This is a genomic window from Aquabacterium sp., assembly GCF_044226965.1.
Classification (GTDB): domain Bacteria; phylum Pseudomonadota; class Gammaproteobacteria; order Burkholderiales; family Burkholderiaceae_C; genus Pseudaquabacterium.
In genome coordinates this window covers 1-55,755 of record NZ_JBGAGA010000038.1, presented here as the reverse complement: position 1 = coordinate 55,755, position 55,755 = coordinate 1, and the positions used below count along the sequence as shown (strand labels likewise).

The 55,755-nt window shown below is 71.2% G+C and carries 50 protein-coding genes and 1 pseudogene (1 of these 51 only partly in view); 28 read left to right on the top strand and 23 right to left on the bottom strand.

The window, feature by feature from the left end; genetic code table 11:
* Positions 1 to 230 carry the start of a gamma carbonic anhydrase family protein gene (locus ACILR4_RS17445; protein WP_395702132.1) on the bottom strand. 295 nt of this gene lie to the left of the window's left edge, so only the first 230 of its 525 coding nucleotides appear in the window; its start codon is at positions 228 to 230; its stop codon lies off the left edge, out of view.
* A 33-nt stretch (positions 231 to 263) separates the two neighbouring features.
* Between ACILR4_RS17445 and ACILR4_RS17440 the strand changes: the two genes are divergently transcribed.
* Positions 264 to 1,061, top strand: a complete 798-nt coding sequence (locus ACILR4_RS17440; RefSeq protein WP_395702131.1) for a ferritin-like domain-containing protein — start codon at positions 264 to 266, stop codon at positions 1,059 to 1,061.
* A 9-nt stretch (positions 1,062 to 1,070) separates the two neighbouring features.
* Here the strand turns inward: ACILR4_RS17440 and ACILR4_RS17435 are convergent, their stop codons facing one another.
* The 7 genes from ACILR4_RS17435 to ACILR4_RS17405 all read right to left on the bottom strand — a co-directional run bounded on the left by ACILR4_RS17435 (position 1,071) and on the right by ACILR4_RS17405 (position 8,968).
* Positions 1,071 to 3,419, bottom strand: coding sequence for a TonB-dependent receptor (locus ACILR4_RS17435; protein ID WP_395702130.1), 2,349 nt, complete (start codon positions 3,417 to 3,419; stop codon positions 1,071 to 1,073).
* An 89-nt stretch (positions 3,420 to 3,508) separates the two neighbouring features.
* The gene (locus ACILR4_RS17430) at positions 3,509 to 4,255 is read right to left on the bottom strand and encodes an amino acid ABC transporter ATP-binding protein (protein WP_395702129.1); all 747 of its coding nucleotides are present in this window, start codon (positions 4,253 to 4,255) and stop codon (positions 3,509 to 3,511) included.
* On the bottom strand, positions 4,252 to 5,037 hold the full coding sequence (locus ACILR4_RS17425; RefSeq protein WP_395702128.1) for an amino acid ABC transporter permease: 786 nt from the start codon (positions 5,035 to 5,037) through the stop codon (positions 4,252 to 4,254). The genes ACILR4_RS17430 and ACILR4_RS17425 overlap by 4 nt, the downstream gene beginning before the upstream one ends.
* Positions 5,038 to 5,056: 19 nt before the next feature.
* Positions 5,057 to 5,833, bottom strand: coding sequence for an ABC transporter substrate-binding protein (locus ACILR4_RS17420; protein WP_395702127.1), 777 nt, complete (start codon positions 5,831 to 5,833; stop codon positions 5,057 to 5,059).
* Between the two features lie 38 nt (positions 5,834 to 5,871).
* A complete protein-coding gene (locus ACILR4_RS17415) occupies positions 5,872 to 6,468 on the bottom strand; it encodes a MarC family protein (RefSeq protein ID WP_395702126.1) in 597 nt (198 codons plus the stop codon).
* 56 nt (positions 6,469 to 6,524) lie between these two features.
* The gene (locus tag ACILR4_RS17410; protein WP_395702125.1) at positions 6,525 to 7,970 is read right to left on the bottom strand and encodes an amidohydrolase family protein; all 1,446 of its coding nucleotides are present in this window, start codon (positions 7,968 to 7,970) and stop codon (positions 6,525 to 6,527) included.
* Positions 7,970 to 8,968 carry a Bug family tripartite tricarboxylate transporter substrate binding protein gene (locus ACILR4_RS17405; RefSeq protein ID WP_395702124.1) on the bottom strand — a complete coding sequence of 333 codons (999 nt, stop codon included), beginning with the start codon at positions 8,966 to 8,968 and terminating at the stop codon, positions 7,970 to 7,972. Before ACILR4_RS17405 ends, ACILR4_RS17410 begins: the two co-directional genes overlap by 1 nt.
* A gap of 102 nt (positions 8,969 to 9,070) precedes the next feature.
* On the opposite strand from ACILR4_RS17405, the gene ACILR4_RS17400 reads away from it, so the two are divergent.
* Complete coding sequence (locus ACILR4_RS17400) at positions 9,071 to 9,961, top strand: LysR substrate-binding domain-containing protein (RefSeq protein WP_395702123.1); 891 nt, start codon at positions 9,071 to 9,073, stop codon at positions 9,959 to 9,961.
* A gap of 12 nt (positions 9,962 to 9,973) precedes the next feature.
* Here the strand turns inward: ACILR4_RS17400 and xerD are convergent, their stop codons facing one another.
* Positions 9,974 to 10,900 carry a site-specific tyrosine recombinase XerD gene (gene xerD, locus ACILR4_RS17395; RefSeq protein ID WP_395702122.1) on the bottom strand — a complete coding sequence of 309 codons (927 nt, stop codon included), beginning with the start codon at positions 10,898 to 10,900 and terminating at the stop codon, positions 9,974 to 9,976.
* 123 nt (positions 10,901 to 11,023) lie between these two features.
* Between xerD and ACILR4_RS17390 the strand changes: the two genes are divergently transcribed.
* Entirely contained in the window at positions 11,024 to 12,142 is a 1,119-nt protein-coding gene (locus ACILR4_RS17390; RefSeq protein WP_395702121.1) for a hypothetical protein, read from the top strand.
* A gap of 19 nt (positions 12,143 to 12,161) precedes the next feature.
* Here ACILR4_RS17390 and ACILR4_RS17385 read toward each other — a convergent pair whose 3' ends face one another.
* Positions 12,162 to 13,136, bottom strand: coding sequence for a tripartite tricarboxylate transporter substrate binding protein BugE (locus ACILR4_RS17385; RefSeq protein WP_395702120.1), 975 nt, complete (start codon positions 13,134 to 13,136; stop codon positions 12,162 to 12,164).
* 114 nt (positions 13,137 to 13,250) lie between these two features.
* Between ACILR4_RS17385 and ACILR4_RS17380 the strand changes: the two genes are divergently transcribed.
* Positions 13,251 to 14,153, top strand: a complete 903-nt coding sequence (locus tag ACILR4_RS17380) for an AEC family transporter (RefSeq protein WP_395702119.1) — start codon at positions 13,251 to 13,253, stop codon at positions 14,151 to 14,153.
* Positions 14,154 to 14,174: 21 nt separating this feature from the next.
* On the opposite strand, the gene pncA is transcribed toward ACILR4_RS17380, so the two are convergent.
* Entirely contained in the window at positions 14,175 to 14,888 is a 714-nt protein-coding gene (pncA, locus tag ACILR4_RS17375; protein WP_395702118.1) for a bifunctional nicotinamidase/pyrazinamidase, read from the bottom strand.
* Between the two features lie 36 nt (positions 14,889 to 14,924).
* Positions 14,925 to 16,115 (bottom strand): ABC transporter substrate-binding protein, encoded by a 1,191-nt coding sequence (locus tag ACILR4_RS17370; RefSeq protein ID WP_395702117.1) that lies wholly within the window; start codon positions 16,113 to 16,115, stop codon positions 14,925 to 14,927.
* Between the two features lie 167 nt (positions 16,116 to 16,282).
* On the opposite strand from ACILR4_RS17370, the gene ACILR4_RS17365 reads away from it, so the two are divergent.
* Positions 16,283 to 17,056: a ferredoxin--NADP reductase gene (locus ACILR4_RS17365; RefSeq protein WP_395702116.1), complete on the top strand. Its 774-nt coding sequence runs from the start codon at positions 16,283 to 16,285 to the stop codon at positions 17,054 to 17,056.
* Positions 17,057 to 17,077: 21 nt separating this feature from the next.
* On the opposite strand, the gene queG is transcribed toward ACILR4_RS17365, so the two are convergent.
* Positions 17,078 to 18,121, bottom strand: coding sequence for a tRNA epoxyqueuosine(34) reductase QueG (gene queG / locus ACILR4_RS17360; protein ID WP_395702136.1), 1,044 nt, complete (start codon positions 18,119 to 18,121; stop codon positions 17,078 to 17,080).
* 84 nt (positions 18,122 to 18,205) lie between these two features.
* On the opposite strand from queG, the gene tsaE reads away from it, so the two are divergent.
* Positions 18,206 to 18,688: a tRNA (adenosine(37)-N6)-threonylcarbamoyltransferase complex ATPase subunit type 1 TsaE gene (tsaE, locus tag ACILR4_RS17355; protein ID WP_395702115.1), complete on the top strand. Its 483-nt coding sequence runs from the start codon at positions 18,206 to 18,208 to the stop codon at positions 18,686 to 18,688.
* A complete protein-coding gene (locus ACILR4_RS17350) occupies positions 18,685 to 20,109 on the top strand; it encodes an N-acetylmuramoyl-L-alanine amidase (protein WP_395702114.1) in 1,425 nt (474 codons plus the stop codon). Before tsaE ends, ACILR4_RS17350 begins: the two co-directional genes overlap by 4 nt.
* A gap of 15 nt (positions 20,110 to 20,124) precedes the next feature.
* On the opposite strand, the gene ACILR4_RS17345 is transcribed toward ACILR4_RS17350, so the two are convergent.
* The gene (locus tag ACILR4_RS17345) at positions 20,125 to 20,775 is read right to left on the bottom strand and encodes a DedA family protein (RefSeq protein ID WP_395702113.1); all 651 of its coding nucleotides are present in this window, start codon (positions 20,773 to 20,775) and stop codon (positions 20,125 to 20,127) included.
* A gap of 152 nt (positions 20,776 to 20,927) precedes the next feature.
* Here ACILR4_RS17345 and ACILR4_RS17340 point away from each other — a divergent pair, with 152 nt between their 5' ends.
* The 11 genes from ACILR4_RS17340 (at position 20,928) to ACILR4_RS17290 (ending at position 34,162) form a co-directional block, all read left to right on the top strand.
* Positions 20,928 to 22,067: an ABC transporter substrate-binding protein gene (locus ACILR4_RS17340; protein WP_395702112.1), complete on the top strand. Its 1,140-nt coding sequence runs from the start codon at positions 20,928 to 20,930 to the stop codon at positions 22,065 to 22,067.
* A 37-nt stretch (positions 22,068 to 22,104) separates the two neighbouring features.
* Positions 22,105 to 23,955 carry a DNA mismatch repair endonuclease MutL gene (gene mutL / locus ACILR4_RS17335; RefSeq protein WP_395702111.1) on the top strand — a complete coding sequence of 617 codons (1,851 nt, stop codon included), beginning with the start codon at positions 22,105 to 22,107 and terminating at the stop codon, positions 23,953 to 23,955.
* A 32-nt stretch (positions 23,956 to 23,987) separates the two neighbouring features.
* Positions 23,988 to 24,755 carry a pseudouridine synthase gene (locus ACILR4_RS17330; protein ID WP_395702110.1) on the top strand — a complete coding sequence of 256 codons (768 nt, stop codon included), beginning with the start codon at positions 23,988 to 23,990 and terminating at the stop codon, positions 24,753 to 24,755.
* Positions 24,752 to 25,999, top strand: a complete 1,248-nt coding sequence (locus ACILR4_RS17325) for a Bcr/CflA family efflux MFS transporter (RefSeq protein WP_395702109.1) — start codon at positions 24,752 to 24,754, stop codon at positions 25,997 to 25,999. The genes ACILR4_RS17330 and ACILR4_RS17325 overlap by 4 nt, the downstream gene beginning before the upstream one ends.
* Positions 25,983 to 26,933: a tRNA (adenosine(37)-N6)-dimethylallyltransferase MiaA gene (miaA, locus tag ACILR4_RS17320; protein ID WP_395702108.1), complete on the top strand. Its 951-nt coding sequence runs from the start codon at positions 25,983 to 25,985 to the stop codon at positions 26,931 to 26,933. The genes ACILR4_RS17325 and miaA overlap by 17 nt, the downstream gene beginning before the upstream one ends.
* 150 nt (positions 26,934 to 27,083) lie before the next feature.
* Complete coding sequence (locus ACILR4_RS17315; protein ID WP_395702107.1) at positions 27,084 to 27,656, top strand: PEP-CTERM sorting domain-containing protein; 573 nt, start codon at positions 27,084 to 27,086, stop codon at positions 27,654 to 27,656.
* 79 nt (positions 27,657 to 27,735) lie between these two features.
* Positions 27,736 to 28,386 carry an ABC transporter ATP-binding protein gene (locus tag ACILR4_RS17310; protein WP_395702106.1) on the top strand — a complete coding sequence of 217 codons (651 nt, stop codon included), beginning with the start codon at positions 27,736 to 27,738 and terminating at the stop codon, positions 28,384 to 28,386.
* A gap of 43 nt (positions 28,387 to 28,429) precedes the next feature.
* Entirely contained in the window at positions 28,430 to 29,197 is a 768-nt protein-coding gene (locus ACILR4_RS17305) for an MBL fold metallo-hydrolase (protein WP_395702105.1), read from the top strand.
* Positions 29,198 to 29,227: 30 nt separating this feature from the next.
* Entirely contained in the window at positions 29,228 to 31,759 is a 2,532-nt protein-coding gene (locus ACILR4_RS17300; protein WP_395702104.1) for an FtsX-like permease family protein, read from the top strand.
* Positions 31,756 to 33,024 carry an HD-GYP domain-containing protein gene (locus ACILR4_RS17295; RefSeq protein WP_395702103.1) on the top strand — a complete coding sequence of 423 codons (1,269 nt, stop codon included), beginning with the start codon at positions 31,756 to 31,758 and terminating at the stop codon, positions 33,022 to 33,024. Before ACILR4_RS17300 ends, ACILR4_RS17295 begins: the two co-directional genes overlap by 4 nt.
* Entirely contained in the window at positions 33,008 to 34,162 is a 1,155-nt protein-coding gene (locus ACILR4_RS17290; RefSeq protein WP_395702102.1) for a lipocalin-like domain-containing protein, read from the top strand. The genes ACILR4_RS17295 and ACILR4_RS17290 overlap by 17 nt, the downstream gene beginning before the upstream one ends.
* A gap of 10 nt (positions 34,163 to 34,172) precedes the next feature.
* On the opposite strand, the gene ACILR4_RS17285 is transcribed toward ACILR4_RS17290, so the two are convergent.
* The 5 genes from ACILR4_RS17285 to ACILR4_RS17265 form a co-directional block, all read right to left on the bottom strand.
* The gene (locus ACILR4_RS17285) at positions 34,173 to 35,030 is read right to left on the bottom strand and encodes a GGDEF domain-containing protein (protein WP_395702101.1); all 858 of its coding nucleotides are present in this window, start codon (positions 35,028 to 35,030) and stop codon (positions 34,173 to 34,175) included.
* Positions 35,031 to 35,137: 107 nt separating this feature from the next.
* On the bottom strand, positions 35,138 to 36,709 hold the full coding sequence (locus tag ACILR4_RS17280; protein WP_395702100.1) for a DHA2 family efflux MFS transporter permease subunit: 1,572 nt from the start codon (positions 36,707 to 36,709) through the stop codon (positions 35,138 to 35,140).
* A 16-nt stretch (positions 36,710 to 36,725) separates the two neighbouring features.
* Entirely contained in the window at positions 36,726 to 37,988 is a 1,263-nt protein-coding gene (locus ACILR4_RS17275) for an HlyD family efflux transporter periplasmic adaptor subunit (RefSeq protein ID WP_395702099.1), read from the bottom strand.
* Positions 37,985 to 39,391, bottom strand: coding sequence for an efflux transporter outer membrane subunit (locus ACILR4_RS17270; protein ID WP_395702135.1), 1,407 nt, complete (start codon positions 39,389 to 39,391; stop codon positions 37,985 to 37,987). The genes ACILR4_RS17275 and ACILR4_RS17270 overlap by 4 nt, the downstream gene beginning before the upstream one ends.
* Positions 39,392 to 39,453: 62 nt before the next feature.
* Positions 39,454 to 39,945: a MarR family winged helix-turn-helix transcriptional regulator gene (locus tag ACILR4_RS17265; protein WP_395702098.1), complete on the bottom strand. Its 492-nt coding sequence runs from the start codon at positions 39,943 to 39,945 to the stop codon at positions 39,454 to 39,456.
* Between the two features lie 103 nt (positions 39,946 to 40,048).
* On the opposite strand from ACILR4_RS17265, the gene ACILR4_RS17260 reads away from it, so the two are divergent.
* The 10 genes and pseudogenes from ACILR4_RS17260 to ACILR4_RS17215 all read left to right on the top strand — a co-directional run bounded on the left by ACILR4_RS17260 (position 40,049) and on the right by ACILR4_RS17215 (position 49,112).
* Positions 40,049 to 41,875, top strand: coding sequence for an ABC transporter transmembrane domain-containing protein (locus ACILR4_RS17260; RefSeq protein ID WP_395702097.1), 1,827 nt, complete (start codon positions 40,049 to 40,051; stop codon positions 41,873 to 41,875).
* 29 nt (positions 41,876 to 41,904) lie between these two features.
* Complete coding sequence (locus ACILR4_RS17255) at positions 41,905 to 42,156, top strand: type II toxin-antitoxin system CcdA family antitoxin (protein WP_395702096.1); 252 nt, start codon at positions 41,905 to 41,907, stop codon at positions 42,154 to 42,156.
* A gap of 5 nt (positions 42,157 to 42,161) precedes the next feature.
* Positions 42,162 to 42,476, top strand: a complete 315-nt coding sequence (locus ACILR4_RS17250) for a CcdB family protein (protein ID WP_395702095.1) — start codon at positions 42,162 to 42,164, stop codon at positions 42,474 to 42,476.
* A pseudogene (locus ACILR4_RS17245) lies at positions 42,477 to 43,231 on the top strand (thymidylate synthase).
* A 2-nt stretch (positions 43,232 to 43,233) separates the two neighbouring features.
* The gene (locus tag ACILR4_RS17240; RefSeq protein ID WP_395702094.1) at positions 43,234 to 43,731 is read left to right on the top strand and encodes a dihydrofolate reductase; all 498 of its coding nucleotides are present in this window, start codon (positions 43,234 to 43,236) and stop codon (positions 43,729 to 43,731) included.
* Between the two features lie 9 nt (positions 43,732 to 43,740).
* Complete coding sequence (locus tag ACILR4_RS17235; RefSeq protein ID WP_395702093.1) at positions 43,741 to 44,142, top strand: VOC family protein; 402 nt, start codon at positions 43,741 to 43,743, stop codon at positions 44,140 to 44,142.
* Between the two features lie 76 nt (positions 44,143 to 44,218).
* On the top strand, positions 44,219 to 45,019 hold the full coding sequence (locus ACILR4_RS17230; protein WP_395702092.1) for an MlaE family ABC transporter permease: 801 nt from the start codon (positions 44,219 to 44,221) through the stop codon (positions 45,017 to 45,019).
* Between the two features lie 5 nt (positions 45,020 to 45,024).
* The gene (locus ACILR4_RS17225) at positions 45,025 to 46,035 is read left to right on the top strand and encodes an MlaD family protein (RefSeq protein WP_395702091.1); all 1,011 of its coding nucleotides are present in this window, start codon (positions 45,025 to 45,027) and stop codon (positions 46,033 to 46,035) included.
* Positions 46,032 to 46,706, top strand: a complete 675-nt coding sequence (locus ACILR4_RS17220; RefSeq protein ID WP_395702090.1) for a hypothetical protein — start codon at positions 46,032 to 46,034, stop codon at positions 46,704 to 46,706. The genes ACILR4_RS17225 and ACILR4_RS17220 overlap by 4 nt, the downstream gene beginning before the upstream one ends.
* A gap of 48 nt (positions 46,707 to 46,754) precedes the next feature.
* Entirely contained in the window at positions 46,755 to 49,112 is a 2,358-nt protein-coding gene (locus ACILR4_RS17215) for a hypothetical protein (RefSeq protein WP_395702089.1), read from the top strand.
* Here ACILR4_RS17215 and ACILR4_RS17210 read toward each other — a convergent pair.
* The 4 genes from ACILR4_RS17210 to ACILR4_RS17195 all read right to left on the bottom strand — a co-directional run.
* Positions 49,072 to 51,819 (bottom strand): alpha-1,6-glucosidase domain-containing protein, encoded by a 2,748-nt coding sequence (locus ACILR4_RS17210; protein WP_395702088.1) that lies wholly within the window; start codon positions 51,817 to 51,819, stop codon positions 49,072 to 49,074. The genes ACILR4_RS17215 and ACILR4_RS17210 overlap by 41 nt on opposite strands.
* A gap of 11 nt (positions 51,820 to 51,830) precedes the next feature.
* On the bottom strand, positions 51,831 to 53,435 hold the full coding sequence (locus ACILR4_RS17205) for an alpha-amylase family glycosyl hydrolase (protein ID WP_395702087.1): 1,605 nt from the start codon (positions 53,433 to 53,435) through the stop codon (positions 51,831 to 51,833).
* 38 nt (positions 53,436 to 53,473) lie between these two features.
* Complete coding sequence (locus tag ACILR4_RS17200) at positions 53,474 to 55,327, bottom strand: glycoside hydrolase family 13 protein (protein ID WP_395702086.1); 1,854 nt, start codon at positions 55,325 to 55,327, stop codon at positions 53,474 to 53,476.
* A partial coding sequence (locus ACILR4_RS17195) for a 4-alpha-glucanotransferase (protein WP_395702085.1) occupies positions 55,327 to 55,755 on the bottom strand: 429 nt, incomplete at its 5' end. The genes ACILR4_RS17195 and ACILR4_RS17200, both read right to left, overlap by 1 nt.

Genomic DNA, 55,755 nt, shown 5'->3' with positions numbered 1-55,755 from the left:
TCATTGCCCAGGTGCATCGGCACGCCGGCATCGACGTGCAGCACGCTGCCGTCCTGCACGTTGCTGCGTGCGCCGATGTGGATGCGGTCGTTGTCGCCGCGCAGCACCGCGCTGTACCAGATGCTGGCATCGTCTTCCAGCGTGACCTGGCCGATGACCTGGGCGTTGTCGGCCACCCAGGCACTGGGTGACACATGGGGCACGAAATCGCCCAGTCGGAAGATCGCCATCGCACTCTCGTTCGTAAACCTATGATTCTAGGGATGCAGCTGCGACCGCGCGCCCTCGAGGTGCTTCAGATCACCGACCCCGCCACCAAGGCCGAGGCCGCACGCGCCCTGCTCGACGCGGCACGTGCCGGCGAGTTGGCGATCGACGTGGACAGCGCGCTTGCCGAGCCGCCCGGCCTGCCCGGCCGCCCACCGCTGCCGCGCCTGGTGGCGGCCGACCAGGTGCCGCGGCGCTCGCCTTTCACGCTCGCGGGCCGCGCCGCGCTGCTGCACGCCATTGCCCACATCGAGTTCAACGCGATCAACCTGGCGCTGGACGCGGTATGGCGCTTCCCCGGCATGCCGGAGAAGTTCTACCGCGACTGGCTGCAGGTGGCCGGCGAGGAAGCGCTGCACTTCACGCTGCTGCGCGAGCACCTGCGCACGCTGGACCACGACTACGGCGACTTCGACGCGCACAACGGCCTCTGGGCGATGACCGAGAGCACGAAGCACGACATCGTCGCCCGCATGGCGCTGGTGCCGCGTACTTTGGAAGCCAGGGGGCTGGACGCCACGCCGCCGATCCAGGCCAAGCTGGCCAAGGCCGGTGACCCCCAGGCGGTGGCCATCCTCGACATCATCCTGCGCGACGAGGTGGGCCACGTGGCCATCGGCAACCACTGGTACCGCTGGCTCTGCGCGCGCGACGGGCTGGACCCCGAGGCGCTGTACCCGCAGCTGCTGAAGCGCCACCAGGCGCCGCGCCTGAAGCCGCCGTACAACCTGGCGGCGCGGCGAAGCGCCGGCTTCAGCGAGGCCGAGCTGTCCTGGCTGGACGACCCGGCCTGAACGCTACGGTCAGAACTCGTAGTTGGCGGTAACGCCGATCGTGCGCGGCCGCAGGTAGTAGACCTCGTCCACGCCCTGGACGTTCGGCTGCTGGATCACCTTGTGGTTGTTGCCGAGGTTCTTCGCGAAGGCGATGATTTCGAGCTTGTCGAAGGTGACGCCGAAGCTGCCGCCGTAGGTCATGTAGCCCGGGCGGTTGTAGTCGGTCGAATCGCGCACGAAGGTGCCCCGGCTCGAGCCGGTCCAGTCGGCGCTGCCGCGCACAAATGCGCCGGCGCCCATCAGCGGGAAGCGGTACTCGAAGCCCAGCTTGGCGGTGTACTTCGGCACGCCCTGGATGCGGTCGCCCTTCTTCACGTTCAGGCCGGCATCGGTGCTGCCGAGCGCCGGCGTGTCCTCGGAGAAGGTGGCGTGCACGCTGCTCGCCGCCGCGTTGAGCGTCAAATCGCTGTTGACGCGCCAGCGCGCATCGACCTCGATGCCATAGGCCGCGGCCTTGCCGACGTTGGTCTCGAAGTCGAAGCCGGCGTTGGGCAGCGTCACATCCTGCTGGATGTCCTTCCACTTGATGTAGTAGAGCGCGCTGTTCAGGGTCAGGCCATTGGCCAGGCGCATCTTGCTGCCGATCTCGTAGTTCCAGAGCGAGTCGTTGTTGTATGACTCGGGAATGGTCTGCGGCAGGCCCATCGCGGCCAGGTCTTCCTTGACGATCGCGGTCAGCGGCACCGGCCGGTTCGCGGAACCGTTACGGAAGCCCTTCGCAATGTTCAGGTAGGTCGTGACTTCCTTGCTCAGGTCCCAGTCCAGGGCGAAGCGCGGAGTGCTGGAATTCTTCGAGGAGGATGTCGCGTTGCTTGTCGGGCCACCGGCATAGTAGAAGTCGCCTTCGCGCGTGAAGTCCTGGCTGAAGCGCTGCAGCCGCAAACCGAACACCGCCCGCAGAGTGGGACTGAAGTGGTACTGGAGTTGCCCGAAGACCGCAGCGTTGCGCTCCTTGTAGTGCCGCGCGCTGTAGTACGAACTGTCGCCAGTGAAGGCACCCGGGAAGGTGTCGGCCAGGTCGTTGGGGTCCTCGACGTTGTAGCCGGCGTCCTTGAAGGCCTTGGTGATCCCGAAGATCGGCTCGTTGTCGAACACTTCGGTCTTGAGGCGTGACGCGTAGGCCCCCACCAGCCAGGTGATCGGGTTGCCACCGGCCACGTAGTCCTTCGACGCCAGGCGCAATTCGATCGAGGTCTGGTTGACGCGGTTGTTCAGATCCACTGCCGAAGGCAGGTACTGGATCGTGCCCATGCCCAGCACCGGATCGGTCGTCACCGAGCCGATGTAGGTCGAGTTGATGTAGGTGCCGTCCTGGCGGCGGTCGAAGCGGCGCTTGTAGCCGCTGAGGATGCCGGTGAAGTCACCGAAGCCCAGGTCGCCCGCCACCGTGACGCTGGGCACGGTGAGGGTGTCGGTACCGGGCTCGCGCACGATCTTGCTGGTCTGGAAGCGCTGCAAGGGCGTGCCCTGGTTGGCGCTCTGGTAGTCGCCCACCGCCAGGTACGCTGCGTCGATGTCGTCGCTGCGGAAGCGCTGGTAGAACAGCGCCGGCGTCACCGACCAGTCCTTGTTGAGCTGCGCCTTCAGCGCCAGCTTGGCCACGTCCCAGCGGCCTTCGTTGATGTCCTTGGCGATCACTCTCGACGGGTTCTTCACGTCGACCTGGTCGATGTAGCCGCTGTCCTTGCCCGACTGCACGCCCACGCGCAGCGCCACCGTGTCCTTCGACAACGGAATGTTCAGCACGCCCTGCAGCAGGTAGTTCATGCCGCCGTCCTTGGTGGTCGACACCTCGGCCGTGGCGCCGCCAGCCAGCATCTTCATGTCCGGCTGCTTGCTGATGAACTTCAGCGTGCCGCCCAGCGCGCTGGCGCCGTACAGGGTGCCCTGCGGGCCGTACAGCACCTCGAGCCGCTCGATGTCGAAGAAGCGCGGCTCCACCGTGCCCTGGCTGTAGAGATTGCGCGTGGTCAGCGACACGTCGTCGAGGTAGATCGCCACCGTGGCCGAGCCTGCCTGCGTGCTGATGCCGCGCAGCTGCAGCGTGGCCAGGCCCGGGCCGGCCTGCGTCGAGTACGACAGGTTCGGGACGGAGCGCGCCAGATCGCTGAAGTTGACGATCTGGTTGTCCTTCATCGCGTCGCCGCCCAGCACCGAGATCGCCAGCGGCACCTGCTTGACGTCTTCCTTGCGCTTCTGTGAGGTGACGATCACCGTCTGCACCCCACCGTCGGCCGACTGCGCCCATGCCGGCGCGGCCATCAATCCCCCACCCAGACTCACGGCCACTGCAGCGGCCACGGCTGTCCTCTTCATCCCATACTCCTGGCAGTTTTCGATGGCGTGGCAGTATCGGGCAACGCCCGCCCGCCGTCGTGGGGGCTGTTGCGCGCTGTCGACGCCGTTCAGGCGCCGAGCTGGCCCAGGAAGGCCCGGATGCGCGGGTTCTCCTGCGCCCCGAAGAACTGCGCCGGCGGCGCATCTTGCGCGATGCGGCCCTGGTCGAAGAACAGGATGCGGTGGCCGACCTCGCGCGCAAAGCCCATCTCGTGGGTGACGACGATCATCGTCATGCCGCCGGCGGCCAGCTGCTTCATCACGTCCAGCACTTCCTTGACCATCTCCGGGTCCAGCGCCGAGGTGGGCTCGTCGAACAGCATCACCCGCGGCTGCATCGCCAGCGCGCGGGCGATGGCCACCCGCTGCTGCTGCCCGCCCGAGAGCTGGAACGGGTGCTTGTGCGCATGCGCGCGCAGGCCCACGCGGTCCAGCAGTTCCAGCGCCCGCGCATCGGCCTCGGCACGCGAGAGCTTGCGCACGCGGCGCGGCGCCAGCGTGATGTTGTCCTGCACCGTGAGGTGCGGGAACAGGTTGAACTGCTGGAACACCATGCCGACCTCGGCCCGCAGCGCGTCCAGGTGCTGGGCGTTGTCGTCGACCTCGATGCCGTCGACGACGATGCGGCCGCTGTCGTGCTTCTCCAGCCGGTTCAAGGTGCGCAGCAAGGTGCTCTTGCCCGAGCCGGAGGCGCCGATGATCACCGCCACCTCGCCGGCGTTGAACTGCGTGGACACCTCGCGCAGCACCTGGTGCGGCCCATAGGCCTTGCAGACCTTGTCGACGACGATGAGGGGCTGGGCCGCGCTGCTCATCCGAGCCTCTGCTCGATGTCGAAGCGCCGCTCGATCGCGTCGGACATCAGCGTCAGCAGCGTCGTCAGCAGCAGGTAGATCAGCGCGGTGGTCATCAAGGTCGGCGTGGCCTGGAAGGTGGCCGCCTGGATGCGGTTGCCGATCATCGTCAGCTCGACCACGCCGATCGCATAGGCCAGCGACGAATCCTTCAGCAGCGCGACGATGTTGTTCACCAGCGGCGGCAGCGCGATCTTGATGGCCTGCGGGAAGGTGACGTCGATGAAGGTGTGCCAGCGGCTCAGGCCCAGCGCGCGCGCCGCCTCCATCTGCCCGCGCGGCACCGCCAGCAGGCCGGCGCGGATGGCCTCGGCGTTGTAGGCGCCGACGTTGAACGACAGCGCCACGCAGGCGGCCGCGAACTCGCTGAGGTTCAGCGCCGGCACCAGCTGCGGCAGCGCGAAGTACGCGAACAGCACCTGCACCAGCAGCGGCGTGCCGCGCATCACCCAGATGTACACGCCGGCGATCCAGCGCAGCGGCGGCAGGCGAGAGGTCTTGCCCAGCGCCGCCAGCACGCCCAGCACCACGCCGGACGCACCGGACACCAGCGTCAGCAGCATCGTCATGCGGCTGGCTTCGGCGAACTGCGCGGCATTGCTGCCGATCGGCTCGGGCGCCCAGGACAGCGGAATGCCCAGGCCCCACAACACCACCACCAGCAGCACCGCACCCAGACCCAGCGCCGCGCTGCTGCGCTGCTGCCGGCTCCAGCGTGCCGGCCAAAGGCTCATCAAATCCATCGGGGCCGCCGTGCCGGCGTCACTTGCAGCGGATGTCTTCCTTGAACCACTGCTGCGAGATCTTCGCGTAGGTGCCGTCGGCCATGATGGCCTTCATCGCCTTGTTGATCTCGCCGGCCAGCGCGGTGTTGCCCTTGCTCACCGCCGGCGCGATGCGCTCGACGAACAGGAAGTCGCCGATCTTGAAGCCGAACTTGGCGTCTTCCTTCACCGCGGTCATCGCCAGGAACTTGTCGGTGACCCAGGCGTCCACCTTGCCGGTCTGCAGCGCGGCGCGCGACTGGGTGTCCTGCGGGAAGGTCTTCACTTCCTTCACGCCGGCCACCTTCTTGACGTTCTCGAGGTAGGTGGTGCCCACCTGCACCGCCACCACCTTGCCGGCCAGGTCCTTGGCGCTCTTGATGGCCGCATCCTTCGCGACGATCACGCCGCCGGAGCAGTAGTGCGGATCGGCGAAGGTGACGGCCTTCGAGCGTTCGTCGGTGATGCCGTGCGAGGCGATCACCATGTCCCAGCGGTCCTGCTGCAGGCCGGTCAGCAGCGCGTCGAAGCCAATGGTCTTCCACTCGATCTTGACGCCCATCTTGGCCGCCAGGGCTTCAGCCACGTCGACCTCGAAGCCGGTGAGCTTGGAGCCCTGGAAGAAGTTGAACGGCGCGAACTGGCCCTCGGTGGCCACGACCATCTTGCCGTCCTTCTTGATGGCCTCGAAAGGCCGGGCATCGGCCTGCACGGCCAGGGCCAGCAAGGCGGCAGCGAACACGGCGCGTCGGGTCAGGGTCTGCAGCAGCTTCATGGAATCGACACCTTTCGGCATTCAGGTGGGGCGGGATTCTAGGGCTCGAAAAAATAGCGCTTCAGGCCCGCGAGGATCATTTCCACCGCCACGGCGGTCAGCACCAGGCCCATCAGCTTCTCGATCGCCGCGACCATCGAGGCACCGAGCCAGCGGCGGATGCGGTCGGCCGCCAGCAGCACCGCGCCCGAGAGCGCCATCGCGACCGTCAGCGCGCCGACCCACTGCCACATGCGCTCGGGCTGGCGCGAGGCCAGCAGCAGCACGGTGGCCATCGCCGAGGGGCCGGCCAGCAGCGGCACGGCCAGCGGAAAGATCAGCGGCTCGCGCCCGCCCTCGCTGGCATAGACCTCGGCGCCACCGGCAAAGATCATGCGGATCGCGATGATCAGCAGGATCACGCCGCCGGCCACCTCGAGCGAGCGTTCGGACAGCCGCATCAGGCTCAGGAAGCCCTGCCCCGCGAACATGAAGCCCAGCAGCACCGCGAAGGCGATCACCGCCTCGCGCAGCGCAATGGCGCGGCGCCGCTCGGGCGCCACGCCGCCGAGCACCGACACGTAGATCGGCAGGCTGCCGAAGGGGTCCAGCACCAGCAGCAGCAGCACGCAGGCGGAAAGGAAGCTGTGTTCCATCGGCGCCGATCGTACCCGGCGCCCGCGCACGCCCGGCGGGCGGTCGGCAGCGCGATTCAGCCTGCCATCGGTGCCGGCCGCAGGCGCTGCCCGGCCCGCAGGTCCAGGTACTCCCCGCGCTGCAGGGCCAGCACGCCGTTGACCCACACCGCCTCGATGCCACTGGGCGGCGCGGTGGGCTCGGCATAGCTGGCGTTGTCGCGCACCGTGGCGGGATCGAACAGCACCAGGTCGGCCATCTGCCCGGGCGCCACCCGGCCGCGGTCGTGCAGGCCGAAGCGCTGCGCCGGCAGGCCGGTCATCTTGTGCACCGCGGCCTCCAGCGGCAGCAGCGCGCGGTCGCGGCTGTAGTGGCCCAGCACGCGCGGGAAGCTGCCCCACAGCCGCGGGTGCGGGTGGCGGTCGTGCGGCAGGCCGTCGGAGCCGATCATCGTCAGCGGATGCTGCAGCACGCGCTCGACGTCCTCGGCCGCCATCGTGAAGTAGATCGCCCCGCCGGGCAGCAGCCGGCGCGCGGCTTCATGCAGGCTCACGCCCCAATCGCCGGCGATGCTGCGCAGGCTGCGACCGCTGCAGGCGGGATGCGGCGTCGACCAGGTGACCAGCACCTCCTGCACCCGCGCGGCGCGATCGGCATCGAGCATCGTCGACGAGGCCTCGTAGGGATAACAGTCCAGGCACACGGCCTGCCCGGCGGCTGCGGCGTCCACGGCCTGCAAGGTGCGCCGCGTCTTGCCATGGTTGTGCGGCAGTACCACCTTGTGATGGGACAGCACCAGCCGGGCCTGGCAGGCCGCCCCCACCTGCAGGGCTTCCTGCACCGCGGCCTCCAGGTGGTCGCCCTCGTCGCGCAGGTGCATCGCCAGCATCGCGTCGCGGCCACGCAGTGCGTCGCACACGCCCATCAGTTCGTCGGTGGACGCCGCGCGCGCCGGCGGGTAGTACACGCCGGTGGACAGGCCGAAGGCCCCGGCATCGAGCGCCGCCCCCACCGCCGCGCGCATCGCCGCCACTTCCGCGGCGGTGGCGCTGCGCGACAGGTCGGCCACATGCGCCAGGCGCAGCGAGGTGTGCCCCACCAGCGGCACCACGTTGACGCTGGGCCGCGCGTCGTCCAGCGCCTGCAGGTAGTCGGCAAAGCACGCGAAGCGCGGCGCGCCCTGCGCCACCAGGTCCAGCGGCGCGGGTGGCTGGTCCACCTGCAGCGGCGCCAGGCTGATGCCGCAGTTGCCCACCACCACGGTGCACACACCCTGCGCCAGTTTCGGGTGCGGCTGCGTCGGCATCAGCGCCAGCAGGTCGTCATGCGCGTGGGTGTCGATGAAGCCGGGGCACAGCACCAGGCCCTCGGCCGCCATCACGCGGCGGGCCTGGCCCTGCCCCGGCGGCAGGACTGCCGCGATGCGATCCTGCGCGAGGCCCACATCGGCCGCGAAGCGCGGGCGCCCGCTGCCATCGATCAACTCGGCGCCGCGAATGAGCCAGTCGAACACGGCCGCCATCAGTCCACCCGCGCGCCCGAGCGCTTGATGACATCGGCCCAGCGCGGCGTTTCCACCTTGGCCATCGCCATGATCAGGCTGGGCGGCGAGGCCATGGTCTCCACCGCCAGCTGCTGGTAGCGCTCGCGGATCGCCGGCAGCTGGATCGCGCGGTTCACCTCGCGGTTCAGGCGCTGCACCACCTCGTCCGGCAGCCCGCGCGGGCCGACCAGCCCGCCCCAGGCCGTGGTCTCGTAGTGGGCCACGCCGGCCTCCTGCATCGTCGGCAGCTCGGGAAAGATCGGCGAGCGGCGTGCGCCGCTGACGGCCAGCGCCCGCACGCGGCCGTTGCGGATGTGCGGGCCGATCGACGACAGGTTGTCGAACATCAGGTCGATCTGCCCGCCGATCAGGTCCTGCACCGCGGCCGGGCTGCCGCGGTAGGGCACGTGCACGATGTAGGTGTTGGTCAATGCCTTGAACAGCTCGCCGCCCAGGTGGCCGGTGGTGCCGTTGCCGGCCGAGCCCATCGTCAGGCTGCCGGGGCGCGCGCGGGCCAGCGCAATCAGCCCGGCCACCGACTTCACCGGCAGCTCGTTGCGCACCACCAGCGCGTTCTGCACCGTGCCGGTGATGGCGATGCCGGTCAGCGCGTCGGGGTCGTAGGGCAGCTTGGCGTAGAGCGAGCGGTTGATCGCCAGCGTCACCACGTTGGCATAGGCCAGCGTGTAGCCGTCGGGCTCGGCCCGCGCCAGCTCGGCCATGCCGATGCCGCCACCGGCGCCGGGCTTGTTGTCGATGATCAGCGGCTGGCCCAGCAGGCCGAGCAGGCCATCGGCCAGCACGCGGCAGATCGCATCCGGCGAGCCGCCGGCGGCCGAGGGCACGATCAGCCGGATCGGCCGGCTCGGATAGGCCGCCGCGCGCGCCGGCGCCAGGGCCGCGGCCAGGCCGCCGGCCGCCATCGCCCGCAGGCAGCGGCGACGTCCGGGCAGCGGTTGATCATCGACAGGGTTCATGGGTCACGCTCCAGCAGTGTTCTCGATGCGCGGCATTCTGCGGAGAGCATTCCGCGGCGACAATCGAATCGTTCTCGTCATTGCATGAGAGAAATTGATGCCATGCCTGCCCTGCCCTCGTTGACCGCGCTGCGCTGCCTGGACCTGAGCGCGCGCCACGCCAGCTTCACGAAGGCGGCCGAGGCGCTGCACCTGACCCAGGGCGCCGTCAGCCACCAGATCCTGGGGCTGGAGCAGCTGCTGGGCGCGCCGCTGTTCGAGCGCCGGCGCGGCGGCCTGGCCCTCACCAGCGCCGGCCAGGCCTACTGGGCCGAGATCGCCCCGGCGCTGCAGCGCATCGAGCGCGCGACGCACGACCTGATCACCACCAAGGGCAGCGGCGGCGTGCTGAACCTGTCGGTGGCCTCGAGCTTCGGCGCCTACTGGCTGATTCCCCGGCTCAGCGGCTTCGTCGCCGCGCATCCCGAGATCCGCCTGAACCTGGCCACGCATGTCGGCCCCGTGGACTGGAGCCACGCCACGCACGATGCGGCCATCGAGTTCAGCGCCGGCGCCGAGCCCGGCCTGGCCGCGCAACGCGTGCTGCCGCTGGTGGTCCGGCCCTATGCCGCGCCGCGGCCGGGCCGGCAGCCCGCGCTGCGCCAGGCGCTGAACACGCTGCCGCTGATCCGCGTGGCCAGCGTGCCCGATGGCTGGGCCCGGTGGCTGGCTTCGGCCGGCCTGGCGCGCGCGGTGGCGCCCGAGCAGCTGACCGGCGGCCCGCAGTACGACCTGCTGTCGATGGCCTTGAACGGCGCCATCGCCGGCCTGGGCATCGCGCTGCTGCCGGACTACGCCGCGGCCGGCGCGCTGGCGGCCGGCCAGCTGCGCCAGCTCTCGCCCCATGCGTTGCAGGCCGACAAGGGCTACTACCTGCGCTACCCCGAATGGAAGGCCGAGCTGGTGGCGGTACGCCGCTTCCGGGAATGGCTGGCCAGCCTGGACGCGGGCTGAGCGCCCCGCGGCTCAGCCGCGCGGGTGATGCTGCGCATGCAGCTGGCGCAGCCGCTCACGCGCGACGTGGGTGTAGATCGTCGTCGTCGAGATGTCGGCATGGCCCAGCAGCATCTGCACCGCGCGCAGGTCGGCGCCGTGGTTCAGCAGGTGGGTGGCGAAGGCATGGCGCAAGGTGTGCGGCGACAGCGGCGCGCTGATGCCGGCCGCACGCGCATGGCGCTTCACCAGGGTCCAGAACATCTGGCGCGTCATCGCGCCGCCGCGGCTGGTGACGAACAGCGCGTCGCTCTGCTGGCCGCGCAGGATGGACGGGCGGGCCTCGGCCAGGTAGCGTTCGATCCACGCCTGGGCCTCGGCACCGAAGGGCAGCAGCCGTTCCTTGCTGCCCTTGCCGACGACGCTGAGCACGCCTTCGCGCAGCCCCACCCGCACCGAGTGCAGCGCCACCAGCTCGCTCACGCGCAGGCCGGCGCCGTACATCAGCTCGAGCATCGCGCGGTCGCGCAGGCCCAGCGGCTCGCGCACGTCGGGCGCCGCCAGCAGCGCCTCCACCTGCGCTTCGCTCAGGGTCTTGGGCACCCGCATCGGCTGGCGCGCGCCGTCCAGGCGCAGCGTGGGATCGGTCGCCACCAGGCGCTCGCGCACGGCCCAGCGGAAGAAGCGCTTGAACACCGTGAGCCGGCGGTTCGCGGTGGTGGCGCGGGTCTGCGCATGGCGTGCGGCCATGTAGCCCAGCAGGTCGGATTCGGTGCTGTCCGCCAGCCGGCGACCGGCCGAGCCCGCCAGCCAGGCGGCATACAGCCGCAGGTCGCGCCGGTAGGCCTCCAGCGTCAGGCGAGCCAGGCCATCCTCGAGCCACAGCGCGTCGACGAAGCGCTGGATCACGGCTTCGCCTTCCTCGAAAAGGGCAGGTGTCGCGAGGCTGTCGGCGGTCATCGGAGTCATGTTCGCCGGCGAGTCTACCGACACGCACCTGCACAACAATCTTTACGCAGCTTCGGCGCGCGCTTGACGCTCGCTTGGCAGGCTATGTGCGCATCACCCACAGGGAGAGATTTCATGCCGGACATCGCGATCGCATCGCCACTGGTCGCCGTAGCCGTCCTTGCGCTACCGTCGGCCGCCGTGCAGGCCCAGGCCCGCTTCGACACCACCACCCAGGTGCTGACCGTGCCGACGATCGACGTCAACGGCGCGATCTACCGCAACCTGCAGGCGCGGCTCGATGCCGATGGCCGGCTGACCATCCTGAGCCTGCAACCGCCCACGCTGGACCTGCCCACGCGCATTGCCGCGGCCACGGCCACTGCCGCGAGCAGCACCAACGCCTGCGCCGCGATCCAGCCCTTCTATTGGGAGATCGGCAACCAGCAGCAGCGCCAGGCGAGCGGCTCGATTGCGGCAGCGGGCAATGCCACGCGCTACGACGCCAGCAGCGTGATGGACATCGCCTCGGCCTCGAAGTGGCTGTACGGCGCCTATGTGGCCGAGCGGCGCGGCGGCGCGCTGACGAACGAGGACATCCAGTTCCTGAACTTCCGCAGCGGCTACACCAACTTCGGCCCGTTGGGCTGCGACAGCGCCGACACGGTGGCCTCCTGCGTGGCCCGCGGCAACAACGGCGTTCAGTCGCCCCAGAACATCGACCGCTTCTTCTACGGCGGCGGCCACATGCAGAAGCACGCCAGCCTGCCCGCACCGGGCATGAACCTCGGCGACCTGAACAACACCACGCTGGCCGCCGAGATGCGGCGCGTGCTGGGCCCCGAGATCGGGATCAGCTACGTGCAGCCGCAGCTGGCCGGGGGCGTGCGCACCACCGCGAACGACTACGCGGTCTTCCTGCGCAAGCTGCTGAACAACCAGCTCAAGCTCGCCGCGCTGCTGGGCAGCAACCCGGTGTGCACGAATCCGTCCACCTGCCCCAGCGCCGTCTCGACGCCGACGCCGCCGGACCTGAGCTGGCACTACTCGATCGGCCACTGGGTCGAGGACGACCCGGTCACCGGCGACGGCGCCTTCAGCAGCGCCGGCGCGTTCGGCTTCTATCCGTGGATCGACGCCGGCAAGAGCTGGTACGGCATCGTCGCCCGCGTCTCGCTGTTCGGCGCGGGCGCGGATTCGGCGCTGTGCGGGGCAGCCATCCGCAAGGCCTGGTTCACCGGAACGGTCCAGTGAGCCCAGGCCAGGCCCGAACTCACTCGAGCTTGAGCTTCTGCAGGTAGACCACTTTCTTGTAGACCACCAGCTCGTCCTTGATCTGCTGGGCGAACTCGGCCGGCGTGTTGCCGACGATCAGCGAGCCGGTCTCCTCGATGCGCTTCTTCACGTCGGGGTTCTCCAGCGTCTTCTTGACGGCCGCGTGCACCTTGTCGACCACCTCCTTGGGCAGGCCCTTGGGACCGTAGATGCCGTAGAAGGCCATGCGGTTCACCGGCGTCAGGCCCACCTCGGCAAAGGTCGGCACGTTCGGCAGCACCGCCAGGCGCGCGGGCGCGGCCACGACGATCGGCACCAGTCGGCCGTCCTTGATGAAGGGCAGCGCCGAGGGCAGGTTGTCGAAGATGATCGGCACCTGGCCGGCCACCGTGTCGTTCAGCGCCGGGCCGGCGCCGCGGTACGGGATGTGCGTGACGAAGGTGTTCGACAGGCTCTTGAACAGCTCCATCTGCAGATGGCCGATGCCGCCGGTGCCCGAGCTGGCGTAGCTGTACTTGCCCGGATGCTTCTTCAGCTCGGCCAGGAAGCCTGCGTAGTCCTTCGCCGGGAACGACGGGTGCACAGCGATCACGTTCGGCGTGGCCGCCACGTTGATGATCGGCGTGAAGTCGGCCACCGGGTCGTACGGGATCTTCGGGTTGATCGCCGGGTTGGCCGCCACGGTAGACACCGTGGCCATGCCCAGCGCGTAGCCGTCCGGATTGGCCTTCGCGGTGTCGTTGGCGCCCACCACGCCGCCGCCACCGGCCTTGTTCTCGACGATCATCACCTGCCCGAGCGCGGGCTGGATCTTGTCGGACACCACGCGGGCCACGATGTCGGTGGTGCCACCGGCGGCGAACGGCACCACCAGCCGCACCGGCTTGGTGGGATAGCCCTGCGCCATGACGGCCAGCGGCGCCGCAGCCAGCAACAGGCCCGCGAACTTGCTCATGATCAACAACGGTTTCATGCCGGAAAGACTCCTGGAAGAAGTTGCGGGCTCGATTGAATCCGTATTCTGGACCTGCCGCGCTACGTAAGAACACGAACCGGGTTGTGCCGTAGGGGGCCGCACACTCGCGCCATGCCCGACCTGCTGCTACTGCTGCCGGACTTCGCACTCATCGCCTGCGGCTACGTGATCTGCCGCCACACGCCGCTGGGCCGCCCGGTGTGGGACTCGGCCGAGAAGCTCGTCTACTACCTGCTGTTCCCGGCGTTGCTGTTCAACGCCATCGTGCGCAACCCGTTGAACCCAGGCACCGCGCTGCAGTTCGGCGGCGCGGGCGTCGCCGTGGTGGCCCTGGGCGTGCTGCTGGCCTATGCGCTGCGGCCGCTGCCGGGCGTCGACGACCGGCTGCATGCCTCGGGCGCGCAGGTGGCGTTCCGCTTCAACTCCTACGTCGGCCTGGCACTGGCCGAGCGGCTGGCCGGCGCGCAGGGCCTGGCCTGGCAGGCGCTGCTGGTCTCGTTGTGCGTGCCGCTGTGCAACGTGGCCGCGGTGTGGCCGCTGGCGCGGCAGGGCGGGCATGGCTACCTGCGCGAGCTGGTGCGCAATCCGCTGATCGTGGCCACCGTCGCCGGGCTGGTCGCCAACCTGGCCGGCCTGAAACTGCCGGAGCTGGCCTCGATCACGCTGTCGCGCATGGGGGCCGCAGCCTTGCCACTGGGCCTGATGGCGGTGGGGGCGGGCCTGCGCTTCGGCGCGCTGCGCGAGGGGCCGGGCCTGGCGGCGGCCCTGCTGGCGATCCGCCACCTGGTGCTGCCGGCCCTGGCCATCGCGCTGGCGCTGTGGCTGCAGATGCCGCCGGGCCAGCAGGCCGTGCTGGTGGCCTTTGCCGCGCTGCCCACGGCGAGCAGCGCCTACGTGCTGGCCACCCGCATGGGCGGCCATGGGGGCTACGTGGCCGGGCTGGTCACCATGTCGACGCTGATCGGCATGCTGGGCCTGCCAGGCGCCCTGGCCCTGTTGGCCTGGCTGCGCTGAGGCCCGCAGCGCCGCGGCGGGTCAGGCCGTCTCGATGTCGCCCGACTGGATGCGCTTGACGCCCTTCTCGCCCATCGCCTTCCAGGCCGCGGCCAGCGAGCCGTTCAAGTCGATGGCGCGGCAGGCATCCTCGACCACATAGACCTCGAAGCCGAGCTTGCGCGCGTCCATCGCGGTCCAGGCGACGCAGAAGTCCGTGGCCAGGCCGGTGACGTAGACCGTCTTGATGCCGCGCGCCTTCAGGTAGCCGGCCAGGCCGGTGCTGGTCTTGCGGTCGGCTTCCTCGAAGGCCGAGTAGCTGTCGACGTTCTTGTGGAAGCCCTTGCGGATGATGACCTGGGCGGTCGGCAGCTTGAGGTCCTTGTGCAGCGCCGCGTCGTCGCTGCCCTGCACGCAGTGGTCGGGCCACAGCACCTGGTTGCCGTAGCTGAGCTTGGTGCTCTCGAACGGCTTCTTGCCCGGGTAGCTGCTGGCGAAGGACGCATGGCCCGCGGTGTGCCAGTCCTGCGTGACGACGATGTTCTCGAACGCCGCCGACAGCTTGTTGATCACCGGCACCACCTCCTCGCCCTTGGCCACCGGCAGCGTGCCGCCGGTGACGAAGCAGTTCTGCACGTCCACGACGATCAGCGCGGCATTCGCGCCGGGCTTGAGCTTGCCGGCGGCCAGGGCCGGAACGGCAACAGCGGACAAGGCCGCGAGGAACAGGCGGCGATCGACAACGGCAGTGCTCATGGTGCGGGCTCCTGGGGCTCTGGCAGTGGCTAAGGTTCAGTTCGCGGGGCGCAGCTTCTTCACTTCCGCGTCGGTCGGCTGGAACTTCGTGCCGTCGAGGTAGCGGTAGTCCACCATCGTGCCCTTGCCGCCTTCGTTCTTGGTCTTGCCGACGAAGGCGCCCATGGTCGACTGGTGGTCCTGCGCGCGGTAGGTGGCCTTGCCGAACGGCGTGTCGACCACCAGGCCGCTGAACGCGGCGACGAGCTTCTCGGTCTCGCTGCTCTTGGCCTTGGCCACGCCGGCGGCGATGGACTTGATGGTGGTGTAGCCCACCACCGAGCCCAGGCGCGGGTAGTCGTTGTACTTGCGGTGGTAGGCCAGGAAGAAGGCCTTGTGCTCGGGGGTCTGGATGCCGTACCAGGGGTAGCCGGTGACGATCCAGCCGTTGGGCGTTTCGTCCTTCAGCGGGTCGAGGTACTCGGGCTCGCCGGTGAGCATGCTCACCACCTCGCGGCCCTGGAACAGGCCGCGGGTGTTGCCTTCGCGCACGAACTTCGACAGGTCGGCGCCAAACAGCACGTTGAAGATGGCGTCGGGCTTGGCATCGGCCAGCGCCTGCACCACGCTGCCGGCATCGAGCTTGCCCAGCGGGGGCGCCTGCTCGGCGACGAACTCCACGTCCGGCTGCGCCGCCTTCATCAGCGCCTTGAAGGTGGCCACCGCCGACTGGCCGTACTCGTAGTTCGGGTAGACGATGGCCCAGCGCTTCTTCTTCAACTTGGCGGCCTCGGGCACCAGCATGGCCGACTGCATGTAGGTGGAAGGCCGCAGCCGGAAGGTGTAGTGGTTGCCGCTGCCCCAGACGATCTTGTCGGTCAGCGGCTCGGAGGCCAGGTAGAAGAACTTCTTCTGCTTCGCGAAGTCGGCCAGCGCCAGGCCGATGTTCGACAGGAAGCCGCCGGCCAGCACGTCGACCTGCTCGCGCGAGATCAGCTCCTCGGCCGCGCGCACGGCGTCACCCGGGTTGCCGTTGTCGTCGCGCGTGATCAGCTGCACCTTGCGGCCGTTCACGCCGCCGGCGGCGTTGATCTCCTCGACCGCCAGCTCCATGCCCTTCTTGTACGGCTCCAGGAAGGCGGGCTGCACCTTGTAGCTGTTGACCTCGCCGATCTTGAGCGTGGTTTGGGCCGAGGCGGCCAGTGCGCTGGCGGCCAGCAGGGCCGCGGCGATGAGGTGACGGGTCATGCTCAGAGTCCTCCGGATAGGGGAAATCGACCGCGAGGCAGAATACCGCATTTCGCCGCGTTGGTGAATTTCATGTAGTCGTTGCTACATGAACGCAACAGCGGCATGCTTGCGCCCTGCCCGCCCCGCCGCTTCCCCGCTTCCTCCTCGCCCCTGTCCGAACCATCATGAGTGCCTTCAACGAAGAACGCGTGCTGAGCGTCCACCACTGGACCGACCGGCTGTTCACCTTCACCACCACGCGCGACGCCTCGCTGCGCTTCTCGAACGGCCACTTCACGATGATCGGCCTGCGCGTGAACAACAAGCCGCTGCTGCGCGCGTACTCCATCGTCAGCGCCAACTACGAGGAGCACCTCGAGTTCCTCAGCATCAAGGTGCCCGATGGTCCGCTCACCTCGCGGCTGCAGCACATCCAGGTCGGCGACACCATCATCGTCGGCCGCAAGCCCACCGGCACGCTGGTCATCGACTACCTGCTGCCCGGCCGCCGGCTGTACCTGATGTCCACCGGCACCGGCCTGGCGCCCTTCATGAGCATCATCCGCGACCCGGCCACCTACGAGAAGTTCGAGCAGGTGGTCCTGGTGCACGGCGTGCGCCAGGTGGACGAACTGGCCTACCACGACCTGCTGGTCGAGCACCTGCCGAACCACGAGTTCCTGGGCGAGATGGTCACCAGCCAGCTGCGCTACTACCCCACCGTCACGCGCGAGGCCTACAAGAACATGGGCCGTATCACCGAGCTGATCGAAACCGGCAAGCTGACGAACGACCTCGGCCTGCCGGCCATCGACGCCGCGCAGGACCGCGTGATGATCTGCGGCAGCCCGGGCATGCTGCGCGACCTGAAGCACATGCTCGAGGCGCGCGGCTTCAAGGAAGGCAACACGTCCACCCCGGGCGACTTCGTCATCGAGCGCGCCTTCGCGGAACAGTAGGGGCCGCCCCCAGGCCGGCTCTCACGCCGGGCGCTGCGCCAGCGCCCAGTCGATGTGCTCGCGCAGCAGCGCTTCGGCGCCGTCCCGTTCGGCCACCAGGGCCTGCGCCAGCGCCGCGTCGCCGGTCTCGCGCCAGGCGTTGCCCAGCGCCACCGCCAGGTTGCGGCGCCAGCGCGCATGGCCGATGCGGCGGATCGCGCTGCCTTCCGTGTGCTTCAGGAACGCGGGCTCGTCCCACTGCCACAGCGCGATCAGTTCGGCCTGCGACAGCGGCGCGCGGCTGTCGAAATCGGGCACCGTCGCGCGCTGGGCGAACTTGTTCCAGGGGCAGGCCAGCTGGCAGTCGTCGCAGCCGTAGATGCGGTTGCCGATGGCGGCGCGGAACTCCTCGGGAATCGGCCCGTCGAGCTCGATCGTCAGGTACGAGATGCAGCGCCGCGCATCCAGCCGGTACGGCGCGACGATGGCCCCGGTCGGGCAGGCCGCGATGCAGGCTTCGCACTGCCCGCAATGGGCGCTGACGCCTGAGGTGAGCGGCAGCGGCAGGTCGATGTAGAGCTCGCCCAGGAAGAACATCGATCCGGCCTCGCGCGACAGCACCAGCGTGTGCTTGCCGCGCCAGCCGATGCCGCTGCGCTGCGCCAGCTCGACCTCCAGCACCGGCGCCGAATCGGTGAACACGCGGTGGCCGAAGGGCCCGATGGCCTGCTGCAGCCGGTCGGCCAGCCGCTGCAGGCGCTGGCGCAGCACCTTGTGGTAGTCCCGCCCCTGGGCGTACAACGAGATCGCTGCCTCGCGCGGGCGCTGCAGCCGGTCGAAGCCGATGGCCTGCCAGCCCGCGGGCACGCTGGCGGGCAGGTAGTCCATGCGGGCGGTGATGACGCGCACCGTCCCCGGCACCAGCTCGGCCGGCCGGGCGCGCTTCAGGCCGTGCGCGGCCATGTAGTCCATGCGGCCGTGGAAGCCTGCCTGCAGCCAGGCCAGCAGGCCCGGCTCGGCCGCATGCAGGTCCACGTCGGCCACCCCGATCTGGGAGAATCCGAGCTCGAGCGCCCAGCCTTGCAGGCGCTGCAGCCATGCGGCCGGATCGGCCGCGATGGCCGCGTCGGCCGGGTCCGCCCGGCGCTGTCCTGCCACCCGCTCCGATTCGTGACCCTGACGCATCCGCCGATTCTAGAAACCCGTTCGCTGCGCTGGCCCGACGAGGCGGCCTGCGAAGCCTTCGCCCGCGCGCTGGCGGCCAGGCCCGCGATCCGCCAGGCCACGATCGCGCTGCAGGGCACGCTGGGTGCCGGCAAGACCACCTTCGTGCGCCACCTGCTGCGCGCCCTGGGGGTCAGCGGTCGCATCAAGAGCCCAACCTATGCGGTGATGGAGCCCTACACCCTGCCCGGCGGCGGCACGGCCGCTCACTTCGACTTCTATCGCTTCGACGACCCGCGCGAGTGGCTCGATGCCGGCTTTCGCGATGTCTTCGCGGCGCCGGGGCTCAAGCTCTGCGAATGGCCCGACAAGGCCGGCGACCTGCTGCCGGTGCCGGACCTGCGGCTGACGATCAGCGTGCAGGACGACGACCGCCGCGCGCTGCGGCTCGAGGCCTTCACCCCGCTCGGCGTGGAGCTGCTGCGATGAAGCGAGCACCGCCGCTGCCGCAGCCCGGCCGCCGCCGCGCGCTGCAGCGCCTGGGCAGCACCGTGCTGCTGCTCGGCGCAGCCGACCTGGCGTTTGGCGCCACCATCGTCGCGGTGCGGGTGTGGCCGGCCTCGGACTACTCGCGCGTGACGATCGAGTCCGACCAGGCGCTGGTGGCCCGGCATTTCCTGGCCGACAACCCGGCGCGCCTGGTGGTCGACATCGACCAGCTCGAGCTCAACAGCGCGCTGCGCGAACTGGTCGGCAAGGTGCGGCCCGACGACCCCTACATCGCCGGCGTGCGCGTGGGCCAGTACCAGCCCAAGGTGGTGCGGCTGGTGCTGGACCTGAAGCAGCCGGTCGCGCCACAGCAGCTGGCCCTGGCGCCGGTGGCGGCCTACGGCCACCGGCTGGTGTTCGACCTGTACCCGACGCAGGAGCGCGACCCGCTGCTCGACCTGATCCGCGACCGCGAACGCGCCGAGCAGCAGGCGGTCAAGAGCGTGCAGGACGCGCTGGGCGAATTCATCGGCCGCATCGACAAGCCGGTGCCGGCCCCCGCGCCCGCCGCCTCCACCCCCACGCCGGCGCCGCCGCCGCTGGTCGAGCGCTCGACCATCCCGGCGCCTTCGGCCTCGCTGCCACCGATGATGACGCCGGCCCCGCCGCCGCCGCTGCAGATCCCGCCCGAGGAGCAGCGCCGCATCGACCGCCTGGTCGTCGTCGCGCTCGACCCCGGGCATGGCGGCGAGGATCCGGGCGCCGTCGGCCCCAGCGGCCTGCGCGAGAAGGACGTGGTGCTGGCCATCGGCCTGAAACTGCGCGAGCGGCTCAACAGCGTGCCCGGCATGCGGGCGATGATGACGCGCGATGCCGACTTCTTCGTGCCGCTGCACGAACGCGTGCGCAAGGCGCGCCGGGTGCAGGCCGACCTGTTCGTGTCGATCCATGCCGACGCCTTCCTCACGCCGCAGGCCAAGGGCGCCTCGGTGTTCGCGCTGTCGGAGAACGGCGCCACCAGCGCTGCCGCGCGCTGGATGGCCAACAAGGAGAACGCCGCCGACCTGGTGGGCGGCACCAGCAGCAGCCCGGTGAAGGACGCGCAGGTGCTGCGCCTGATGCTGGACATGAGCACCACCGCGCAGATCAAGGACAGCCTGAAGATCGGCCGCGAGGTGCTCGAACGCATCGGCCGGGTGGGCCAGCTGCACAAGCGCCAGGTCGAGCAGGCCGGCTTCGCGGTGCTGAAGGCGCCGGACATTCCCAGCATCCTGGTCGAGACGGCCTTCATCTCGAACCCCGAGGAAGAGGCCAGGCTGCGCGACGAGGACTACCAGGACCGGCTGGTCGAGGCGCTGTTCACCGGCATCCGGCGCTACTTCGCCCGCAATCCGCCGCTGGCCCGGCCGCGCATCCTGTAGGGCCGGCGCGCCGGATCAGCCGGCGCTGCGCGCGGCCCAGCGCGCCCGCAGCGCGCCGCCGATCACGATCAGCCCCGGCACGAGGATCATCGCCCAGATGATCAGGTTCAGGTTGGTCGTCACCCACGGGATGTTGCCGAACAGGTAGCCTGCGGTGACCAGCCCCAGCACCCACAGCGTGCCGCCGCTCACGTCATACAGCGTGAACTTGCTGCGCGTCATCTGTGCCACGCCGGCGACGAAGGGGGCGAAGGTGCGCACGAAAGGCATGAAGCGCGCCAGCACGATGGTGATGCCGCCATAACGTTCATAGAACGCGTGGGCCTGGTCGAAGGCCTTCTTGTTGAACCATCGCGAATGCTCCCAGTCGAACACGCGGGGCCCGATCAGCCGGCCGATCGTGTAGTTGGTCTGGTTGCCCAGCACCGCGGCGGCGATCAGCAGCAGCACCACCAGCGGGTAGCTCATCAGGCCGGCGCCGGCCAGCGCGCCCACCACGAACAGCAGCGAATCGCCCGGCAGGAAGGGCATCACCACCAGGCCGGTCTCGACAAAGATGATCAGGAACAGCAGCGCGTAGACCCAGGCGCCGTAGGTTTCGACGAACACGCGCAGGTGCTTGTCGACATGGAACACGAAGTCCAGCAAGAAGGTGACGATCTCCATGGGGCGCCGATTATCCGGGTGCGGAGCGGGCACCCAAATTGTTCACGCACGTAGGCATCTGGTTCGGGATTACGAGCATGAATCTCTGGAACGTTCGGATCCAGACTCCCGCCGATTCATTCACCAACTGAAATAGCTGCCGGGAGACACCGATGATCCGACGCCGCACCCTGCTGGGGGCTGCCTGCGCCACGCCGGCGCTGATCGGTCGCGCGTTCGCGGCCGACGCGGGCGTTGGCGACAACGAACTGCTGATCGGCCAGAGCGCGGTGCTCAGCGGACCGCTGGGCGTCTCGCTGCAGGGCTTCAATGCCGGCGCCAAGCTGGTGTTCGACGAGCTCAACGCGCAGGGCGGCCTCCATGGCCGGAAGCTGAAGCTGCTGTCGCTGGACGACGAGCTCAAGCCCGAGCGCGCGCTGGCCAACTACAAGGCGCTGCTGGTCGAGCACAAGGTCTTCGCGTTCTTTGGCGGCGTCGGCTCCGGCACCATCGCCGCCGCGGCGCCGGTGCTGAAGGAGAGCAACGCGCCCTTGATCGGCAACTTCGCGCTGTCCGACGCGGTGCGCGAGAAGGCCAAGGGGGCCGCCTACTTCGTGCGCGCCACCTATGGCCGCGAGGCCACCAAGCTGGTGCAGCACCTGGGCACGATCGGCATCACGCGCATCGCGGTGGCGCATCTGGACAACCCCGGCGGCCAGGAAGTGCTGGCGCTGGTGAAGGCGGCGGTGCTGGCCGAAGGCAAGGCCAAGGACGTGGCCGGCGCAGCGGCGGTGAAGAACGACGGCAGCAATGCGGTCGAGGCCGGCAAGGCCCTCGCCGCCACCGATGCACAGGCGGTGGTGATGTTCATCGCTGGCCCGCCGGTGGCGCAGCTGATGCAGGCCATCGGCGAAGCCGGTGCGTCGCCGGCCTTCTACGGCATGTCGGTGGTGGCGGGTGACCAGGTGGCCAAGGCACTGGGCCCGAAGCTTCGCGGGCTGGCCACCTCGCAGGTGGTGCCCTACCCGTGGAGCGATGCCGACCCCACCGCGCGCGCCTTCCGCCAGCAATGCGAGGCCGCGAAGGTGCCGGTGGCCTACCACACCTACGAGGGCTACGTGAATGCGCTGGTGCTGGCCGAAGGCCTGCGCCGTGCCGGCCGCGCCCTCACCCGCAGCGGCCTGCATGCGGCGATGCGCGGGCTGCGCGCGCGCATTGCCGGCATCGACATCGACTACACCGGCGGCGACCCCACCGGCTCGCGCTTCGTCGAACTGGTGCACGTCGGCGCAGAGGGGCGTTTCCGGCGCTGAAGCCCGAGGCCGCGCAGGGCCCGGGATAATCCGGTCGATGACCGCAGCCGCCTTCCCGCGCCCGATCCGCGAACTGCCCGACGAGCTGATCAGCCAGATCGCCGCCGGCGAGGTGGTGGAGCGCCCGGCCTCGGTGGTGCGCGAGCTGGTCGACAACGCCCTCGACGCGGGCGCCAGGCAGATCACCGTGCGCCTGCTGGCCGGCGGCGTGCGCAGCATCGTCGTCGAGGACGACGGCTGCGGCATCCCGATGGAGCAGTTGCCGCTGGCGCTGAAACGCCATGCCACCAGCAAGATCGCGAACCTGGTCGACCTGGAGGCGGTGGCGACCATGGGCTTCCGTGGCGAGGCGCTGGCTGCCATCGCGTCGGTGGCGGAGCTGGCCATCGCCAGCCGCACGGCCGATGCCGCGCATGCCAGCCGGCTCGATGCACGCAGCGGCGAGCTGCAGCCCGCGGCGCGCGCCACCGGCACCAGCGTCGAGGTGCGCGAGCTCTTCTTCGCCACCCCGGCGCGCCGCAAGTTCCTGAAGACCGATGCCACCGAACTCGCGCATTGCCTGGATGCCGTGCGCCGCCACGCGCTGGCGCGGCCCGGCGTCGGCTTCACGGTGTGGCACGAGGGCAAGCTGGTCGAGCAGTGGCGTGCGGCCACGCCCGAGCAGCGCATTGCCGACGTCCTGGGCGAGGACTTCATCGCGCAGAGCCGGCCGGTGGCCGCGCGCATCGGGCCGCTGCAGGTCAGCGGCCGCGTCGGCCTGCCGGATGCGGCGCGGGCCCGGGCCGACCAGCAGTACGCCTACGTCAACGGCCGCTTCGTGCGCGACCGGCTGATCGCGCATGGCGCACGCAGCGCCTACGAGGACGTGCTGCACGGCCAGCGCCAGCCGAGCTACGTGCTGTTCATCGACATCGACCCGCAGCGCGTCGACGTCAACGTGCATCCGACCAAGATCGAGGTGCGCTTCCGCGATGGGCGCGAGGTACACCAGGCGGTGCGGCATGCGATCGAATCGGCGCTGGCCGCCTCGCGCGCGCCGGCACTGGCCGAGGCGGCTGCGGCCGGTGGCGGCCCCGAGGCCTTGGCGCCGTCGCTGCCCTTGCCGGCCGAGCGCGGCCCGTTGCGCGCACCGCTGCCCGCCACCGGCTGGCAGGCCCCCGCGCCGGTGCAGGCCGCGCTGGGCCTGCAGGAGCTGGCGGTGCTGTACGCGCAGGAGCCGCCACCGCGCTGGGCCCCGCCGGCCGCGAGCAACGCGACGAGCTTCGCGGGACCCAGCGCCGCCGCCAGCGCCGACGACAGCCACAGCTGGCCGCTGGGCCGCGCGCTGGCGCAGCTGGGCGGCGCCTACGTGCTGGCCGAGAACCGGCACGGCCTGGTGATCGTCGACATGCATGCGGCGCACGAGCGCATCGTCTACGAGCGCCTGAAGGCGGCGCAGGACGGCAGCGCGCTGGCCGCGCAGCCGCTGCTGATTCCCGCCACCTTCGCGGCCACGCCCACCGAGGTGGCCACCGCCGAGGCCCAGGCCGACGCGCTGGCCGCGCTGGGCCTGGACATCGCGCCGCTCTCGCCCGGCGTGCTGGCGGTCCGTTCGCGCCCCGCCGCGCTGCCCGACGCCGACCCGGTGGCGCTGGCCCGCGCGGTGCTGTCCGAGCTGGGCGAGGTGGAAGCCTCGCGCGTGGTGCAGCGCGCACGCGACGAGTTGCTGGCCACCATGGCCTGCCACGGCGCGGTGCGCGCCAACCGTCAATTGACGATTCCCGAGATGAACGCGCTGCTGCGCGACATGGAGCGCACCGAGCGCGCCGACCAATGCAACCACGGCCGGCCCACCTGGCGCCAGCTGAGCCTGAAGGAACTCGACGCGCTGTTCCTGCGCGGCCGCTGAAGCCCGGCCCGGTCCCCGTCTCCCCTTTCCCGATGAACCAACCCGAATCCCCTCACGCCGAAGGTGTGCGTCTTTCCAAGGTGCTGGCCGAGCGCGGCCTGGCTTCGCGGCGCGAAGCCGATGAATGGATCGAGGCCGGCTGGGTCAAGGTCAACGGCGTGGCCGCGGTGCTGGGCCAGCGCGTGCAGCCCGACGTGCAGATCGAGATCGATCCGCGCGCCAAGCGCGAGCAGGCGCAGCGCGTGACCATCCTGCTGCACAAGCCGATCGGCTATGTGTCCGGCCAGGCCGAGGATGGCTACCAGCCGGCCAGCGTTCTGGTGCAGCCGAAGAACCGCTGGGCCGAGGACAAGGCGCCGCTGCAGTTCCATCCCGGCCAGCTGCGTGGCCTGGCCCCGGCCGGCCGGCTGGACATCGATTCCACCGGCCTGCTGGTGCTGACGCAGGACGGCCGCATCGCCAAGCAGCTGATCGGCGACGACAGCGGCGTCGAGAAGGAATACCTGGTACGGGTGCAGACCGTGAAGCCCGGTCCGTTGCCGCCCGAGCAGTTCGCGCTGCTGCAGCACGGCCTGTCGCTCGACGGCCGGCAGCTGCGACCCGCGCGCGTCAGCTGGGCCAACGAGGACCAGCTGCGCTTCGTGCTGCGCGAAGGCCGCAAGCGCCAGATCCGCCGCATGTGCGAGCTGGTGGGCCTGAAGGTGCTGGGCCTGAAGCGCGTGCGCATCGGCAGCGTGGTGCTGGGCAAGCTGCCACCCGGCCAGTGGCGCTACCTGCGGCCGGACGAGCGCTTCGCATGACCATCGACGCGCGCCTGCCGCCGCAGGCCGGCGTGGCGCCAGCGCCGGCCGCGCCGCTGCTGTCGCCGCGGATGGCCGCGGTGGTGCTGGCCACGCTGCTCGGGCTGCAGCCGGTGACCACCGACCTGATGCTGCCGGCGCTGCCGCTGCTGGCCGCCGACCTGCATGCGCCGATGGCGCCGGTGCAGCTGACGATGTCGGCGCTGATCCTGGCCTTCGGCCTCGCCCAGCTGGTGTGGGGGCCGCTGGCCGACCGCTTCGGCCGCCGGCCGGTGCTGCTGGTCGGCCTGGCGCTCTATGCCCTGGCCAGCATCGGCGCGGCGTTGGCCGGTGGCGTGATGCAGGTGGTGGGCTGGCGCATCGTGCAGGGCGCGTCGCTGTCGGTGCCGGTGGTGTGCGCGCGTGCGATGGTGCGCGACCTGTACGAGCCGCACCAGGGTGCGCTGGTGATGGCCAAGGCGCTGTCGGGCCTGGGGCTTATCGCGATCAGCAGCCCCTTGCTCGGCGGCCTGCTGGCCACGCTGTTCGGCTGGCGTGCCGAGCCGGCCGCGATGGCACTGGCCGGCGTCGCGCTCGGTGCGCTGATCGCGCTGCGCGTGCCCGAGACCAACCTGCGGCGCCGGCACGATGCCACGCAACTGAAGCCACTGCTGGCGCAGACCGGCCGCGTGCTGCGGCATCCGGCGTTCCGGGCCTGGGCGCTGCTGGTGAGCTGCTCGTACGGCGGGCTGTTCATCTTCCTCGCCGGGGCGGGCTTCGTGCTGATCGGCGTGCTGGGCCTGCAACCCCTGCCGGCCGGCATCGTGATGAGCAGCACCTCGCTGGCCTACATCGCCGGCACCTTCTGCTGCCGGCACTGGCTGCCGCGCCATGGCCTGGTCGGCGCGGTGCAGCGCGGCGCGTTCTTCTCGCTGGCGGCATGTGCCCTGCTGGCGGTCGTGGCCTTCCTGGACATCCGCTCGGTGTGGGCCGTGATGCTGCCGATCTGGCTCTACGCGCTGGGGCACGGCGTGCACCAGCCCTGCGGCCAGGCCGGCGCGGTGGGCCCGTTCCCGCAGGCCGCGGGGCAGGCGTCGGCGCTGGCCGGCTTCGTGCTCTCGGTGGGTGCGTTCGCCATCGGGCTGTGGCTGGGCCGCGCGCTCGACGGCACCGTGCGGCCGCTGGCCGGTGGCATGGCGCTGGCCGCCGCGGCCAGCGCGCTGGTGGCCTGGACCTTGGTGCGCCGCCATGGCGCCAGCCGCTGAGGCCATGCCGCACCTGCCTGCGCTGGGCCTGGCCGGCCCGACGGCCTCGGGCAAGAGCGCGCTGGCGCTGGCCATCGCCCGCCGCTGGCCGGTGGAGATCGTCAGCGTCGATTCGGCGCTGGTCTACCGCGGCATGGACATCGGCACCGCCAAGCCCACGCCGGCCGAGCAGGCCGAGGTGCCGCACCATTTGCTGGATATTCTCGAGCCGACCGAGACCTACTCGGCCGCCCAGTTCGCCGCCGACGCGCGCCGGCTCATCGCCGAGATCCAGGCCCGCGGCCGGCTGCCGCTGCTGGTGGGCGGCACGATGCTGTACTTCAAGGCCCTGATCGACGGGCTCGACGCCCTGCCGCAGGCCGATGTCGCGCTGCGCGCGCGGCTCGATGCCGACGCTGCCGCGCGGGGCTGGCCTGCGCTGCATGCCGAGCTGCAGCGCGTGGACCCCGCCACCGCCGCGCGCCTGGCGCCGCACGACGCGCAGCGCATCCAGCGCGCGCTGGAGGTCTGGCACCTCAGCGGCGAACCGATGTCGCGGCTGCATGGCCGCCAGCGCAGCGCGGGCCTGGCGCTGCCGCTGCTGTCGCTGGAGCCGGACTCGCGCGCCTGGCTGCACCAGCGCATTGCGCAGCGCTTCGACCAGATGCTGGCGGCCGGCCTGGTCGACGAGGTGCGCCGCCTGCGCGCCCGCGGCGACCTGCGGCCCGAGCTGCCGGCGATGCGCTGCGTCGGCTACCGCCAGGCCTGGCTGGCCCTGGACCAGGGTGACCTCGGCACGCTGCGCGAGCAGGGCATTGCCGCCACCCGCCAGCTGGCCAAGCGCCAGCTGACCTGGCTGCGATCGATGCTGCGCACGCCCGTCGCCTGCGATGGCCCCGACCCCACCGGCACCGCGCTGGCCTGGGTCGCACGGCAGCTCGCCCCCCCGAACTGAGCGCCCGCAAGCGCGGGGGCCGCCGCGCGAAACGTGAAATCTGCATCCCCGCAGCCAAGGGGCGCCGCCAGTTCTGCACGCCCGCAGCGCCGAAGGCCTCGTTATCCTCGCCGCCACAAATAGTTACGACGAGTCCATTCGTTGGGAATCATGTTCAACAAGATCTCGATCCTTGGCGCCACGGTGATGGCCCTGGCCGGCGCGGCCCAGGCCGCACCGGTCACCAACACCCTGACGCCGGGCTTCTCGTTCCAGCAATACAGCGGCACCGCCGCGGTCGGCAGCGGCCAGGTCAACACGGCCAGCGCGCTGTGGTTCATCGACGAGCGCGTGGCCGATGGCCTGAAGTCCTGGTACGTGTTCTTCGATCCGCAGGGCAGCCAGGCGATCGTGGCCACGCTCACCTTCGACCGGCCCATCATCGACGTGCTGACGACCCGCGCCGAGCTGGCCACGAGCCACTTCAAGTACAGCGTCGACGTCGACAGCGACGGCCTGTTCGACGACTACACCTACCCGGTGGCCACGGGCCTCGAAGACGGCCAGGACACGGTGACCTGGAGTCCCGGCAGCAACACGCTGTCGCTGCGCTGGACCGCGTCGAACCCCGGCGACCACATCCGCGTGCTGACCGCCGCGGTGCCGGAGCCGGCGAGCTGGGCGCTGGCCGTCATCGCGCTGGCCGGCCTGGTGGGCACGCAGCGGCGCCGCCACCGCGGCTGATCGTCCCGCGCCCCCGACATCAAGCCGCCTGCGGGCGGCTTCTTTGTTGGCGGCAACCGGCATCGGGCATCATCGCCCAATGCTCCACATCGAGGCCCTCTGCAAATCCTACGGCGACACCGCGGTCTTCCGCGATGTGACGCTTACTTTGGGTGCTGGCGAATTCGTCGCGCTGCTGGGCGAATCGGGTGTCGGCAAGTCGACGCTGCTGAACTGCATCGCCGGCCTGGACGAGGCCGACAGCGGCCGCGTCGAACTCGACGGCATGGCGGTGCTGGACCTGCCCGAAGACCAGCGCGCCCGACTGCGGCGCGAGAAGCTCGGCTTCGTGTTCCAGGCCTTCCACCTGCTGCCGCAGCTGACGGTGGCGCAGAACGTCGAGCTGCCACTGCGCCTGCTGGGCCGGCCCGATGCGCAGCGCACCGAGGCGCTGCTGGCCGCCGTGGGCCTGGCCGGGCTGGGCGCACGCAGCCCGGCGCAGCTCTCGGGCGGGCAGCTGCAGCGCGTGGCGCTGGCGCGTGCGCTGGTGCACCGGCCGCGCCTGATCCTGGCCGACGAACCCACCGGCAACCTCGACCCCGCCACCGCCGAGCGCATGCTGGCGCTGCTGCAGCAGCAGGTGCGCGCCGAGGGCGCCGCCTGCCTGCTGGTGACGCATTCGGCCTCGGCCGCCGCGCTGGCCGACCGGCGCCTGGTGCTGGGCGCCGGCGGCATCCGCAGCGCTGCTTGATATCGGTCAATGTGCGCGGCCGGCGCTTGCGTAGAGTGCGCCGATGCCTCTCGAGCTCTACCACCAAGATGGCCACCGCTGCCTGATGTTCCACGACCTGGGCGACGCCCACGGCGAAGCGGTGCAGGCCAACCAGTTCCTGATCGTCGACGGCGGCACCGGCGCCATCATCGACCCCGGCGGCAACCTGGCCTACGGCGAGCTGTACCTGGCGATGACGCGGCACTTCCCGCCGTCGAAGCTGGCCGCCATCGTCGCCTCGCATGCCGACCCGGACATCATTGCCGCGCTCGACCGCTGGACCACCGCGACGCAGGCGCCGCTGTACATCTCCAAGGTCTGGGAGCGCTTCGTGCCGCACTTCTGCAAGCCGGGCAAGACCGCCGGCCGCGTGGTGGGCATTCCCGACGCCGGCATGCGCATCCCGGTGGGCCGCAGCGAGTTGATCGCGCTGCCCGCGCACTTCCTGCATGCCGAGGGCAATTTCCAGTTCTTCGACCCGACCTCGGGCATCCTGTTCTCGGGCGACCTCGGCGTCTCGCTGCTCGAAGGTGCGCAGGCCGGCCAGCCGGTCACCGAACTGGCGCCGCTGCTGCCGAAGATGGAAGCCTTCCACCGCCGCTACATGGTGTCGAACAAGGTGCTGCGGCTGTGGGCCGACATGGTGGCGCCGCTGCCGATCCGCATGGTCGTGCCGCAGCATGGCGCGCCGCTGGCCGGCGCGGCCGTACCGGCCTTCATCGAGTGGGTGCGGGGCCTGGCCTGCGGCATCGACCTGATGGGTCCGGTGAATTACCAGGTACCTGCCTAGGCCGGCGGGCCCCGCTACGATGCCGCCACGATGTGGCGCCATCTGCTGCCCCTGACCCTGGCCGAATGGCGCCACCACCCGTGGCGCCATGGCGTGGCGCTGCTCGCGGTGGCGCTGGGCGTGGCGCTGGCCAGTTCGGTGCAGCTGATCAACCACTCGGCGCTGTCGGAGTTCTCGCAGGCGGTGCGTTCGGCCAATGGCGAGCCCGACGTGGTGCTGGCCGCCACGCAGGCCACCGGCTTCGACGACGCGCTGTTCGGCCGGCTTGCGCTCGACGAGCAGGTGGCGCTGGCCAGCCCGGTGCTGGAGATCGACAGCCATGCGCGCAGCGCCGACGACGCACCGCGCGTGCCGGTGCGCATCACCGGCATCGACGCGCTGCGCATCGCGGCCATCGCGCCCGCGCTGATGCCACATTCGGCCGAAGGCGGCAGCCGCACCGACGGCCCGGCCGCGCTGCTGGGGCCCACGCGGGCCTGGCTGAACCCGGCGGCCCAGGCGCGCCTGAAGCTCGCGCCCGGCAGCGCGCTGTGGCTGCAGTCGGCCGAAGGCTGGCAGCGCTTCGAAGTCGCCGGCAGCGTGGCCACCGGTGGTGCGCCGCTGGTGGTGATCGACATCGCCGCGGCGCAGTCCCGCTTCGGCCGCGGTGGCCGCCTCTCGCGCATCGACCTGCGGCTGGTGGCCGGCATCGACCGCGAGACCTGGCTGCGGCGCCAGATGCTGACGTCTGAAGTACGCGTCAGCAGCGCTGACGAAGCGGCGCAGCGCATCTCGCGCCTGTCGCTGGCCTACCGCGTGAACCTGGGCGTGCTGGCGCTGGTGGCGCTGCTGGTCGGCGGCTTCCTGGTGTACTCGGTGCTGTCGCTGTCGGTGGCGCAACGGGTGCCGGGCTTCGCGCTGCTCGGCGTGCTGGGCCTGCCGGCGCGCGAGCGCCGCGCCTGGGTGCTGGCCGAAAGCGCGCTGCTGGGCGTGCTCGGCACCGCGCTCGGCCTGGGCCTGGGCGCGCTGCTGGCCTGGGCTGCGCTGCAGGTGCTGGGCGGCGACCTGGGCGGCGGCTATTTCCCCGGCACGGCGCCCACGCTGCGCTGGCCGGTTGGTGCGCTGGCCGCCTGCGCGGTGCTGGGCGTGGCAGCCGCGGTGGCCGGTGCCTGGTGGCCGGCGCGGCAGGCTGAACGGCTGGCCCCGGCGCTGGCCCTGAAGGGCCTGGGCGGCACGGCCGGGCACGCGCCTTCGGTGCTGTGGCCCGCGGCCGTGCTGGCCGCCGGCGGCGCGCTGGCCCTGCTGCCGCCGATCGGCGGGCTGCCGCTGGCGGCCTATGCGGCGGTGGCCCTGCTGCTGGCCGGCGGCGTCGCGCTGGTGCCCGCGGTCGTGATGGCGCTGCTGCAGCGCGCCGGCACGCCGCGGGCGGCGCTGCCGCTGCTGGCGCTGCGGCGCGCACACCATGCGCGCCAGGTGGCCAGCGCCACGGTGGCCGGCGTCGTCGCCAGCCTGGCGCTGTCGGTCGCGCTGACGGTGATGGTCGCCAGCTTCCGCGACGCGGTGAGCGACTGGCTCGACCAGGTGCTGCCGGCCGACCTGTACCTGCGCAGCAGCACCAGCGCCGCGGCGGCCGAGCAGGCCCCGCTGCCGCCGGGCTATGCCGCTTCAGCGGCCGCGCTGCCGGGCGTCGCGCGGGTGCTGGCGGGGCGCCTGCGGCCGCTGGTGCTGGACGTCGGCAATCCCGCTGTCACGCTGCTGGCGCGGCCGCTGGCCGACCCCGCGGCCGTGCTGCCGCTGATCGGCGCGCTGGCACCCGCGTCACCCGGCGAACTCGCGGTCTACGTCAGCGAGCCGGCTGCGGCGCTCTACCGGTGGGCGCCGGGCCAGCGCATCGACCTGCCGCTGGCGGGCCCGGCCGGCACCAGCCAGCCGGCCCGCGTGCGCGGGGTGTGGCGCGACTATGCGCGCCAGTTCGGTGCCATCGCGATCGACCTGGCCGACTACCAGCGCCTCACCGGCGACGGCGGCCTCAACGAGCTGGCGGTCTGGCTCGCGCCGGGGGCCGCGGCGGCCGAGGTGGCGCAAGCGCTGAAGCATCTGGCCGGTGACAATGTGCCGGTCGACACCGCCAGCACGGCCGAATTGCGCACGCTCTCGTTGGCCATCTTCGATCGCAGCTTTGCCGTCACCCGCTACCTGCAGGTGGTGGCGATGGTGGTCGGCCTGGTCGGCGTGGCGGCCAGCCTGTCGGCCCAGGTGCTGGCGCGGCGCAAGGAGTTCGGCCTGCTGGCCCACCTGGGCCTGACGCGACGCCAGACCATCGGCCTGGTCACGCTGGAGACCCTGGCCTGGCTGCTGGCCGGTGCCGCGGTGGGCCTGCTGCTCGGACTGGCGATCGCCGCGGTGCTGGTCTACGTCGTCAACCCGCAAAGCTTCCACTGGAGCATGCCGATGCACCTGCCTGCCGCACCGCTGGCCGCGCTGGTGGCGGCGCTGCTGGTCGCCGGCGCGGCCACCGCCGCCTTCAGCGCCCGCCGCGCCGCTTCGCGCCAGGCGGTGCTGGCCGTCAAGGAGGACTGGTGACCGCCCCGGCCAGCGACCTGATCGACCCGGCCCAGCTGTGCCTCGGCCTGCACGTGCACCTGGACATCCCGTGGACCGACCATCCCTTCACCTTCTCGAGCTTCAAGATCAAGAACCTCGAGCAGATCGCGACGCTGCAGGCGCTGGGCCTGAAGCAGATCCGCTACAGCGCTGCCAAGAGCGACTGCGCGCCGCTGGAGGAGCCCAGCACACCGCCGCCCGTGCCGGCGTCCGTCGATCCGGCCGACGACCCGCTGTACCAGGCCAAGCGCGCGCGCATCGAGCGCCTGGCCGCGCAGCGCGCGCGCATCGCGGCCTGCGAGCGCGAGTTCGTCTCGTCGGCGCGGCTGGTCAAGTCGATCGACCAGAACCTGTTCGCACGGCCGGCCATTGCGCGCCAGGAAGCGGCGCAGCTGATCGGCACCATCGCCGATTCGATGCTGACCGATGCCGAGGTGGCGATCAACCTGATGAAGGACCGCGTCGGCGCCGACGACACCTACCACCACCCGCTGAACGTCACGGTGCTGTCGATGATCCTGGCCAAGGAGCTGCAGGCGCCGAAGGAGGCCATCCGCGGCCTCGGCACCGCCGCGCTTTTCCACGACGTGGGCAAGCACGACATCCCCACCACCATCACGCGCAAGCAGCTGGCCCTGACCAAGCCGGAGATCTCGCTGCTGCAGCAGCACTGCGCCTACGGTGTGGAGATCGGGCGCAAGCTGGGCCTGTCGCAGGAGGTCCTGAACGTCATCCTGCAGCACCATGAACGGGTGGACGGCAGCGGCTATCCCAAGGGCCTGAAGGGCAACGAGATCTCGATGCTGGCGCGCATCGTCGCGGTGCCGAACATGTTCGACAACCTGTGCAACCCGCCGAACCCGACGCGTGCGCTGACGCCGCACGAAGCCCTGTCGACGATGTATGGCCAGCAGCGCGGCCACCTCGAGACCAAGGTGCTGAACACCTTCATCCGCTGCATGGGCGTGTACCCGCCGGGCACGGTGGTGGTCCTGTCCAACGATGCGCTGGCGATGGTGGTGTCGGTCAACAGCGCGCGGCCGCTGCTGCCCACGGTGCTGGTCTACGACCCCGCGGTACCGCGCGAGGAAGCGGTGCTGGTGGAACTGGAGCAGGCGCAGGAGGTCAGCATCGTGCGCACGCTGCGGCCGACGCAGCTGCCCGATGCGGCGCTGGACTACCTGTCGCCGAAGGCGCGGCTGGCCTACTACTTCGACACGCCCGGCAATGGCCCCAAGTCCTGAGCGCCGGCGCTGGCTGGCCGCTGGCGCGGCGCTGCTGGCCGGCGGCCGGAACGCGGCCCTGGCCGCCATGGCCACCGACGCGGGCGCCGAAGGCGCCGACGAAGACCGCATCAGCGCCGGGCGCACGCTGCGCTTTCCGCGCGACCATGGCGCGCATCCCGGCGCGCGCATCGAGTGGTGGTATGCCACCGGCTGGCTGCAGCCCGCGGGCAGCGGCGCGGCGCCGATCGGCTGGCAGATCACCTTCTTCCGCAGCCGCACCGGGCTGGGCAGCGGCGGCGAGAGCGGCCGCTTCGTGCCCCGCCAGCTGCTGTTCGCGCATGCGGCCATCAGCGACATCGGCGCGCAGCGCCACCGCCATGCCCAGCGGCTGTCGCGCTGGTCCGGCGACGAGGCCCTGCCCGAGGCCCATGCGCAGCGGGCCGACACCGCGCTGGTCATCGGCCCGTGGTCGCTGCGGCGCGACGCCGGCAGCGGCCGCTACACCGCCCGACTGCCCGTGCCCGAAGCCGGCTTCGGCCTGCTGCTGACGCTGACGCCCACCCAGCCGCTGCTGCTGCAGGGCCAGGCCGGCTTCTCGCGCAAGGGGCCGCTGCCGGCGCAGGCCAGCCACTACTACTCGCAACCGCAGCTGGCGGTCAGCGCGCAGCTGACGCGCGGCAGCCAGGTCCAGACCCTGCCCGGCCGCGGCTGGCTGGACCACGAGTGGAGCGACGAGCTGATGCCGCCCGAGGCCGTGGGCTGGGACTGGATCGGCATCAACCTCGACGACGGCGGCGCGCTCACCGCGTTCGTGCTGCGCAGCCGGGACGGCCAGGTGCTCTGGGCCGGCGGCAGCCACCGCCCGGCCGGTGCTGCGGTGCGCAGCTTTGCGCCCGAAGACGTGGCGTTCAGCCCGCTGCGCGAATGGACCAGCCCGGGTTCCGGCGCGCGCTACCCGGTGCGCTGGCGCATCCGCACGCCCTTGGGCGAGCACCAGCTGGAGGCCTTGCTCGACGACCAGGAACTCGACAGCCGCGCCAGCAGCGGCGCCATCTACTGGGAGGGCCTGAGCGAGCTGCGCGACGCCAGCGGCCGCCGCATCGGCCAGGGCTACCTGGAAATGACCGGCCGCGCGACGCCGCTCAAACTGGGCTGAAGCCGGGCGTTCAGGCTTTCCCGGCGGCGCGATGGCCGCCAAAGGAAGGACCGCCCGCCGCGGGTGCGCGCTTGGGCTGCACCGGCGCAGCACGCACGCAGTTGCGGCCTGCGGCCTTGGCCTCGCGCAGCGCGGCGCCGGCATCGCCGATCACGGCGTCGAGCGTGGCATGGTCGGGCCCGATCGAGGCCACGCCGATGCTGACGGTACAGCCCACGCTCTGGCCTTCCCAGTTCAGGCGGAAGCTGGCCACCCGCTCGCGCACGCGCTCGGCGACGTCCAGCGCGCCGATCGGGTCGGTGTGCGGCAGGTAGACCACCAGCACGCCGCCGCCAAAACGGGCCATCAGGTCGTACTGGCGCAGGGTGGCCGACACCTGGCGCGTGATCTCGACCAGCACCGCGTCGCCGCAGGCCTGGCCATGCTTGTCGTTCAGCTCGCGGAACTGGTCGGCGTCGACCATCAGCAGCGCGGCATCCTCGCCATGGCGGCGGATGCGGGCCCACTCACGGTCGGCCGCGGCAACGAAGTGCCGCTGCGTGAAGGCGCCGGTGAGCTGGTCGCGCGTGGCGCCCACGTCCACCGCCGGGGCGGCCGCAGCCGCCGCCGCGGGCCGCGGCAGCAGGCGCCAGGCCAGCGCGGCGGCCAGCGGTGCCACCAGCGCCGCGGCGCAGGCACCGGCCAGCGCACCGGCGCCGCGTTGCGGCACGCCGGCGGCCCAGGCCACGCCCTCGCCGACCGCCGCGCCGACCACGGCCGACAAGGGCAGCAGGCCAGCTGCCAGCCACCCCGGGCTGGCGCCACCGCTGGCGGCCGCCGGGGCGGCCGCAGAAGGCGTGGAAGACGGCGAGGCGGGGGCGGTATTCATGGCTTCTTCATTCGACCACAAACGCCCGGGCTTGAGCGGGAAAACTTCATCCGGATACCGCTTCTGCGGGGGATCTCACTGCCCCGCGGGCCTGCCGGGGCCCCGCCTCAGTGCGCGCCGCCGGCATCCGCCGCGCCGACGCCCGCCGCCCGCGGCGGCCGCCGCAGCGGCCACAGGAACATCAGCAGGCTGACGAAGGCGATGGCCGAGAACAGGAAGATGTCGTCGGCCGCGCGGGTGAAGGCCTGCTGGTCGATCATCCGGTTGATCTGCGCCATCGCCTGCTCGAGCGACATGCCGGCCTGCTGCAGCTGCTGCATGACCAGGCTCATCGCGCTGTCGCCCAGCCCCACCTCCTCGACCAGATGGGCGTGGTGCAGCGAGGCGCGGCCTTCCCACACCGTGGTGGCGATCGAGGTGCCCATCGCGCCGGCGGTGATGCGCACGAAGTTCGAAAGCCCCGAGGCCGAAGCCATGCGCTCCGGACCGATACCGGCCAAAGTGAGCGTGGTCAGCGGAATGAAGAAGAAGGCCATCGCCGCGCCCTGCATCACGGTCGGGATCAGGATGTGCATCAGGTCGGTCTGCGGCGTGAAGCCCGAGCGCATCCACAGCACGACGCCGAAGCCGACGAAAGCGCCGGCGGCCATCCAGCGCGGGTCCCACACCGTGACCTTGCGGCCCACCAGCGGCGTCAGCACGATCGCCAGCACGCCCACCGGCGCCAGCGCCATGCCGGCCGCGGTGGCGGTGTAGCCCATGTACTGCTGCAGCCACAGCGGCATCAGCACCACGTTGCCGAAGAACAGGCCGTAGGCCACCGACAGCGCCAGCGCGCCGAGCGCGAAGTTGCGCCGCATGAACAGGCGCAGGTCGATCACCGGGTGCGCGTCGGTCAGCTCCCAGACGATCAGCAGCGTCAGACCGATGCCGGCGGTGAGCGCCAGCGCGACGATCTGCGGCGAGGCGAACCAGTCGAGCTCCTTGCCCTTGTCCAGCATCAGCTGCAGCGAGCCCACGCCCACCACCAGCAGCGCCAGGCCGATGCGGTCGATCGGCAGCTTGCGCGTCGGCGTCTCGCGCTTGGCGTAGATGCCCCAGGTGGCCAGTGCCGCGGCCAGGCCCACCGGCACGTTGATGTAGAAGATCCAGGGCCAGCTGATGTTGTCGGTGATCCAGCCGCCCAGCAGGGGCCCGGCCACCGGCGCCACCAGCGTGGTGACGCCCCACAGCGCCAGCGCGGTGCCGGCCTTCTCGCGCGGGTAGCTCGCCAGCAGCAGCGTCTGCGACAGCGGGATCATCGGCCCGGCCACCAGCCCCTGCAGCACGCGGAACAGCACCAGCATTTCCAGCGAAGGCGCGAAGCCGCACAGCCACGAGCTCAGCACGAACAGCAGCACGCTGGCGGTGAACAGGCGCACCGCGCCGAAGCGCTGGGTGAGCCAGCCGGTCAGCGGCACCGAGATGGCGTTGGCCACGCCGAAGCTGGTGATGACCCAGGTGCCCTGGTTCGGGCTGACGCCCAGGTCGCCGGCGATGGCCGGGATCGAGACGTTGGCGATCGACGAGTCGAGCACGTTCATGAACGTGGCAAGCGACAGCGCCAGGGTGCCCAGCACCAGCTGGCCGCCCTTCAGCGGCGGCGGTGGCGCGGGCGGGATGACGGCAGCATCGGCCATGAGGCGGCTCCCGGGATCAGCGCAGGGCGCGCACGCGGCTGCCGAGGTTGGCCTTGACGATGCGCTGCACCTCGGCGTCGGCCTCGCGGGCCAGTGCGTCGAACACGCTGGTCTGCGCCACCGGCTGGCTGCGCTCGCCGGCGGTCAGCGGCGGGCCATCGGCCTTCGAGACATCGACGCTCACGTCCATCGACAGGCCGACGCGCAGCGGGTGCGCCGCCAGCTCCTTCGGGTCGAGCGCGATGCGCACCGGCACGCGCTGCACCACCTTGATCCAGTTGCCGGTGGCGTTCTGCGCCGGCAGCAGCGCGAAGGCTGCGCCGGTGCCGGCGCCCAGGCCGACCACCCGGCCGCTGTACTCGACCTTGCGGCCGTACACATCGGCCGTCAGCTTCGCCGGCTGGCCGACATGCATGCGCTGCAGCTGGCCTTCCTTGAAGTTGGCGTCGACCCACAGCTTGTCCAGCGCCACCACGGTGAGCAGCGGCGCGCCGGCGGCCACGCGCTGGCCCACCTGCACGCTGCGGCGCGCGACCACGCCATCGGTGGGCGCCAGCAGGTCGGCGCGCTTCACGGCCAGCCAGGCTTCGCGCACGCGGGCCGCGGCGCGCAGCACGTTCGGGTGCTGCTCCACCGGCGTGCCGTCGGTCATGGACTGGTTCGAGGCCAGTTGCTCCTGCGCCGCGGCGACGGCCGAGCGGGCCGCCTCGACATTCGACTTGGCCGCGGCCACTGCCGATTGCGCGACCGACAGCTGCGCGGTGGCATGCGCGTATTCCTCGGCGCCCACCGCGCCGCTGGCCACCAGCGGCTTGCGCCGCGCCACGTCGTCCTGCGCCCGCACCAGGTCGGCCTGCAGGCGCGCCACCTCGGCCTGCGCGCGGCTGACCTCGGCTTCACGCGCGGCAATTTGCGCCTTCAGTGTCGCGTTGTTGGCGTACATCGTGCGCACCTCGCGCACCGTCTGCCCAAGCTGGGCCTGGGCCTGGTCCAGCGCCAGCTGGGCATCGGCGGGATCGAGCCGGACCAGCGGCTGGCCGGCCTTCACGACATCGGTGTCGTCGACGTTGATGGACACCACGGTGCCGGGGATCTGCGGCGTGATCTGCACCACGTTGCCCTGCACATAGGCGTTGTCGGTGGTCTCGACACGGCTGGCCACCAGGGTCCACCAGGCGCCCCAGGCCAGGCCACCGGCGACGACGACACCGGCCACGATGGCCAGCGCCTTGCGCCGGGCCGCGGGCGCGGCGACGGGGGATTGGGCGACGTTGCTCATTCTGCTTTTCCTTCGTTACTTTCAGACCAGCCGCCGCCGAGCGAGCGCATCAGCGCCACGCGGCTGTCCAGCGCCCGCGCCTTCAGGTCGACGGCCAGGCGGCGTTGTGCCAGCACGCTGCTTTCGGCGCTGAGCACGGTGAGGTAGGTGCCCAGGCCGGCGCGGTAGCGCTGCTGGGCGAATTCATAGGCACTCTCGGCCGCGGCCTGGGCCTGCGCCTGCTGGTCCTGCTGGCGCTGCAGCGAGCGCGCGGAGGCGCTGGCGTCGGCCACCTCGCGCAGCGCGTCGAGCACCGCGCCGTTGTAGGCGGCGATCGAGGCATCGAGATCGGCACTGCGGCCCTTGAGCTGCGCGCGCAGCCGCCCGCCGTCGAAGATCGGCAGGCGCAGCGCCGGGCCGATGCCCAGGTTGCGGCTGCCGGCCTGCAGCAGGTTGTCCAGGCCCAGCGAGCTCAGGCCGACGAAGCCGACCAGGTTGATGTCCGGGTAGAACTGCGCGCGGGCCGAGGCCACGTCCTGCGTCGCGGCCTCGACGCGCCAGCGCGCGGCCACCACGTCGGGCCGGCGGCCCAGCAGGTCGGCCCCCAGCACCTGGGGCAGCGGCTGCTCCTGCAGCGGGCCGAGCCTGGGCGTCAGCGTGGTCAGCGCATCGGGCGCCTGGCCGCTGAGCGCCGCGAGCTGGTGCCGCGCCAGCGTGATCTGCTCGTCCAGCGCCTCGATCTGCTGGCGCGCCTCGGGCACCGCGCTCTCGGCCTGGCGCAGTTCGACCTGCGTGTCGAAGCCGCCCTGCACGCGCTGGCGGGTCAGCGCCAGCATCGCCTCGCGTTGCGCCAGCGCGCGCTGCGCGACATCACGCTGCTCGACCAGGCGCGACAGCGCGATGTAGCCCTGCGCCACGCGCCCGGCCAGCACCACGCGCGCGGCGGCCAGGTCGGCCTGCGCGGCACGTTGCTGGCCCAGGGCCGCTTCCAGTGCCGCATGGTGGCGGCCGAAGAAGTCGAGCTCGATCGAGCCGTTGGCCTGGATCGTGCCGCTGGTCATCTGGCTGCCGGCCAGCGGCGGCGGGTACAGGCTGTGTTCGGGATAACGCTGCCGCGTCACGTCCACGCCAAGGCCCAGCTGCGGGCCGGTGGCCGCGCCGGCATTCAGCACGCCCGCCTCGGCGCGCCGCAGGCGAGCCATGGCGGTCTGCAGCGAAGGCTGGCCCGCGAGCGTGCGCTCGACCAGCGCATCGAGCTGCGCGTCGCCCAGGCTGCGCCACCACTGCGCATCCACCGCCGGCGCGGTGGCCTCGGTGGCCAGGCCCAGCGTGGCCGGCGTGGTCTGCGCCAGCGGCGCGGCCTGCGGCCCGGGGCTGGCGCAGCCGGCCAGCAGCACGACCACGCTGACCAGCGTGGCGGCCATCGTCGCCAGCGTCAGGGTCGACGCGACGCGCGGCCGCGGTTCGGTGAGTTGACGCGGGGGCCTCATTCGGCCTCCCTCGCGTCGCGCATCGCGTCGCCATTGGCAACCAGACGCTGGAGCAATTCGATCAAGGTGTTCCATTCGGCCCTCGTGAATCCGGCCAGGTGAGCGTTGTAGACATCGGCCAGCACGGCCGGCACCAGCTTCGAGGCTTCGCGCCCCTCGTCGGTGAGTTCGAGATTGATCACGCGGCGGTCTTCCTGCGAGCGCACGCGCCGCACCAGCCCCTTGGCCTCCAGCCGGTCGAGCGCGCGGGTCATCGCCCCCGGGTCCATGCTGACGTCGCGCGCCAGCCCGGCCATCGTCGAGCACTGGCCCATGCTCAGCTTGTACAGCGGCAGCCACTGCGCGTGGGTCAGGTCGTGCTCGGCCAGCCGGCGGTCGACCTGCAGCAGGATCGACGCCATGGCGCGCTTGGTCAGGTAGCCCAGGCTCTCTTCCGCCCGCAGCGTCTCGGCGCGGTAGATCGTCGGGGGACGGTCTGGTGATCTCATGGGGCGCGACTATAGTTGCTTAGACAAATATTGTTCCGGCACTATTTGACGTGGCCATGATTTGGATGGGGGTATTCCCGCGGGCCCCCTACACTGCGCGCCCATGACGACCGCCCCCGAAGAACGTCCCGCCGCGGCCAGCCCGCGCTCGCTGTCCGGCCTGCTGCCGTTCCTGCGGCCCTACCGCTGGCGCATCGCGCTGGCGCTGCTGGCGCTGGTGATGGCCGCCGTCAGCACGCTGGTGTTCCCGATCGCGCTGAAGTCGCTGATCGACCGCGGCGTGATCGCCGCCGACCCCGGCGCGCGGGTGATGGCGCTGCGCGAGCATTTCCTCGCGCTGTTCGCGGTGGGCGCGGCGCTGGGCCTGTTCTCGGCGCTGCGCTTCTACATGGTCACCTGGCTCGGCGAACGGGTGACGGCCGACCTGCGCAACGCGGTCTATGCCCATGTGGTGAAGCAGAGCCCCGAGTTCTTCGAGACCACCGCCTCCGGCGAGGTGCTGAGCCGGCTGACCACCGACACCACGCTGGTGCAGACCGTCGTCGGCTCCAGCCTGAGCATGGGCCTGCGCAACGCGGTGATGGGCATCGGCGCGATGATCATGCTGATCGTCACCAACCCCTATGTGATGACGCAGGTGCTGGGCATCCTGGTGCTGGTGGTGCTGCCCAGCCTGTACTTCGGCCGCCGCGTGCGCAAGCTCAGCCGCGCCAGCCAGGACCGCGTGGCCGACTCCAGCGCCATTGCCGCCGAGGTGCTGAACGCGGTGCCGGTGGTGCAGAGCTACGTGCAGGAGCAGCGCGAGGCCAGCCGCTTCGCCCAGGCCACCGAGGCAGCGTTCGACACCGCCCGCCGGCGCACCCGGGTGCGCTCGTTCCTGGTGGCGTTCATGATCAGCGCCACCTTCGGCGCGCTGCTGTGGGGCCTGTACCAGGGCACCCAGGCCGTGATGGGCGGGCGCATCACCGCCGGCCACCTGGGACAGACGGTGGTCTACGTGATCCTGCTGGTCTCCAGCGTCGCGGTGCTGTCCGAGGTCTATGGCGACCTGCTGCGCGCCGCCGGCGCCACCGAACGGCTGATGGAGCTGCTGTCCGCGCGCTCGCCGGTGCGCGACGCGTCGGTGCCGCAGCCGCTGCCGCCGGCGCAGGGCGGCTCGTCGGTGGAGTTGATCGACGTCACCTTCCACTACCCCTCGCGCCCGGCCACCGCGGCGCTGCAGCAGGTGAACCTGCGCGTGGCGCCGGGCGAGACGGTGGCGCTGGTGGGCCCCAGCGGTGCCGGCAAGAGCACGGTGCTGCAGCTGCTGCTGCGCTACTACGACGCGCAGGGCGGCACCATCCGCATCGACGGCGTGCCGGTGCAGCAGACCTCGTTGGCCGCGCTGCGTTCGCGCGTGGGCATCGTGCCGCAGGAATCGACGATCTTCTCGACCAGCGCGATGGAGAACATCCGCTACGGCCGGCCCGAGGCGACCGATGCCGAGGTCATCGCCGCCGCGCAGGCCGCCTTCGCGCACGACTTCATCACCGTGCTGCCGCAGGGCTACGACACCTTCCTCGGCGAGCGCGGCGTGCGCCTGTCCGGCGGCCAGCGCCAGCGCATCAGCATCGCCCGCGCGCTGCTGAAGAACCCGCCGCTGCTGCTGCTGGACGAGGCCACCAGCGCGCTCGATGCCGAGAGCGAACGCATGGTGCAGGCCGCGCTGGAGGCGGCCTTCGAGCACCGCACCACCATCGTCATCGCGCACCGCCTGGCCACGGTGCTGAAGGCCGACCGCATCGTCGTGCTCGACCAGGGCCGCATCGTCGACATCGGCACGCACGACGAGCTGGTGGCGCGCGGCGGGCTGTACGCGCGGCTGGCGTCGATGCAGTTCGGGCTGGAACCGCAGGCCGGGCCCGAGGCTGCGCAAGCGTTGAGCGCATAATTCATGCGCACGGCCGATGGAGTCCCCGGATGCTGAACTTCGACGACGGCGTCAAGCGCCCGACCAACCTGAGCCTCAATGCCAAGGTGCTGGACATGGCACGCGAGCTGGGCATGAACCTCTCGCAGACGGTGGATGCGCTGCTGGCCGAAGAGGTGCGCAAGCGCTACTGGGCCCGCTGGAACGAAGACAACAAGGACGCGATCGCCGCCTACAACGCCCGCATCGAACGTGAGGGGCTGCCGCTGGCCAAGTACCGCAGCTTCGCGAAGGACCGCTGAAGCCCATGGCCCGCTACGACGTGCATGCCAACCCGACGGCGGCCGAGCGCAAGCACACCCCCTACCTCGTCGACGTGCAGAACGACTTCATCGATGGGCTGCAAAGCCGCGTCGTCATTCCACTGCGGCGCGAAGCCGCCTTCGGTCCGCGCGCGCGCAACCTGAACCCGCTGCTCCAGGTCAAGGGCGACGCCGTGGTGCTGGACACCGCCGCACTCGGCGCGATTCCGGTGGCCGTGCTGCGCGCGCCGGTCGCCAGCCTGCACGACCAGCGTGCCGAGGTGCAGGAAGCGCTGGACACCCTTTTCGGAGCCTTCTGAATGCCCCGCCCCATCCGCTCCCAGTACGAAGACTTCATGCGCCATGTGTTCCAGCATGGCGTGACCAAGGGCGACCGCACCGGCACCGGCACGCGCAGCGTGTTCGGCCACCAGATGCGCTTCGACCTGAACGAGGGCTTTCCGCTGGTCACCACGAAGAAGGTGCACCTGAAGTCCATCATCCTCGAGCTGCTGTGGTTCCTGAATGGGCGCGCGCCGACGGCGACCTGGGCCCGGTGTACGGCGTGCAATGGCGCAGCTGGCCCACGCCGGACGGCGGCCACATCGACCAGATCAGCGACGTCGTCCGCCAGCTGAAGTCCAACCCCGATTCGCGGCGCATCATCGTCAGCGCCTGGAACGTGGCCGAGCTGTCGAAGATGGCGCTGATGCCCTGCCATGCGCTGTTCCAGTTCTACGTCGCCGAGGGCAGGCTCAGCTGCCAGCTGTACCAGCGCAGTGCCGACATCTTCCTGGGCGTGCCGTTCAACATCGCCAGCTACGCACTGCTGACGATGATGCTGGCCCAGCAGTGCGAGCTGGGCCTGGGCGACTTCATCTGGACCGGCGGCGATTGCCACATCTACGACAACCACGTCGAGCAGGTGCAGACCCAGCTGGCGCGCACGCCCTTCCCCTATCCGCTGATGCAGCTGAAGCGCCGGCCGCCGTCGATCTTCGACTACGCCCTCGACGACTTCGAGCTGCAGGAGTACCAGCACCACGCGCCGATCAAGGCGCCGGTGGCGGTCTGACCATGGGTGACCTGGTGCTCATCGCCGCGATGGCGCGCAACGGCGTCATCGGCCGCGACAACCAGATGCCCTGGCGCCTGCCGGAGGACATGAAGTACCTGCGCGCCCAGACCACCGGCTGCCCGGTGATCATGGGCCGCAAGACCTGGGACTCGGTGCCCGAACGCTTCCGCCCGCTGCCGGGCCGCCACAACATCGTCGTGACGCGGCAGCCCGGCTGGCAGGCCGCCGGCGCCACCGTGGTCCACAGCCTCGAGGCCGCACGCGCCGCCGCCGGCGCGGCGCCACGCGTGTTCGTGATCGGCGGCAGCGAACTCTATGCCCAGGCCCTGCCGCAGGCCGACGAGCTGCTGCTGACCGAGCTGGACACCGATGTCGAGGGCGACACCTACTTCCCGCGCTGGGATCGGGCCCGCTTCCACGAGGCCTGGCGCGAAACGCATCCCGCCACGGCCGACCGGCCCTACAGCTTCAGCTTCGTGCGCTACCGCCGGAACTGAGCGTCCCGCATGACCCGACGCCTGGCCACCGTCAGCCTGCTGGTGCGCGAGTACGACGAGGCCATCGCCTGGTTCACCGGCGTGCTGGGCTTCGAGCTGCTGGAAGACACGCCGATGGGGCCGGGCAAGCGCTGGGTCGTCGTCGCCCCGGCCGCCGGTCGCCAAGGCGCCGCGCTGCTGCTGGCCCGCGCCGCCACGCCCGAGCAGCAGGCCGCCATCGGCCGCCAGGCCGGCGGCCGCGTGTTCCTGTTCCTCGAGACCTCGGACTTCCACGCCGACCATGCCGCGATGACGGCCCGCGGCGTGCGCTTCCTCGAGGCCCCCCGCCACGAGGCCTACGGCTGGGTCGCGGTGTTCGAGGACGGCTGCGGCAACAAGTGGGACCTGCTGGAGCGCCACGCGCCCGGCTGAGCCCCCGCCCGGATCCGGGGCCCCGCACAGCTGATCGACACCACGGGCCGCTTCCCGGCGCCCCTATGATCGCGCCGTGAGACCCTCCTCCCCGCCGCCGCCCTTGGTCCAGCGCGCCGCGCAGACGCTCGGCCGCAGCATCGTGCACTGGTGGCAGCTGCTGAACTTCGGCGCGCAACTGCTGGTGCTCGCCGGCGAGCGTCGCAGCTACGCGGGCGCGCAATGGCCGCTGGTGGCACGCGAGATCGTGCGCGCCACGCTGCCCAACCTGTGGTGGTTCTCGCTGCTGGCGGCGCTGGCCGCGCTGGTGATCACGCGCATCGTGGTGGTCACCGCGCAGAGCTACGGCCTGTCGCGCTACGCGCTGGAGATGGTGATCCGCGTGCTGGTGCTGGAGCTGATCCCGCTGGCCGCGGCCTTCTTCGTCGCGGTCCGCTATGCCCTGCCGGCGGGCGTCGAGATCGCGTCGATGCGTCGCCACGGCGACTTCGAGGCGATGCAGCGCGAAGGCCTGGACCCGGCGCGCCGCCTGCTGGTGCCGCGCGTCGTCGGCGGCGTCTTCGCGGTGGCCACGCTCGCCGCGGCCAGCGGCATCGTCGCGCTGGTGCTGGCCTACTTCGTGGTGCATGGCCTCTCGCCCTGGGGCCTGCCGGGCTATGTGCGCACCGTCGGCCATGTGCTGAGCCCGCCGGTGGCGCTGGTGTTCCTGTTGAAGACCCTGCTGTTCAGCCTGTCGGTGGCACTGGTGCCGCCGGCCTCGGCAATGGCCACCGGTGCCGGCCGCGGCCGCACCGGCACCGAGCTGCAGGGCCTGTTCCGCATGCTCGCGGCGATGGTGCTGGTGGAGCTGGCCTCGCTGATGGTCAACTACAGTTGAGCGCGATGGACGAGACCCCGCCACCGCCCAGCCCCACGCCGGCGCCGCCACCGCTGCAGGAGGCCCCACCGGCCCGTGCCGAGGCCAAGGCCACGCTGCTGCTGTTGCTGCTGCTGGCGCTGGTGGCCGGCTCCATCGTCTTCGTGCTCTATGCCCGCGGCGCCTTCGAGCCCACGCAGCAGCTGGTGCTGATCGCCGAGGATTCCGAAGGCGTGGTGGTGGGCATGGACCTCACCTTCTCCGGCTTCGCGATCGGCCGCGTGCGCCGCATCGAGCTGGCGCCCGACGGCAATGCGCGCATCGTCATCGACGTGCCGCGCAAGGACGCGCACTGGCTGCGCACCTCCAGCGTCTTCACCCTCGTGCGCGGCCTGGTCGGCAACACCAGTATCCGCGCCTACAGCGGCATCCTCACCGACCCGCCGCTGCCCGCAGGCGCCGAGCGCAAGGTGCTGGCCGGCGACGCGAGTGCCGAGATCCCGCAGCTGATGTCCAGCGCCAAGGAACTGCTGCAGAACCTGAGCCGGCTCACCGCCACCGATTCGGCGCTGGCCGGCAGCCTGGCCCAGGTGCAGACCCTGACCGAAAAGCTCAACGGCCCGCAGGGCGCGCTGGGCGTGCTGATGGGCAACGAGGCCGATGCGAAGAAGGTGCTCGGCCTGGTCGAGCGCAGCCAGGCGCTGGTGGCCCGGCTCGATGGCCTGGCCCAGCGCCTGGATGGCGTGGCCGCCAGGGCCGACCAGCAGGTGTTCGGCGCCGATGGCGTGATGCGCGATGCCCAGGCCACCGTGCGCGAGCTGAACACGCTGCTGGCCGAAACCCGCGGCAGCCTGAAGAAGGTGGATGCGATGCTGGCCGACGCGCAGGTGATAGCGTCCAATGCACGCGTGGCCAGCACCGACCTGGGCCAGCTGCGCGCCGAGGTCGAGGCCAGCCTGCGCAAGGTGGAGCAGCTGGTCAACGACATCAACCGCCGCTGGCCCTTTGCCCGCGACACCGAGTTGAAGCTGCCATGAAGCCGCTGCCATCGTCCGCCCTGCTGCCGCTGGCCGCTGCGCTGCTGCTCGGTGCCTGCGCCGGGCACCCGCCGCCCGACTGGCAGATGAATGCCCAGGCCTCGCTGCAACGCATGCTGGAGGCCCACCTCAGCGGCGAGCAGCGCATCGAGGCGCTGGAGTACGAACGCGCGCGCAGCGAGATCGCGCGCACCGGCCGGCTCGGGCTGATGGCGCGGGCCGAGCTGATGCGCTGCGCCGCCCGCGTGGCCAGCCTCGAATTCGAGCCCTGCAGCGGCTTCGAGGCGCTGCGCACCGATGCCAGCGAGGCCGACCGCGCCTATGCCGCCTACCTGGCCGGCGAACGCCTGAGCGGCGCCCAGCAGGCGCTGCTGCCCGAGGCGCAGCGCCCGATCGCCGCAGCCGCCGCCGAGTCTGCCGACGCCGCGCTGCAGAAGATCGAAGACCCGCTGTCGCGCCTGGTGGCCGCCGGCGTGCTGCTGCGCAGCGGCCGCGCCACGCCCACGGTGCTGGGCAGCGCCGCCGACACGGCCTCCGCCCAGGGGTGGCGCCGCTCGCTGCTGGCCTGGCTGGGCGCGCAGCGCCAACGGGCGGAGCAGGCGGGTGATAACGTCGAAATGCAGCGTCTGCAGCGGCGCATCGACTTCTTGCTGCAGCCGGCCGGCCGCTGAGCCGGACCTGACACCAGGCCAGCGGCGCCACACGAGGGGAGAGAAAGCGTGAAAAGACTCTGGGTGCTGGCCTGCGCGGCCGCATGCCTGCTGTCCGCCTGTGGCGGCGGCAACGAGCGCGAGGCGCAGGCGCCCAGCGCCGCCGCGCAGGCGGCCGAGGCCCTGCGCAGCGCCGCCCGGGCGCCGGAGGCGCCGCGCCGCCGGACGCTGGCCGCGGCCGGCGGCAGCGTCGACGCGACCGATGCCGCGAACCAGCTGATGGACTACGCGGAAACCTACTACCCGGCCTTCTTCCCGAGCCACCCGGTCACCGCCAGTGCGCAGGGCTACACCTACCGCTATTACGAGGCCACCGGTGTCTACCTCGGCGTGCGCGATGGCCAGGTCTACGTGCTGGGCGGCAGCTTCGGCACCGAGGTGCGCCAGGTCGGCGCGCTGACGCAGTTCATCACGCCGGCGCCGCGCGTGCTGTCCGCGCTGTGCGACGCGCCCGGCGCCGTGGCCGATGGCTTCGCGACCCCGAATGCCGCGGTCGGCAAGAACGCCGGCGTCAGCGTGGTCGGTTGCAGCGGCGCGCTCGGCTCGCCGCAATGGCGCCAGACCACGGGCCCAAGCGTGAACCTCGTGTCGGACAAGACCCAGACGCTCAGCTTCGATCCACCCGCGGCCGGCGACTATGCCTTCGAGGCCAGCTTCACCGATACCAGCGGCCTGCTCCGCACGCAGACGGTCGCGCTGCATGCCGGGCCGCAGGCCGATGCCGCAGCCCGCGTGACCGTGCGCGCCAGCCTGTCCGTGCGCATGGGCGGCAAGGTCTCGGTGCGGGCCTGGCCCACCGTGCCCGCAGGCGACGCCGTCAAGGCCGTGACCTGGACCCAGATCGAAGGCCCGCCGGTCACGCTGGACACCCGCACCAGCCGGCTGGCGCTGTTCACGGCGCCCGAGGTGCCGCGCGACACGCTGATCCGCCTGCGCGCCACGCTGTACACCGAGCAGGGCCGCAGCGACAGCGACGAGGTGATGGTCCTGGTCGAGCGCCAGGTCCAGGCCAGCGCCAACGACGAGAACGCGGTGTGGGCCGGCGACCATGTCGCGCGGACCTACGCCTACCGCAGCAGCAGCCCCTACCGCGACGTGCTGCGCCGCTGCGTCTACGACCCCGCCCTCTACCACAGCGGCCCGCGCTACAACGTCTGCACGCTGACCACGCTGCCCTTCCTGGCGCAGGAAACCCGCGGCGCGATGCCGACGGTGGAGCAGGTGATGGACCGCGTGCTGGTCTCGCACGACTGGCTGGGCCGCAACTTCGAGGACTTCCTGCGCAACCGCGATCCGCAGGGCGATTTCCGGCGCATGCTCAACAGCGTGACGGCGATCGTGCTCGCCACCGAGATCCGGCCCTCGTTCTACTACGCGGGCACCGGCGCGATCTACCTCGACGCCGACAACTTCTGGCTGACGCCCGAAGAACGCGACACCGTCAACGAGGCGCCCGACTACCGTAGCGACTTCGGCAGCGCACTGCAGTACCAGACGCTGTGGCGCTATGTGCAGGACAACCAGAACATCTTCGCGTACTTCGACCCGCGCCAGCGCATCACCCGCACGCTGGACGACGTGCGCCACGAGGCCGCCTGGCTGCTGTACCACGAGCTCGGCCATGCCCTGGACTTCCTGCCGCCGGCCGCCTACGACGGCCTGAACCGCAACCAGAGCGCGTGGCAGAACATCGCGACACGCTATGCGAACGGCCAGCTCACCTCCGACACCGTGCCGGCGCTGTACCCGCTGGTCTCGGCCGAGATGCGGGCCCTGGGGCAGGTGCAGTTCCACGGCGACACCCCCAGCGCCGAACAGCGCGGCTACACGCCGGAGATGGTGGCCGGCTTCTTCAGCCCCGACCTGGCCACCGACGACTACAACTACTCGACGCAGTTCGAAGACATCGCGATGACGCTGGAGGAGCTGCTGATGCAAAGCCGCCTCGGCATCCGGCGCGATTTCGCCATCACCCAGCCTCGAACGGCCAGCACCGCCAGCTCGTCTTCGCTGATCGTGCAATGGGGCCAGCGCGGGCGCGTGGGCACGGCATCGATCCGCCCGCGGGCGCAGGCCATTGCGCTGGCACTGACTCCCTGGCTCGATCCGGCAGCGGCCGACCAGCTGCCCGAACCGATCGACATGCGCGGCGGCCAGTCCTGGGACGACAACCTCGCCCAGCCCAGCCTGGTGCGCACGGCCCGCGCGCCGAACGCCGCGGCCACGCTGCTGGACATGCAGCGCCAGCAGCACGAACTGCAGCGCATGCAGCGCCGCGCCGGGCCGGCCCGGAAGCTGCCGCCGCTGGCCGCCGTGTGCGCGGCGATCAGCGGACCCACACCACCACGCTGCGCGGCGGCACGCTGAAGCGGCCGCTGGCCGGGTCGTAGCGCGCCTGGGCGGCCGGCCGCCGGTCGGCCGCGTCGGGGGCGGCCTGCACCGGGTGCAGCCGGAACCCGCAGCCGCGCAGCGCCGCAAGGTCCAGCTGGTGCGCCTGCTTGTCGGCGTTGACCAGGTAGACGATCTCGTCGAAGCCGGCGTCGGGCAGGCCCCGGCCATCGAGCTGGCCGACGATCACCGTCGGCTCCTGGTCCGGCCCGGTGTTGTGGAAGTGCAGCCGCTGCACGATGGCCTGTGCCGTGGGCAGCCGGAACAGCCGCGAGCTGGCGCGGATGCGCAGCAGGTCGCGGAAGGCGTCGCGCGACCAGGCGATCTCGGCCGGACCGGGCTTGATCGCGGCATCCGCCAGCAGCGGCCGCAGCGCGGGCCACTGCGCGCCGTTGTCGCGCTCGGGCGGCAGGCCGCTGCCGAAGTGGTTGTCCTGGTACGACCAGTCGAGCCGGTTGAACCAGTCGCCCGAATCGAAGCTGTTGGCGTCCATCGACTTGCTGCGCAGGATGTCCTGCCCGGCGTGGAAGTACGCGATGCCCTGGCTCAGCGCGACGACCGCCGCGCCCAGCATCTGCACCCGCGCCCGGTCTTCGCGGGACGTGGCGGGCGGCAGCTTGCCGGCGTTGTCGTCGAACAGCGTCGCGTTGTCGTGGTTCTCGACGTAGTTCACCACCTCGCCGGGCTCGGCCACGTAGCCGGCCGGCTGGTCGCCGTACGGAACGCGCTCCAGCGGCAGCGTGCGGCCGTCGGCGCCGGTCATTCGAAAGCGTCTTAAAGAGCCGGCCATGCCGACCCGCACCAGATCCGTCGCATGCAGCAGGTCGGCGCGGCCACGCTCGGCGGGGGCCTGCGGATGGCGGTCGTAGACCAGGCCGTTGAGCCAGCCCTGCTCGTGCAGCCCACCGCGGCCGCGCAGCGCATCGCGCGCGCGGTCGCTGAAGGTTGCTATGCCGCTGCCATTGAGCGCCAGCTGGGAAGCCTGCACGAAGCGCGCGCCGTTGGCCACCTCGCCGAAATTCCAGCCTTCGCCGATCAGCGCGATGTCGCGCCCGGTCGCCGCCCGCAGCCGGCGCTGCAGCGCCAGCATCACGTCACGCGGCTGGTGGCCCATCAGGTCGAAGCGGAACGAATCGATGCGGTAGGCGCCTGCCCACCGCAACACCGTGTCGATCATCAGCCGCGCCATCATGCGGTGCTCGGTGGCGGTGTTGTCGCAGCAGGTCGAACGCTCGACCGCGCCGGCCGCGTCCAGCCGCTGGTAGTAGCCCGGCACGATGCGGTCCAGCACCGCAGAAGCCTGCTGCCCCGCCGCATGGGTGTGGTTGTAGACCAGGTCCATGCCCACGCGCAGGCCGATGCGGTGCAGCGCCTGCACCATCTGCCGGAACTCGATGATGCGGCGCGTGCCGTCTTCGGCATCGGTGGCATAGCTGCCTTCGGGCGCGCCGTAGTGCAGCGGGTCGTAGCCCCAGTTGAAGCAGTCCTGCGCCGCCAGCGCCATCACCGCGGCCTGCTGCTGCGGGCTGTCCGGCGGCGCGTCCGGCACCGCCGGCGTGCGGCAGCCGGCTTCGGGCACGCTGGCGAAGTCGAACACCGGCAGCAGGTGCACGTCGGTCAGGCCGGCGCGGGCCAGGGCTGCCAGGCGCCGCATGCCGCGGCTGTCGGCCTGCGTGAAGGCCGCGTATTTTCCGCGGTAGGCCTCGGGCACGCTGTCGTCGCTGATCGAGAAGTCGCGCACATGCAGCTCGTAGATCGCCAGGTCGGTGTGGTGCTGCACGGTGGCCGGCGCGGCATGGCGGTCCCAGCCGGGCGGCTTCAGCGTCGGCGCGGCCAGGTCGGCGACAAGGCTGCGCTGCGAGTCGGTGTTCAGGCTCACCGCGTACGGGTCGGTGACGCGGTTGCGCACCAGGCCGACACCGGGCACGAACACGTCGACCTGGTAGCGGTAGCTGCGGCCGGACAGGTCGGCCGGCAGCGTGGCCGACCAGCGGCCGCTGCGGGCATCGCGCTGCATCGCGAGCTGCCGCGACGCCGGCGAATGGCCGTCCGGGTACAGGCACAGTGCCACCTGCCGCGCCGTCGGCGCCCACAGCCCGAAGCGTGTGCCGGCGCGCGTGGGTTGCACCCCCAGCGGCTGCGGCTCGGCTGCGGCGGCGTACAACGCATCGAGCGCGCCGGCATGCTGGATCGGCGTGAAGCCCTGGACCCGGTCACGGCCATCCAGCCGGGCCAGCAGCAGCTGCCCGCGCAACAGCCTGGGCAGCAGCCCGGGCAGCCGTGGGGCCAACGATCTGCCCAACACCAGCTCCAGGCCCGCCGGCACATGCCGGTAGCGCTGGGCCAGCGCGGGCGGCGTGGCGTCGGTGGCCGGCTGCAGCGGCACGGTGTCGGCGCCCTGCGGCAGGGGCTGGCCCAGTCTCGGCTGCAACCCACCCTCGGCGGCATGCAGCAGCACGAAGCGGCTGCCGGGCTCGCCCGCGGCGCCGGGCCAGCGCAGTCGCCGGGCATCCAGCCATACCGCCTGCCGCGCGCTGGCCCCCGGCAGGGCGGGTGTCGGCCGCAGCACGGTGGCGAAGGCGGGGTCGTTGCAGTCGTCGGCAGCGGCCGCTGCGGCTGCGATGCCGGCCTGGCCGAGCAGCAGCAGCAACAGCGCGGCAAGATGGACGCGTACCTTGCAGGTCATGAATCGTAGGCTCAGCGCTGCAGCCGCAGCACGCGCAGCGACTGGCCGGCCAGCCCGAAGCGGATGACGCCGGCCGCATCGGCCTGCGACAGCGCGCCGCCGGCGGGGTATTCGTTGCTCCAGCGGCTGTTCGCGCCCAGTCCGGTGAGCTGCATGCTGGCGGCCTCGCGGCCATAGTTGATCAGCACCAGCACCTGCTCGTCGCCGAGCTGGCGCCGGAAGCTGAACACCGAGCCCTCGACCTGCGGCGCCGCGTAGCTGCCGCGCGCCAGCGGCGCGTGCTGGTTGCGCAGCGCCAGCAGCTGGCGGTAGAAGGCCAGCAGCGAGCGCGGGTCGGCCTGCGCGGCGGCCACGTTGTTCGTCACGGCATTCGGCGACAACGGCCGGAACGGCGTGCCGCTGCTGAAGCCCCGGCCGTCGGCGGTCCAGCTCATCGGCGTGCGCAGCTGCGCGTCGCCCTTCAGCGTCGGCACGCCGGCCATGCCGATCTCTTCGCCGTAGTACAGGAAGGGCGTGCCGGGCAGCAGCAGGTAGCTGGCCGCGGCCAGGCGATACGCGGCCGTGTCGCCCTTCAGCTGGTCCCACACGCGGGCGCCGGCGAACAGGTCGTGGTTGGCCAGCATCGTGGCCATCGTCGGCGGTGCGCTCGTGAAGTAGGCGGCCAGCTCGCGGATGGCCTCGGGCTCGGCGCGCGCGGCGCCCATCAGCCGGTGCTCGAGGCCGAACGCGAAGGCCGCGCCGCAGGAATCGGCCGAGGCCCAGCGCTGCGGCGAGGCCGGCGCCTCGCACACCATGTAGCGATGGCGGTAGCCGGCCAGCAGCTGCTGCACGCGGTGCAGGATAGCGTGGCTCTCGGGCTGGTCGTTCCACTGCTGCGCGTCGTTCTCGACCAGGTGCGTCACCGCGTCGAAGCGGAAGCCGTCGAGCCCGCGGTTGAGCCAGAAGCGCAGGTTGTCCTCGTGCCAGGCCAGCACCGCCGGGTGGCGGAAGTTGAAGTCTGGCATCGCCGGGCCGAAGGTCGAGAAGTAGTGGCCGTTGCCGCTGTCGTACCAGGGGTTGTGCTCGAAGATCGACCAGCCGGCAGGCGGCGGGTCCTGCCAGACGAACCAGTCGCGCAGCGGCGAATCCTTCGCGCTGCGCGCCAGCTGGAAGGCCGGGTGCTGCTGCGCGGCATGGTTCAGCACATAGTCCATCACCACGCCGATGCCGCGCTTGTGCGCTTCCCGCAGCAGCTCGTCGAAGTCGTCCATCGTGCCGTAGGCGGGGTCGATGGCGCGGAAGTCGCTTACTGCATAGCCATGGTCGCCATCGGCGCTGCGGGTGATCGGCATCAGCCACAGGCCACGGATGCCCAGCGCCTGCAGGTAGTCCAGGCTCTGGATCAGGCCGCGCAGGTCGCCGACGCCGTCGCCATTGCTGTCGCGGTAGCCGCGCACGAAGATTTCCATGAACGGGCCGTGCTGCCAGCCTTCGCGCATCGCGCTGCCGGGGTCGGCCGCGGCCACCGGCCGGCGGTCGAAGGGGATCGCGACGCGCGTGGGCATCCAGGCGCAGGCCGCGAGCAGGCTGGCGACGCACAGCAGCAGCGGCAATGACAGGCGGCGGGTGGTGAGCATCAGGTGATCGATCAGGTGATGACCGTGTATCGTGGGCGCTAGTCGACCTGCAGCACCAGCACGCCACGCGCCGGCACGGTGAGGCTGCGTGCCAGGTCGAAGCGCTCGCCGCTCAGCACCTCGCGCGCCTTCGCATCGGGCTTCAGCCGCTCGTGGAAGCGCCGCGTGTCCAGCGTCACCGGCTGGCGCTGCTTGTTCAGCACCACCATCACGGTGTGCCGGTCGTCGTAGCGGAACCAGGCGTAGGTGCCGTTCTCCGGCGCGTAGTGCATCAGCCGGCCGTGGTGGATGACGTCCTGCGTCTTGCGCCAGGTCATCAGCGTACGGAGGAAGGCCTGCGCCTCGCGCTGCGCCGGCAGCAGGCCCTCGCCGCTGATCGGGTTCACGCGGTCGCCGGGCCAGCCGCCGGGAAAGTCGGCGCGCGTGGCGCCATCGTCGCGCTGGGGCGGGCTGGTCATCAGCAGCTCGGTGCCGTAGTACAGCTGCGGGATGCGCGGCATCGTCAGCAGGTAGGCGATAGCCATCTTGTAGAGCGACAGGTCCTGGCCCAGCGCGCTGTACAGCCGCGGCACGTCGTGATTGCCCTCGAACAGCACCAGGTTCGCCGGGTCGGGGTACAGCTTGTCGTTGACCAGCGCCTCGTACAGCTCGTTGAGGCCGCCGTTCCAGCTGTCCTCGGCCGCCAGCGCCCGGCGCAGCACGTAGTGCAGCGGAAAGTCCATCAGGCTGGGCAAGGACGAGACATAGCCGTCCGGGTTCTGCTTGCCGCGCTGCCAGTAGCTCACGACCACCGGGTTGCCGCTCCATTCCTCGCCGACCATGTTGAAGTTCGGGTACTCGGCCATCAGCCGCCGCGACCAGTCGGCCAGGAAGCGGGTGTCCGAGTAGCCGTAGGTGTCCACGCGCAGGCCGGCCAGGCCCGCGGTCTCGACCCACCAGATGGCGTTCTGCGTGAGGTAGGTCGCGACCAGCGGGTTGCGCTGGTTCAGGTCGGGCATGTGGGGCTCGAACCAGCCCTGCGTGAAGTTGTCGCGGTCGTCGCGCGAGGCATAGGCGTCGCTGATCGCGGTGCGCGCATGGCGCGTCGGCACGAAGCGGCCTCCGTTCGTCAGCCAGTCCTTCGCCGGCATGTCGGCCATCCACCAGTGGCCGGAGCCGATGTGGTTGAGCACCACGTCCTGGATCATGCCGACGCCCCGGGCGCGCGCCTCGCGCACCAGTTGCAGGTAATCCTCCAGCGTGCCGAAGCGCGGGTCGATCCTGTACAGGTCGGTGGCCGCGTAGCCGTGGTACGAGTACTTTGGCTGCTTGTTCTCGACCAGCGGCGTCGGCCACAGCATCGTGTAGCCCATGTCGGCGAAATAGCCGAGGTGGCGGCGGATGCCGGCGATGTCGCCGCCGTGGCGGCCGGCGCCGATGTCGGCGCGGTTCGCCGGGTCGGGATAGCCGGGCTGGTCGTCGTTGGACGGGTCGCCGTTGGCGAAGCGGTCGGGCACCAGGTTCAAGATCACGTCGGCGCTGCTGAAGCCGCGGCGCCCGGCCGAGCCCGGCGCGCGGGCCTTCAGTTCGTAACGCGACTGCAGCGTGATGCCGCCCGAGCAGTCCAGCCGCAGGTCCAGCGTGCCCGGCCGCGCGTCAGGGCCGAGCACCAGGTCGACGAACAGGTAGTTCGAGTTGTCGCTGCGCTGCGTGCCGGCCACGCGCACGCCGGGGTACTGCACTGCGGGGGCGCAGTCGGCGAGCCGCTCGCCATGCAGCATCAGCTGCAGTTCGGGCGCGCGCATGCCCACCCACCAGTTCGGCGGCTCGATGCGTTCGACCGAAGGGGCTGCAGCCGCCTGCAGGCAGGCGAGCAGCGCGCCCGTGGCGGCACCAAGGTAGCGTCCGCGCATCACAGGCCGAGCAACTCGAAGCGCCCGCGCCCGCTGGCGGCGGTGATCAGCCCCAGCACGCGCGCCGGCTCGCTGCCGACCATGCCCCAGTCGAAGCGCCAGGACCAGTTCTCGTCGCCCACCGTGCCCGGCGTGTTCATGCGGTGCTCGCTGGGCAGGCCCAGCACGTCCTGCAGCGGGTAGATGGCGATGTTGGCCACCGAGTTGCAGGCCGCGCGGATCATCGCCCAGTGCACGTCGTGCGGCTGCGCCGCCAGGTAGGTGCCGGCGTAGGTGCGCTCGCGCTCGCTGGCCTTGTCCCACCAGCCGCGCGCGGTGTCGTTGTCGTGCGTGCCGGTGTAGACCACGCAGTACGGCGGGTAGTTGTGCGGCAGGAACTCGTGCGTGCCGTCGCCGCCGAAGCCGAACTGCAGGATCTTCATGCCAGG

Coding starts and splice junctions, on each gene's coding strand:
- ACILR4_RS17285 (WP_395702101.1), bottom strand. CDS start 35,030: ATGAATACCGCCCCCGCCTCGCCGTCTTCCACGCCTTCTGCGGCCGCC.
- ACILR4_RS17435 (WP_395702130.1), bottom strand. CDS start 3,419: ATGAAGAGGACAGCCGTGGCCGCTGCAGTGGCCGTGAGTCTGGGTGGG.
- ACILR4_RS17275 (WP_395702099.1), bottom strand. CDS start 37,988: ATGAGCAACGTCGCCCAATCCCCCGTCGCCGCGCCCGCGGCCCGGCGC.
- ACILR4_RS17240 (WP_395702094.1), top strand. CDS start 43,234: ATGGGTGACCTGGTGCTCATCGCCGCGATGGCGCGCAACGGCGTCATC.
- ACILR4_RS17390 (WP_395702121.1), top strand. CDS start 11,024: ATGCCGGACATCGCGATCGCATCGCCACTGGTCGCCGTAGCCGTCCTT.
- ACILR4_RS17290 (WP_395702102.1), top strand. CDS start 33,008: ATGGCCCCAAGTCCTGAGCGCCGGCGCTGGCTGGCCGCTGGCGCGGCG.
- miaA (WP_395702108.1), top strand. CDS start 25,983: ATGGCGCCAGCCGCTGAGGCCATGCCGCACCTGCCTGCGCTGGGCCTG.
- ACILR4_RS17340 (WP_395702112.1), top strand. CDS start 20,928: ATGATCCGACGCCGCACCCTGCTGGGGGCTGCCTGCGCCACGCCGGCG.
- ACILR4_RS17380 (WP_395702119.1), top strand. CDS start 13,251: ATGCCCGACCTGCTGCTACTGCTGCCGGACTTCGCACTCATCGCCTGC.
- ACILR4_RS17310 (WP_395702106.1), top strand. CDS start 27,736: ATGCTCCACATCGAGGCCCTCTGCAAATCCTACGGCGACACCGCGGTC.
- ACILR4_RS17225 (WP_395702091.1), top strand. CDS start 45,025: ATGGACGAGACCCCGCCACCGCCCAGCCCCACGCCGGCGCCGCCACCG.
- ACILR4_RS17405 (WP_395702124.1), bottom strand. CDS start 8,968: ATGAACCCTGTCGATGATCAACCGCTGCCCGGACGTCGCCGCTGCCTG.
- ACILR4_RS17270 (WP_395702135.1), bottom strand. CDS start 39,391: ATGGCCGCCACGCTGGTCAGCGTGGTCGTGCTGCTGGCCGGCTGCGCC.
- ACILR4_RS17430 (WP_395702129.1), bottom strand. CDS start 4,255: ATGAGCAGCGCGGCCCAGCCCCTCATCGTCGTCGACAAGGTCTGCAAG.
- ACILR4_RS17200 (WP_395702086.1), bottom strand. CDS start 55,327: ATGCGCGGACGCTACCTTGGTGCCGCCACGGGCGCGCTGCTCGCCTGC.
- ACILR4_RS17205 (WP_395702087.1), bottom strand. CDS start 53,435: ATGCTCACCACCCGCCGCCTGTCATTGCCGCTGCTGCTGTGCGTCGCC.
- ACILR4_RS17350 (WP_395702114.1), top strand. CDS start 18,685: ATGAAGCGAGCACCGCCGCTGCCGCAGCCCGGCCGCCGCCGCGCGCTG.
- ACILR4_RS17345 (WP_395702113.1), bottom strand. CDS start 20,775: ATGGAGATCGTCACCTTCTTGCTGGACTTCGTGTTCCATGTCGACAAG.
- ACILR4_RS17210 (WP_395702088.1), bottom strand. CDS start 51,819: ATGACCTGCAAGGTACGCGTCCATCTTGCCGCGCTGTTGCTGCTGCTG.
- ACILR4_RS17250 (WP_395702095.1), top strand. CDS start 42,162: ATGGCCCGCTACGACGTGCATGCCAACCCGACGGCGGCCGAGCGCAAG.
- ACILR4_RS17415 (WP_395702126.1), bottom strand. CDS start 6,468: ATGGAACACAGCTTCCTTTCCGCCTGCGTGCTGCTGCTGCTGGTGCTG.
- ACILR4_RS17385 (WP_395702120.1), bottom strand. CDS start 13,136: ATGAAACCGTTGTTGATCATGAGCAAGTTCGCGGGCCTGTTGCTGGCT.
- ACILR4_RS17420 (WP_395702127.1), bottom strand. CDS start 5,833: ATGAAGCTGCTGCAGACCCTGACCCGACGCGCCGTGTTCGCTGCCGCC.
- ACILR4_RS17235 (WP_395702093.1), top strand. CDS start 43,741: ATGACCCGACGCCTGGCCACCGTCAGCCTGCTGGTGCGCGAGTACGAC.
- ACILR4_RS17440 (WP_395702131.1), top strand. CDS start 264: ATGCAGCTGCGACCGCGCGCCCTCGAGGTGCTTCAGATCACCGACCCC.
- ACILR4_RS17410 (WP_395702125.1), bottom strand. CDS start 7,970: ATGGCGGCCGTGTTCGACTGGCTCATTCGCGGCGCCGAGTTGATCGAT.
- ACILR4_RS17365 (WP_395702116.1), top strand. CDS start 16,283: ATGAGTGCCTTCAACGAAGAACGCGTGCTGAGCGTCCACCACTGGACC.
- ACILR4_RS17260 (WP_395702097.1), top strand. CDS start 40,049: ATGACGACCGCCCCCGAAGAACGTCCCGCCGCGGCCAGCCCGCGCTCG.
- ACILR4_RS17330 (WP_395702110.1), top strand. CDS start 23,988: ATGAACCAACCCGAATCCCCTCACGCCGAAGGTGTGCGTCTTTCCAAG.
- ACILR4_RS17315 (WP_395702107.1), top strand. CDS start 27,084: ATGTTCAACAAGATCTCGATCCTTGGCGCCACGGTGATGGCCCTGGCC.
- ACILR4_RS17255 (WP_395702096.1), top strand. CDS start 41,905: ATGCTGAACTTCGACGACGGCGTCAAGCGCCCGACCAACCTGAGCCTC.
- ACILR4_RS17400 (WP_395702123.1), top strand. CDS start 9,071: ATGCCTGCCCTGCCCTCGTTGACCGCGCTGCGCTGCCTGGACCTGAGC.
- ACILR4_RS17280 (WP_395702100.1), bottom strand. CDS start 36,709: ATGGCCGATGCTGCCGTCATCCCGCCCGCGCCACCGCCGCCGCTGAAG.
- ACILR4_RS17265 (WP_395702098.1), bottom strand. CDS start 39,945: ATGAGATCACCAGACCGTCCCCCGACGATCTACCGCGCCGAGACGCTG.
- ACILR4_RS17300 (WP_395702104.1), top strand. CDS start 29,228: ATGTGGCGCCATCTGCTGCCCCTGACCCTGGCCGAATGGCGCCACCAC.
- ACILR4_RS17220 (WP_395702090.1), top strand. CDS start 46,032: ATGAAGCCGCTGCCATCGTCCGCCCTGCTGCCGCTGGCCGCTGCGCTG.
- mutL (WP_395702111.1), top strand. CDS start 22,105: ATGACCGCAGCCGCCTTCCCGCGCCCGATCCGCGAACTGCCCGACGAG.
- xerD (WP_395702122.1), bottom strand. CDS start 10,900: ATGACCGCCGACAGCCTCGCGACACCTGCCCTTTTCGAGGAAGGCGAA.
- ACILR4_RS17325 (WP_395702109.1), top strand. CDS start 24,752: ATGACCATCGACGCGCGCCTGCCGCCGCAGGCCGGCGTGGCGCCAGCG.
- ACILR4_RS17305 (WP_395702105.1), top strand. CDS start 28,430: ATGCCTCTCGAGCTCTACCACCAAGATGGCCACCGCTGCCTGATGTTC.
- pncA (WP_395702118.1), bottom strand. CDS start 14,888: ATGAGCACTGCCGTTGTCGATCGCCGCCTGTTCCTCGCGGCCTTGTCC.
- ACILR4_RS17425 (WP_395702128.1), bottom strand. CDS start 5,037: ATGGATTTGATGAGCCTTTGGCCGGCACGCTGGAGCCGGCAGCAGCGC.
- ACILR4_RS17370 (WP_395702117.1), bottom strand. CDS start 16,115: ATGACCCGTCACCTCATCGCCGCGGCCCTGCTGGCCGCCAGCGCACTG.